At 52.2% G+C, this 57,671-nt stretch carries 48 protein-coding genes and 2 pseudogenes (2 of these 50 running past the window's edge); 26 read left to right on the top strand and 24 right to left on the bottom strand.

Annotated features, from left to right (window positions below; translation table 11 throughout):
* Window positions 1-397 carry the 5' end (the start) of a sugar metabolism global transcriptional regulator Mlc gene (locus tag QNH99_RS11125; protein WP_096010566.1) on the bottom strand. 821 nt of this gene lie to the left of the window's left edge, so the window shows 397 of its 1,218 coding nt (coding positions 1-397); its start codon is at window positions 395-397; the stop codon falls past the left edge of the window.
* 136 nt (window positions 398-533) lie between these two features.
* Window positions 534-1,418, bottom strand: a complete 885-nt coding sequence (locus QNH99_RS11120; RefSeq protein ID WP_096010565.1) for a LysR family transcriptional regulator — start codon at window positions 1,416-1,418, stop codon at window positions 534-536.
* A gap of 94 nt (window positions 1,419-1,512) precedes the next feature.
* Here QNH99_RS11120 and QNH99_RS11115 point away from each other — a divergent pair, with 94 nt between their 5' ends.
* From QNH99_RS11115 to QNH99_RS11090, 6 genes are all read left to right on the top strand, one after another.
* Complete coding sequence (locus QNH99_RS11115; protein WP_410516658.1) at window positions 1,513-2,760, top strand: MFS transporter; 1,248 nt, start codon at window positions 1,513-1,515, stop codon at window positions 2,758-2,760.
* A 165-nt stretch (window positions 2,761-2,925) separates the two neighbouring features.
* Window positions 2,926-3,183 (top strand): hypothetical protein, encoded by a 258-nt coding sequence (locus QNH99_RS11110; protein WP_096010563.1) that lies wholly within the window; start codon window positions 2,926-2,928, stop codon window positions 3,181-3,183.
* 203 nt (window positions 3,184-3,386) lie between these two features.
* The gene (gene cybB, locus QNH99_RS11105; protein WP_410516657.1) at window positions 3,387-3,932 is read left to right on the top strand and encodes a cytochrome b561; all 546 of its coding nucleotides are present in this window, start codon (window positions 3,387-3,389) and stop codon (window positions 3,930-3,932) included.
* 165 nt (window positions 3,933-4,097) lie between these two features.
* A complete protein-coding gene (locus QNH99_RS11100) occupies window positions 4,098-5,282 on the top strand; it encodes a sugar transporter (RefSeq protein WP_410516656.1) in 1,185 nt (394 codons plus the stop codon).
* Window positions 5,283-5,879: 597 nt separating this feature from the next.
* Entirely contained in the window at window positions 5,880-6,203 is a 324-nt protein-coding gene (locus QNH99_RS11095) for a hypothetical protein (RefSeq protein ID WP_063879702.1), read from the top strand.
* 56 nt (window positions 6,204-6,259) lie between these two features.
* Window positions 6,260-6,358: a YoaK family small membrane protein gene (locus QNH99_RS11090; protein ID WP_015700245.1), complete on the top strand. Its 99-nt coding sequence runs from the start codon at window positions 6,260-6,262 to the stop codon at window positions 6,356-6,358.
* 2 nt (window positions 6,359-6,360) lie between these two features.
* On the opposite strand, the gene QNH99_RS11085 is transcribed toward QNH99_RS11090, so the two are convergent.
* Both QNH99_RS11085 and QNH99_RS11080 read right to left on the bottom strand, forming a co-directional pair.
* The gene (locus tag QNH99_RS11085; protein ID WP_063879703.1) at window positions 6,361-6,627 is read right to left on the bottom strand and encodes a DksA/TraR family C4-type zinc finger protein; all 267 of its coding nucleotides are present in this window, start codon (window positions 6,625-6,627) and stop codon (window positions 6,361-6,363) included.
* 102 nt (window positions 6,628-6,729) lie between these two features.
* Complete coding sequence (locus QNH99_RS11080; protein WP_063879704.1) at window positions 6,730-8,325, bottom strand: ABC transporter substrate-binding protein; 1,596 nt, start codon at window positions 8,323-8,325, stop codon at window positions 6,730-6,732.
* Window positions 8,326-8,452: 127 nt separating this feature from the next.
* Between QNH99_RS11080 and pepT the strand changes: the two genes are divergently transcribed.
* The gene (gene pepT, locus QNH99_RS11075; RefSeq protein ID WP_410516655.1) at window positions 8,453-9,679 is read left to right on the top strand and encodes a peptidase T; all 1,227 of its coding nucleotides are present in this window, start codon (window positions 8,453-8,455) and stop codon (window positions 9,677-9,679) included.
* A 61-nt stretch (window positions 9,680-9,740) separates the two neighbouring features.
* Here pepT and QNH99_RS11070 read toward each other — a convergent pair whose 3' ends face one another.
* On the bottom strand, window positions 9,741-11,411 hold the full coding sequence (locus QNH99_RS11070) for a methyl-accepting chemotaxis protein (protein ID WP_109716389.1): 1,671 nt from the start codon (window positions 11,409-11,411) through the stop codon (window positions 9,741-9,743).
* A gap of 188 nt (window positions 11,412-11,599) precedes the next feature.
* Window positions 11,600-13,120, bottom strand: a complete 1,521-nt coding sequence (locus QNH99_RS11065; RefSeq protein ID WP_410516654.1) for a carboxylesterase/lipase family protein — start codon at window positions 13,118-13,120, stop codon at window positions 11,600-11,602.
* Between the two features lie 172 nt (window positions 13,121-13,292).
* Between QNH99_RS11065 and QNH99_RS11060 the strand changes: the two genes are divergently transcribed.
* Window positions 13,293-13,727 (top strand): DoxX family protein, encoded by a 435-nt coding sequence (locus QNH99_RS11060; RefSeq protein ID WP_096010560.1) that lies wholly within the window; start codon window positions 13,293-13,295, stop codon window positions 13,725-13,727.
* A gap of 35 nt (window positions 13,728-13,762) precedes the next feature.
* Here QNH99_RS11060 and QNH99_RS11055 read toward each other — a convergent pair whose 3' ends face one another.
* Window positions 13,763-15,103, bottom strand: coding sequence for a VOC family protein (locus tag QNH99_RS11055; RefSeq protein WP_410516653.1), 1,341 nt, complete (start codon window positions 15,101-15,103; stop codon window positions 13,763-13,765).
* A 67-nt stretch (window positions 15,104-15,170) separates the two neighbouring features.
* Window positions 15,171-16,511, bottom strand: a complete 1,341-nt coding sequence (locus tag QNH99_RS11050) for an MFS transporter (protein WP_109716393.1) — start codon at window positions 16,509-16,511, stop codon at window positions 15,171-15,173.
* Between the two features lie 318 nt (window positions 16,512-16,829).
* Here QNH99_RS11050 and QNH99_RS11045 point away from each other — a divergent pair, with 318 nt between their 5' ends.
* Complete coding sequence (locus tag QNH99_RS11045; RefSeq protein ID WP_063879711.1) at window positions 16,830-17,750, top strand: LysR substrate-binding domain-containing protein; 921 nt, start codon at window positions 16,830-16,832, stop codon at window positions 17,748-17,750.
* Here the strand turns inward: QNH99_RS11045 and smrA are convergent.
* Complete coding sequence (smrA, locus tag QNH99_RS11040) at window positions 17,747-18,313, bottom strand: DNA endonuclease SmrA (protein WP_063879712.1); 567 nt, start codon at window positions 18,311-18,313, stop codon at window positions 17,747-17,749. The genes QNH99_RS11045 and smrA overlap by 4 nt on opposite strands.
* Before the next feature lie 318 nt (window positions 18,314-18,631).
* On the opposite strand from smrA, the gene QNH99_RS11035 reads away from it, so the two are divergent.
* Both QNH99_RS11035 and uspE read left to right on the top strand, forming a co-directional pair.
* Entirely contained in the window at window positions 18,632-19,372 is a 741-nt protein-coding gene (locus QNH99_RS11035; protein ID WP_013025869.1) for an FNR family transcription factor, read from the top strand.
* A gap of 119 nt (window positions 19,373-19,491) precedes the next feature.
* Window positions 19,492-20,445 carry a universal stress protein UspE gene (gene uspE, locus QNH99_RS11030; RefSeq protein WP_063879713.1) on the top strand — a complete coding sequence of 318 codons (954 nt, stop codon included), beginning with the start codon at window positions 19,492-19,494 and terminating at the stop codon, window positions 20,443-20,445.
* A gap of 46 nt (window positions 20,446-20,491) precedes the next feature.
* On the opposite strand, the gene pntB is transcribed toward uspE, so the two are convergent.
* The gene (pntB, locus tag QNH99_RS11025; RefSeq protein WP_410516652.1) at window positions 20,492-21,880 is read right to left on the bottom strand and encodes a Re/Si-specific NAD(P)(+) transhydrogenase subunit beta; all 1,389 of its coding nucleotides are present in this window, start codon (window positions 21,878-21,880) and stop codon (window positions 20,492-20,494) included.
* 3 nt (window positions 21,881-21,883) lie between these two features.
* Window positions 21,884-23,416 (bottom strand): Re/Si-specific NAD(P)(+) transhydrogenase subunit alpha, encoded by a 1,533-nt coding sequence (pntA, locus tag QNH99_RS11020; RefSeq protein WP_410516651.1) that lies wholly within the window; start codon window positions 23,414-23,416, stop codon window positions 21,884-21,886.
* A 534-nt stretch (window positions 23,417-23,950) separates the two neighbouring features.
* Between pntA and ydgH the strand changes: the two genes are divergently transcribed.
* Both ydgH and QNH99_RS11010 read left to right on the top strand, forming a co-directional pair.
* Entirely contained in the window at window positions 23,951-24,904 is a 954-nt protein-coding gene (gene ydgH, locus QNH99_RS11015; RefSeq protein ID WP_256852624.1) for a DUF1471 family protein YdgH, read from the top strand.
* A gap of 210 nt (window positions 24,905-25,114) precedes the next feature.
* Window positions 25,115-26,503: a basic amino acid/polyamine antiporter gene (locus QNH99_RS11010; protein ID WP_410516650.1), complete on the top strand. Its 1,389-nt coding sequence runs from the start codon at window positions 25,115-25,117 to the stop codon at window positions 26,501-26,503.
* On the opposite strand, the gene QNH99_RS11005 is transcribed toward QNH99_RS11010, so the two are convergent.
* A complete protein-coding gene (locus QNH99_RS11005) occupies window positions 26,500-26,910 on the bottom strand; it encodes a hypothetical protein (RefSeq protein WP_063879718.1) in 411 nt (136 codons plus the stop codon). The genes QNH99_RS11010 and QNH99_RS11005 overlap by 4 nt on opposite strands.
* A gap of 174 nt (window positions 26,911-27,084) precedes the next feature.
* On the opposite strand from QNH99_RS11005, the gene rstA reads away from it, so the two are divergent.
* The 5 genes from rstA (at window position 27,085) to QNH99_RS10980 (ending at window position 32,369) form a co-directional block, all read left to right on the top strand.
* Window positions 27,085-27,810, top strand: a complete 726-nt coding sequence (rstA, locus tag QNH99_RS11000; RefSeq protein WP_410516649.1) for a two-component system response regulator RstA — start codon at window positions 27,085-27,087, stop codon at window positions 27,808-27,810.
* Window positions 27,807-29,108 (top strand): two-component system sensor histidine kinase RstB, encoded by a 1,302-nt coding sequence (rstB, locus tag QNH99_RS10995; protein ID WP_063879720.1) that lies wholly within the window; start codon window positions 27,807-27,809, stop codon window positions 29,106-29,108. Before rstA ends, rstB begins: the two co-directional genes overlap by 4 nt.
* An 18-nt stretch (window positions 29,109-29,126) precedes the next feature.
* Window positions 29,127-30,614: a carboxypeptidase M32 gene (locus tag QNH99_RS10990; RefSeq protein WP_063879721.1), complete on the top strand. Its 1,488-nt coding sequence runs from the start codon at window positions 29,127-29,129 to the stop codon at window positions 30,612-30,614.
* A 168-nt stretch (window positions 30,615-30,782) separates the two neighbouring features.
* On the top strand, window positions 30,783-31,280 hold the full coding sequence (gene asr, locus QNH99_RS10985) for an acid resistance repetitive basic protein Asr (RefSeq protein WP_013025879.1): 498 nt from the start codon (window positions 30,783-30,785) through the stop codon (window positions 31,278-31,280).
* 279 nt (window positions 31,281-31,559) lie between these two features.
* A complete protein-coding gene (locus QNH99_RS10980; RefSeq protein WP_096010555.1) occupies window positions 31,560-32,369 on the top strand; it encodes a trypsin-like serine peptidase in 810 nt (269 codons plus the stop codon).
* 93 nt (window positions 32,370-32,462) lie between these two features.
* Here the strand turns inward: QNH99_RS10980 and hrpA are convergent, their stop codons facing one another.
* The gene (gene hrpA, locus QNH99_RS10975) at window positions 32,463-36,362 is read right to left on the bottom strand and encodes an ATP-dependent RNA helicase HrpA (RefSeq protein WP_410516648.1); all 3,900 of its coding nucleotides are present in this window, start codon (window positions 36,360-36,362) and stop codon (window positions 32,463-32,465) included.
* 247 nt (window positions 36,363-36,609) lie between these two features.
* Between hrpA and azoR the strand changes: the two genes are divergently transcribed.
* Window positions 36,610-37,209, top strand: a complete 600-nt coding sequence (azoR, locus tag QNH99_RS10970; RefSeq protein ID WP_410516647.1) for an FMN-dependent NADH-azoreductase — start codon at window positions 36,610-36,612, stop codon at window positions 37,207-37,209.
* A 71-nt stretch (window positions 37,210-37,280) separates the two neighbouring features.
* On the opposite strand, the gene QNH99_RS10965 is transcribed toward azoR, so the two are convergent.
* From QNH99_RS10965 to QNH99_RS10955, 3 genes are read right to left on the bottom strand one after another with little or no spacing between them, the layout of a single operon-like run.
* A complete protein-coding gene (locus QNH99_RS10965) occupies window positions 37,281-37,601 on the bottom strand; it encodes a YdbL family protein (RefSeq protein ID WP_096010553.1) in 321 nt (106 codons plus the stop codon).
* 11 nt (window positions 37,602-37,612) lie between these two features.
* A complete protein-coding gene (locus QNH99_RS10960; RefSeq protein ID WP_063879726.1) occupies window positions 37,613-37,801 on the bottom strand; it encodes a YnbE family lipoprotein in 189 nt (62 codons plus the stop codon).
* The gene (locus tag QNH99_RS10955) at window positions 37,798-40,419 is read right to left on the bottom strand and encodes a YdbH family protein (RefSeq protein WP_410516646.1); all 2,622 of its coding nucleotides are present in this window, start codon (window positions 40,417-40,419) and stop codon (window positions 37,798-37,800) included. The genes QNH99_RS10960 and QNH99_RS10955 overlap by 4 nt, the downstream gene beginning before the upstream one ends.
* Window positions 40,420-40,573: 154 nt before the next feature.
* On the opposite strand from QNH99_RS10955, the gene QNH99_RS10950 reads away from it, so the two are divergent.
* Window positions 40,574-41,566 carry a 2-hydroxyacid dehydrogenase gene (locus QNH99_RS10950; RefSeq protein WP_063879728.1) on the top strand — a complete coding sequence of 331 codons (993 nt, stop codon included), beginning with the start codon at window positions 40,574-40,576 and terminating at the stop codon, window positions 41,564-41,566.
* Window positions 41,567-41,599: 33 nt separating this feature from the next.
* Here QNH99_RS10950 and QNH99_RS10945 read toward each other — a convergent pair whose 3' ends face one another.
* Window positions 41,600-41,875: a DUF333 domain-containing protein gene (locus QNH99_RS10945; RefSeq protein WP_063879729.1), complete on the bottom strand. Its 276-nt coding sequence runs from the start codon at window positions 41,873-41,875 to the stop codon at window positions 41,600-41,602.
* Window positions 41,876-42,057: 182 nt separating this feature from the next.
* On the opposite strand from QNH99_RS10945, the gene QNH99_RS10940 reads away from it, so the two are divergent.
* Window positions 42,058-42,714 (top strand): MgtC/SapB family protein, encoded by a 657-nt coding sequence (locus QNH99_RS10940; protein ID WP_063879730.1) that lies wholly within the window; start codon window positions 42,058-42,060, stop codon window positions 42,712-42,714.
* A 637-nt stretch (window positions 42,715-43,351) separates the two neighbouring features.
* On the opposite strand, the gene QNH99_RS10935 is transcribed toward QNH99_RS10940, so the two are convergent.
* Together QNH99_RS10935 and QNH99_RS10930 are read right to left on the bottom strand one after the other, a co-directional pair.
* Window positions 43,352-44,182, bottom strand: a complete 831-nt coding sequence (locus QNH99_RS10935) for a glycosyltransferase (RefSeq protein WP_410516645.1) — start codon at window positions 44,180-44,182, stop codon at window positions 43,352-43,354.
* 732 nt (window positions 44,183-44,914) lie between these two features.
* Window positions 44,915-45,516, bottom strand: a pseudogene (locus QNH99_RS10930) (DNA polymerase V subunit UmuC); the annotation flags it as partial.
* 149 nt (window positions 45,517-45,665) lie between these two features.
* Between QNH99_RS10930 and QNH99_RS10925 the strand changes: the two are divergent.
* The 3 genes and pseudogenes from QNH99_RS10925 (at window position 45,666) to ttcA (ending at window position 50,073) form a co-directional block, all read left to right on the top strand.
* Window positions 45,666-47,459 (top strand): ATP-dependent nuclease, encoded by a 1,794-nt coding sequence (locus tag QNH99_RS10925; RefSeq protein ID WP_410516644.1) that lies wholly within the window; start codon window positions 45,666-45,668, stop codon window positions 47,457-47,459.
* Between the two features lie 1,379 nt (window positions 47,460-48,838).
* A pseudogene (locus QNH99_RS10920) lies at window positions 48,839-49,090 on the top strand (site-specific integrase); the annotation flags it as partial.
* Window positions 49,091-49,137: 47 nt separating this feature from the next.
* Window positions 49,138-50,073 (top strand): tRNA 2-thiocytidine(32) synthetase TtcA, encoded by a 936-nt coding sequence (gene ttcA / locus QNH99_RS10915; RefSeq protein ID WP_109716401.1) that lies wholly within the window; start codon window positions 49,138-49,140, stop codon window positions 50,071-50,073.
* A 477-nt stretch (window positions 50,074-50,550) separates the two neighbouring features.
* Here the strand turns inward: ttcA and zntB are convergent, their stop codons facing one another.
* Together zntB and QNH99_RS10905 are read right to left on the bottom strand one after the other, a co-directional pair.
* Complete coding sequence (gene zntB / locus QNH99_RS10910) at window positions 50,551-51,534, bottom strand: zinc transporter ZntB (RefSeq protein ID WP_063879733.1); 984 nt, start codon at window positions 51,532-51,534, stop codon at window positions 50,551-50,553.
* A 116-nt stretch (window positions 51,535-51,650) separates the two neighbouring features.
* A complete protein-coding gene (locus tag QNH99_RS10905; RefSeq protein ID WP_063879734.1) occupies window positions 51,651-53,270 on the bottom strand; it encodes a peptide ABC transporter substrate-binding protein in 1,620 nt (539 codons plus the stop codon).
* A gap of 154 nt (window positions 53,271-53,424) precedes the next feature.
* On the opposite strand from QNH99_RS10905, the gene mpaA reads away from it, so the two are divergent.
* Window positions 53,425-54,132, top strand: a complete 708-nt coding sequence (gene mpaA, locus QNH99_RS10900) for a murein tripeptide amidase MpaA (RefSeq protein ID WP_063879735.1) — start codon at window positions 53,425-53,427, stop codon at window positions 54,130-54,132.
* On the opposite strand, the gene ycjG is transcribed toward mpaA, so the two are convergent.
* Window positions 54,107-55,090, bottom strand: coding sequence for an L-Ala-D/L-Glu epimerase (gene ycjG, locus QNH99_RS10895; protein WP_145393173.1), 984 nt, complete (start codon window positions 55,088-55,090; stop codon window positions 54,107-54,109). The genes mpaA and ycjG overlap by 26 nt on opposite strands.
* A 150-nt stretch (window positions 55,091-55,240) precedes the next feature.
* Here ycjG and tpx point away from each other — a divergent pair, with 150 nt between their 5' ends.
* Window positions 55,241-55,744 carry a thiol peroxidase gene (gene tpx / locus QNH99_RS10890; protein WP_063879737.1) on the top strand — a complete coding sequence of 168 codons (504 nt, stop codon included), beginning with the start codon at window positions 55,241-55,243 and terminating at the stop codon, window positions 55,742-55,744.
* A 41-nt stretch (window positions 55,745-55,785) separates the two neighbouring features.
* Here tpx and tyrR read toward each other — a convergent pair whose 3' ends face one another.
* Both tyrR and QNH99_RS10880 read right to left on the bottom strand, forming a co-directional pair.
* Window positions 55,786-57,351 carry a transcriptional regulator TyrR gene (gene tyrR / locus QNH99_RS10885; RefSeq protein WP_063879738.1) on the bottom strand — a complete coding sequence of 522 codons (1,566 nt, stop codon included), beginning with the start codon at window positions 57,349-57,351 and terminating at the stop codon, window positions 55,786-55,788.
* A 280-nt stretch (window positions 57,352-57,631) separates the two neighbouring features.
* Window positions 57,632-57,671, bottom strand: partial view of a TIGR01620 family protein gene (locus tag QNH99_RS10880; RefSeq protein ID WP_410516643.1) — the final stretch only. It continues 1,022 nt past the right edge of the window; the window shows 40 of its 1,062 coding nt (coding positions 1,023-1,062); its start codon lies beyond the right edge, outside the window — the gene reads right to left on this strand; its stop codon occupies window positions 57,632-57,634.

The raw sequence follows: 57,671 nt of genomic DNA, 5'->3' as shown, positions 1-57,671 counted from the left end.
CGACATGGTCGGTCAGAGTCGTCAGCAACGGCTGTGTTGGGTCATCGGGCAAAGGCAGATGATCCTCAACCCGCGCCCTGCTGCTCAGATCGCGTAAGGTGAGCGTCAATATGCCACGATGCAAACGGATAGCCAGATAGTGCCAGGCATCCGTATCAAGGATAAGGCCAATCGCCGGACGTCCACGGGCACCCGGCTCCTGAAACTCGGTTTCCTGAACCAGGTGGGCATCAAGCATTTCCCGCACGATTTTTGTGATGCTGGCAGGGGCCAGTTGGGCCCGTTTTGACAGTTCAATACGCGAAATGGGCCCATGCTGATCGATTAACCGGTAAACGACCCCCGCATTAATTTGTTTGATTTGGTCAATATGGCCAGGTTGACTGTCCGAACTCACACCCTGCTCCGGTTATTTTCGCGCTTCTAAATAAATATCCGCTATGGTGCGGCAGATTGGCTTGTTACGGCAAAGATTTGCTTAGATATGTGATTTATCACACATAATTTTTCTGACATTGTGGGATCGCTGCCCTTTAGCGACGCAGCAAAGCCATCATATGCGTCATCTGCGCGCTCATCTCTCTTTCACCCGACCACACCAGCCACATCTCCGAGAGCGCATCCGGTTCCTTAAGCGGCAGCCATACCACATTCGCGAGGCGCGCGTGGCTAAATGACAGCGGCAGGATGGAAACGCCCAGCCCGGTTGCCACCAGTCCTAATATGGTCATCGCCTCGCCGACTTCCTGAGTGATATAGGGCCGGATTTGATAACGCTGCAGGAGATCAAGAATTTCGCTATAAAGCGCTGTCCCCACCTGGGGATCAAAAAACACAAAAGGTTCGTTTGCGAGTGCCTGTAGCGAAATCTGCCCTGCTGCGGCCAGCGGATGCGCTTTATGCACCACGGCACACAGCGGCTCACGCAGCAAAAGCTGATGATGCAGATCCGCCGGAAGCGGCGTGTTACGCATCACCCCAAGGTCCAGCTTCCCTTCATGCAGCGGAGCCAATTGCTGGCGGGTATTAATTTCCTGCATCTGAACATGCACCTCAGGCCAGCGCTGACGAAACCGATAAAGCGCATCCGACATCACGCCGATAAAAGCAGCAGAAGAGGTAAAACCAATGCGCAGCTCCCCCTCTTCACCGCGATGCAAACGCGCAGCGCGTTGCGTTGCCTGATCAACCTGCAGCAGGATGGCCCGCGCGTCCTGTAAAAACTGCTGTCCGGCGGGCGTGAGCTGCACGCTGCGATTGGTGCGGTTAAAGAGCTGCGCGCCTGTTTCCGCCTCAAGCTGCATAATTTGCTGACTCAGCGGCGGTTGCGAGATGTGTAAGCGTTGGGCTGCGCGGCCAAAATGAAGTTCTTCCGCAACGGCGATGAAATAACGTAGATGACGCAGCTCTATATTCATATGTTAAACATCTTATTTGAGATTATTAATATATTAGACAACCTAATCTGCCTTTTCTAGAGTAACGCTATGTTTTTACTCATAAGGACCCATTGTGAATCGCTCCTCACCTGCGCTGCCGCTGGACAGAAACGTGCCGGAACAGTCTGACGTTCCTGCGTCTGACGGCATCGTGCGCGGCACACGCCCGTTTATGCGCGTTACGCTCGCCTTGTTCTCTGCCGGGCTGGCGACCTTTGCCTTGCTCTATTGCGTACAGCCTATTCTGCCGGTGCTCTCCACACAGTTTGGCGTTTCACCCGCCGCGAGCAGCATTTCTTTGTCCATTTCAACCGCGATGATGGCCCTGGGGTTGCTGGTTACTGGCCCGCTGTCGGACGCGATAGGACGTAAGTCCGTGATGGTGACGGCATTAATGCTGGCGTCAATCTGCACCCTGCTGTCGGCCACCATGACCAGCTGGCACGGCATTTTGCTGATGCGGGCGTTAATCGGCCTGTCGCTGAGCGGTGTGGCCGCCGTGGGGATGACCTACCTGAGTGAAGAGATTCATCCCAGTGTGATCGCCTTTTCAATGGGGCTGTATATTAGCGGAAACTCGATTGGCGGTATGAGCGGCCGTTTAATCAGTGGCGTGTTAACCGACTTTTTTTCATGGCGCGTGGCCATCGCGGCAATTGGCTGCTTTGCCCTGGCCGCCGCCCTGATGTTCTGGAAAATCTTACCGGAATCCCGTCATTTCCGTCCGGCCTCGCTGCGCCCACGCCATCTGGCGATCAATTTTCGGCTGCACTGGCGGGATGCGGGATTACCGCTGTTGTTCGCAGAGGGCTTGTTATTGATGGGTGCCTTTGTGACGCTGTTCAACTACATTGGCTATCGCCTGCTGGGCGCGCCCTGGCATTTAAGTCAGGCCGTGGTGGGATTGTTGTCGGTTGTCTATCTGACGGGTTCATGGAGTTCGCCGAAGGCCGGGGCATTAACCAACAAGTTTGGTCGCGGTCCGGTGATGTTGGGTTCTACCCTGATTATGCTGACAGGCTTACTCCTGACTGCCTTTAACGCCCTTGTGCTGGTGTTTGTCGGTATGATGCTGTTTACCGCCGGTTTTTTCGCCGCCCACGCTGTTGCCAGCGGCTGGATTGGTCCTCGCGCCCGCCGGGCAAAAGGTCAGGCCTCTTCGCTGTATTTGTTCAGCTATTACGTGGGCTCCAGCGTGGCTGGCACGGCAGGCGGCTTTTTCTGGCATCAGTTTGGCTGGGACGGTATTACGCTGTTCATCTCCGCTTTACTGCTGGTGGCACTGTGGGTTGCCTGGCAGTTGCACAGGCGCAAACTCTAGCAAATCTTAATAAATATTCCGGGTGGTTTGCTGCCCGGAATGCGTCCTGTACAAGAATTGTCCGTATTATCAGCGTGATTGCTGATTTCACGCGTTTCCCCGCTATACTCGTTTTGATCCCAAAGATTAATGTAATCTTTGAATTCACAGCAAAGGGGAGACCTAATGGCGCGTTACTATTACGTCAACAAACAATCAGGCTACAACAATAATCATGTTGTGCATGCAAATGGCTGTAAATACCTTCCGGACCTGGAAGGTCGGCTGTTTCTTGGCACGTTTTATTCGGCGACCGCCGCCATTCAGCAGGCGCGCAAATATTATCCCGGCTCTTTAGGCTGTGAGGAATGTTGCCCGGTGACCGCGGCTAAACCTCAGCCTGCCCAGGACAGTGTGGCGCTTAAGCACGGCGTCGATTTCTGATTACGCGCGCCCGTTTGACGTAACGATGGCGGTTCCTGGCCGCCATCCTCAACCACTCCTGTGTTGCCCTTTATATCGCCCCTCTCTGCTGCCTGACGCGGCCAATCATCCTTTCGTTATCCCAGCCAGAAGTGGTCAATTCGTTAAGCTTTTTCGCTTTTTTCCGTTATCTTAGAGCCCTTACTTTCTGACAGGGATTTACCATGCGTGATAAATTTGCCGCATCTCAAATTGCGCTTCACTGGCTTACCGTTTTGCTGCTTGTCATCGCCTATGCCACCATGGAACTGCGCGGCTATGTCGAACGCGGCTCCTGGCAGCGCTTTGCCATGATGGTGACGCACTTCAGCGCCGGGGCGACCATTCTGGTGGTGATGTTGTCGCGGTTGCTGCTGAAAATCCGTCATCGCAGTCCTGCAATTATTCCCCCGGTGCCGCGCTGGCAAACCGGCCTGGCCCACCTGACGCACACACTGATTTATGCGCTTTTCATTACCCTTCCGGTGCTGGGTCTGGCGTCGCGTTATCTGAAAGGACGTGAGTGGTGGTTATTTGGCATTCCGATGCCAATGGCCGGCGAGCCTGACTTTGATCTGGCGGACACACTGACCGACTGGCACGAGACGCTCGCTCCCTTAGGCTACTGGCTGATTGGCTTGCATGTGGCAGCGGCGCTGTTTCATCACTATGCCCTGAAAGATAATACGTTGGGGCGCATGATGCCCGGACAACGTAATCGCCAGCCATAAACACCACCTGCAGGCGTCAGGCTAAAAAATTTCATCTTAATCGGCGCCTGGTGGTTCCACCCGGCGCTTAATTCCTCCACAATAACCGCTAAATTGTGACGCAGGTCACTCTCATGGGGTGAGCATTTTCATCCATTTTTGACGCACAGACTGATTTAACTTCTCATGCCATCAACAACTGTTTCCCGTAAAACGGCCTGGCTACGCGTGGTGCTGCTGGCCATCGCCGCTTTTGTTTTTAATACTACCGAGTTCGTGCCGGTGGGATTGCTTTCAGATATTGCTGCAGGCTTTTCGATGAAAACATCGGAAGTGGGGATTATGCTGACGATCTATGCCTGGGTGGTGGCCTTGTTGTCACTGCCTTTGATGCTGTTGACGCGAAATTTTGAGCGCCGGTTACTGTTAACGGTGCTGTTTAGCGTCTTTATTGCCAGCCATGTGCTCTCGACGTTTGCATGGAGCTTTAGCTCCCTGATCGTGTCACGTATTGGCATTGCGCTATCCCACGCCGTGTTCTGGTCCATTACGGCTTCGCTGGCCATTCGCGTTGCGCCTGCAGGTAAAAAGACCCAGGCGCTGAGCATGCTGGCGACCGGGACTGCGCTGGCGATGGTGCTGGGCGTGCCTATCGGCCGTATTGTGGGCCAGGCATTGGGCTGGCGTACCACGTTCGGCGTGATCGGACTGTCTGGATTGGTGCTGATGATTATGCTGGTCCGCATATTACCCCGGCTGCCCAGCGAGCACACGGGATCGCTCAGCAGCGTTCCCCTGCTGTTCCGCCGTCCGGCGCTGGTGGGAATGTATCTGCTGGTGACGTTGGTGGTGACCGCGCACTACACCGCTTACAGCTACATTGAGCCCTTTATGCAGCTTGTCGCCAACGCCAGCGAGGGGTTCACGACGTTACTGCTGCTGCTGTTTGGTTCGGCGGGCATTGTCGGCAGCCTGTTGTTCAGCTCGCTGGGTAAAAAATTCCCCTCTGCACTGCTGATTGCCGCTATTGCCCTGGTGACCCTGTGCATGGGGCTGTTAATCTTCGCGGCTGTTCGCCCTGGGGCTATCATTACCCTGTGCGTGATTTGGGGAATGGCCATGATGATGATCGGCCTGGGGATGCAAATCCGCGTGCTGTCTCTGGCCCCTGATGCCACGGATGTGGCGATGTCATTAATGTCCGGTATTTATAATATCGGTATCGGCGCGGGTGCGCTGTTAGGCAGTCAGGTTAGCGCTTATATGAGTCTGTCTGATGTGGGTAATGTGGGGGCGATGATTGGTCTGGCCGCACTATTATGGTGTGTCTGTATTTTCAAACGTTATCCACAGTTACGTTCTAATGGCTGATAATAACAGGCTTCAGATTTTATCTGGAGCCTGATGTTATTTACTGCTCCCCGTCACGCTCGTCTCAAATAAGATCACAGACCGTGCGACGTAAAACTCCGGTGCCCTTCCAGGCCCTGCTAAATAGCCGCTTATCAGGGTGAATCACTCTGACATTCTGAGAAATAGCGCTGCGTTCCGCCTCACCGAAAACGGTCAGATTGCTGAACAGTCATGCACCGTCCAGCCTGACGTACCGGACATCGGTCTGGCTGAAGTAAGTCCCCGGCCCTGTTTACCCGCCAGTCAACGATAAAATGCCCCCTGAAAATACCTGCAATCCTTAAGCTTATATTCTTAGCCTTTTTTATGGTCGTTACGCCCAGCGGTGCAGGATCAACAGGTTTAAACGTGTTGTATTAAATGCTTAATTAAAATGCATCGCTCATTGTTCAAAAAACGTATCGCGCATTGATTTAGGCCAATAGAATTTAACCTGCGGGTTATAAAGCCCGTCGGTTACTACGCAGAACTTAATATCACCTCAATAATCTCAACACTTCCATTACATCTGTTTACCCCGTATAACAGAGAAAATAATTAACGTCAGGTGTCATGATGACGAGAAAATGGTTAACGCTCTATTTATCGCGTAACGTCAGCCAGGTGATGCTGGAAGACTTTCGGGCAATTTTACCCGCGGATGGGTTGAAAATTTTTGTTAATGACTTAGACGACACACACCATGCCACAGTAGAATGTGTTCAGGCAGAGGATTCATGCGCACTCATCGCCTCTGCCGTTGTCGTGTGGCGTCAACTGGGCCATATCCACACGATGATGTACACCAAAGGCGAGCTGCAGCGTTCGGTTAATGAAGCGACCCAGTTTGAGCTGTTTACGTTGCTGAAGAACCATCGTGCCGTGCTACGGCTGGCGTAGCCCCGGAATAACATGGTCCCTGAATATTCATCCCTAACAACCCTGACAGGATAAACATGAGAATTGGTCTGTTGTTCCCCATCGCTATCATCGTGGCCGGTATCGGTTTTCTCGCCTGGTTTATTGGCAGTGGCCTGGCCATGCCGGGCTCCTGAGCTTAACGTAGCTGACTGTCTTTACTGCCGCGACGGTTATACAGACTGCTGTCTTTTTGTTGCTTATCGATTTTTTCCTGACAGGCGACACAGTAGCGCACGCCTTTCAGTGCCTGACGACGGGCAGCCGGAATCGGCTCACCGCAAAGTTCACACTCTGTGGCGCTTTCTCCCTGGCCAAGCGACTGACGTACGCGTTCAATACCGTCGTTGACCGTACTGTCGATCTGTTCCTGTACCGCCCCTTCTGAAGCCCAACCGTTTGCCATTGCTATTTCCTTACTTCGTATCAAACACCTCTTAAATGTACAACATATCTGATATTTTGCAGGCAAAACGGCGCACATCCCTGTGAGCCTGCACAGCATGGGTTACTGTTTAATATCGACCTGATAAAAGATGTGTTTGCCAAAAGGATCGACTTCATAGCCGCTGACCGTATTGCGGACTGGCTCGTAAATGGTCGAGTGCGCAATCATGACGGCAGGCATTTGATCATGCATCATCTGCTGTGCCTGCAGGTACATGCTGGTCCTTTTACTTTGATCCGGTTCGGCCCGCGCCTGGGTGATCAGCGTTTCAAACGGCTGATAGCACCATTTTGAAGAGTTTGAACCGCCTTTCGCCGAGGTACAGCTGTAGAGCGGCCCGAAGAAGTTATCAGGATCGCCCGTCGCAGTGGTCCAGCCCATCAGCGCGGCCTGATGTTCGCCGCTGCGCACGCGTTTAAGGTATTCACCCCATTCATAACTGACGATATTGGCTTTAATGCCGACTTTAGCCCAGTCAGCCTGAATCATCTCCGCCATCCTGCGCGCGTTGGGATTGTAAGGGCGCTGAACCGGCATTGCCCACAGCGCGATTTCCGTACCCGGCTTTACGCCAGCCTCTGCCAGCAGTGCTTTTGCCTTTTCTGGATCGTAGTCATAATCCTTAAGATCCTTGTCCGCGCTCCATACACCCGGCGGAAGGATGTTTTTGGCAACCGTACCTGTGCCTTTAAAAATCGCCTCAATGATGGCCGGCTTGTTTATCGCCATAGCCAGCGCCTGGCGGACTTTTACATTATCTGTCGGCGCTTTGGTGGTATTAAACGCCAGGAACCCCGTGTTCAATCCTGCCGCCTGCTTCAGGGTGATGTCCTTGTTCTGCCGCATTTTTTCGAGATCGGCCGGATTCGGGAACGGCATCACCTGACACTCATTTTTTTCCAGCTTGGCATAACGGACCGCCGCATCAGGTGTGATGCTGAAAATCAGCCGATCAAGTTTGGCTTTTCCCTGCCAGTAGTCAGGAAACGCCTTGTACAGAATGCGTGAGTCTTTTTGATACTGAACCAACTGGAAAGGCCCGGTACCGATCGGGTCCATATCGACCTTCTCAGGCGTGCCCGCCTTCAGCATTTTGTCAGCGTACTCAGCAGAGTGGATGGAGGCAAAATACCAGGCCAGATCGGCAAGAAAAGGGGCTTCAGGATGAGCCAGCGTAAAGCGCACGGTATGGTCATCTACGCGATCGATGTGGGTGATGAGCGTCGCCAACTCCAGGCTGTCAAAGTTGGAATAGTTGCCACCCGATACCGCATGATAGGGATTTTTACTGTCCATCTGGCGCATAAAAGAGAAGATCACATCATCCGCGTTAAACGCGCGGCTGGGCGTAAACAGCTTATTACTCTGGAATTTGACGTTATGACGCAGATGGAAGGTATAAACCTTACCGTCGGGACTGATGTCCCACCGCTCTGCCAGGCTCGGAATCAGTTCCGTTGTGCCAGGCTTAAAATCTACCAGGCGGTTGAATACCGGCACTGCGCTGGCATCCACGCTGGTTCCCGAGGTGTAAAGTTGCGGATTAAAGTTCTCCGGGGAGCCTTCTGAGCAGTACACCAACGTTTTCGCATTGACGCCGCTCGCCAGAGCAATACCCGCAGTAAGCAGTGCCAGGGTCGTTAGCCTGTTTCTCATTATTGTCCTCGCTTTCTGTTGACTTCCGTTAGTCAGAATATCTAAATGAATTATTTAGATGTTTGATAGATAGCATGAATCTCCACCATAGCGAACCCCGCAGTACGTCAACTAATAAGGATTAGTGATGACCGACAAACTTCAGACGCAACTGATCACGCGTTTTTTTCGTTACCTGGCGGTAAGCAGTCAAAGTGATGCCAGGTCCAGCACATTGCCGAGTACCCCGAGCCAGCACGCGATGGCGAAGCTGCTGGCGGACGAATTGCGCGAGCTGGGCCTTGAGCAGGTTGTGATTGATGAACATGCCACTGTGACCGCGGTAAAACCGGGCAACTGCCCTGGCGCGCCTCGCATTGGGTTTATTACGCACATCGATACGGTTGACGTCGGGCTGTCCCCTGACATCCATCCACAGATCCTGACCTGGCAAGGAGAGGATCTCTGCCTGAACCCGCAACAGGACATCTGGCTGCGTCGGGATGCGCATCCGGAGATCGCGCCCTACACCGGTCAGCCGATTATTTTCAGCGACGCCACCAGCGTATTAGGGGCGGATAATAAAGCGGCGGTGAGCGTCGTCATGACGCTGATGGAGAATTTACAGGGCAAACACGGCGATGTGGTGGTGGCATTCGTCCCCGACGAGGAGATCGGCCTGCGCGGGTCTAAAGCGCTGGATCTTGAAGCCCGCTTTAACGTGGATTTTGCCTGGACGATTGACTGCTGTGAACTGGGCGAAGTGGTGTATGAGAACTTCAACGCGGCCGCAGCGGAAATCCGCTTTACCGGCGTACCGGCGCATCCGATGTCGGGGAAAGGCGTGCTGGTTAACCCCTTGCTGATGGCCCACGATTTTATCAGCCACTTTGACAGGCAGGCGACGCCGGAACATACAGAGGGCCGTGAAGGCTATATCTGGTTTAACGAAATGCAGGCCAACGCCAGTGTTGCAACGCTTAACGCATCGATTCGCGATTTCGATCTGACAAGTTTCGCGGCACGAAAACAGCAGCTTCAACAGGTTGTCGAGCTTATCGCCGCACGCTATCCCACGGGCAAGGTAGAGATGACCGTTCGCGATATTTACAGCAACATTAGCAACGCTATTGGTGACGATCGTCGGGCCGTTGATCTGATTTTTGCTGCCCTGCGCGAACTGGATATTGCGCCCAAAGTGATCCCTATGCGTGGCGGTACCGATGGTGCAGCGCTTTCTGCCAAAGGATTATTAACACCGAACTTCTTTACGGGCGCGCATAACTTTCATTCACGCTTCGAGTTTCTGCCCGTCACCTCGTTTGTGAAGTCCTATCAGGTGGCAGAGAAGCTGTGCTATCTGGCAGCGGAATAGTTCATCAGGAAGGCCGTTGTAAAACACCGCCTTCGCGATGAAGGCGGTGCACAGGTTTCGCTTAGAACGTTACCCAGTCGCCGTTATCCGCGGTGGCGGTTTTCGGCTGAAGAGGTGCCGATGGGCTGGCCGGTGTTGATGGCGGTTTTCGGCTGGTCACGAGTGCCGCTGGCGCATCACTGGACAAACGGAACTGCGCCACCGAAGCCTGCAAGGCTTCCGTTTGCAGGGCCAGCGCACTGGCAGCGGCAGACACTTCTTCGACCAGCGCGGCGTTTTGCTGCGTCACGCTGTCCATTTCGGTCACCGCCGTGCCGACCTGCGAAATGCCTTTGCTTTGTTCTTCTGAAGCCTCGGCGATTTGCTTCATGATCGCATCAACATCCTGAACCGACTTCAGGATACCGCTCATGGTGCCGCCGGTGGTGCTGACCAACTGGGCGCCCTTTTCCACGCGCTCAACCGAATCGGCAATCAGGCTGGCGATCTCTTTCGCTGCACCGGCGCTGCGCTGCGCCAGGTTTCTGACTTCACTGGCTACTACCGCAAAGCCACGGCCCTGTTCGCCAGCGCGGGCCGCTTCCACTGCGGCGTTGAGCGCCAGAATATTGGTCTGGAAAGCAATGCTGTTGATGACGTTGGTGATCTCTGCAATTTTCTTCGAACTGTCAGAGATGCCGTTCATGGTGGTCACCACTTCACCCACCAGGCTGCCGCCCTGTTTCGCCGTTACCGTTGCCGCTTCGGTCAGCGTGCTGGCCTGACGTGCATTTTCCGCATTGAATTTCACGGTCGCCGTCAGTTGTTCCATACTGGCAGCGGTTTGCTCCAGCGCGGCGGCCTGCTCTTCGGTGCGGGATGACAGATCGTTATTACCAATGGAAATCTCGGCGGCACCGCGTGAAATATTTTCCGTACCGCTGCGAATAGCACTGACGGCTTCGCGCAGACTGTCCTGCATGGCGCTCAACAGCGGCACCAGTTTACCGACGCAGTTACGGCCCATATCCTCGACGGGTTTGCTCAGGTCGCCTTTGGCAATCACTGAAAAATGCTCGCGAATTTTTTCCAGCGGCTTGACCAGCATTTTGACCAGATAACGGTCGGTAAACAGCAGAATCAGCAAGCCAATCACCACCGTGACTGAAATCATTGTTTTCGTCATCGCGGTCAGACGATCGACTTCGACGCGCGTTTGCCCCAGTTTTACGCTGGCCACTTTATTGAAGTTTTCAGTACTGGCACCGAAGGCACGGCTCAGCGCGGGCGTGACGTCATTCGCCTGTTGGCGATAGACATCCAGCGAATCCTGACGGGCACGCTGAAGCTGGACAGTAACGCCCTGGTCGAGCAATTTTTGCCATTTATCAATCACGTCATTGGCAACGGCAGGGTCCATCGGGCCAGGAGAAAGCTGTTTAAACAGGGTTAACTGCTGAGACATGCTGTCTAATGCCTGTTGTACGGGCGCAAAAGCCTCATCGTTTTGCGCCACACCGGCCGTTTTTTTCTCCATTACGCGCGACAAACGCGTGATCATACGAAAATACTGATCGTTACCTTTACTCAACGCGGTCATCTGCTCAACGATATGGCGGTCGACATCATTGCCGTCACTTAATGACGTAAGTGAATGAATGCTGAACAGACCGATACCGCTCCACAGCAGGCAAAACAGCCCGAGTATCGTCAGCATTACCGCGCGAATAGTGAAATTTTTAAGCATACCCATACTGAAATCCCTTAAACGTTAACCCGTAAAACCGGGCGTATGGGATATATCGGCAGAAAAGCCGAAAATGTAACGGTATTGTTATACTTTTTTATGCGGTCACGGCTGCGTGGCAAGAAATCATAGCCTGCAGTGAAAATCAGGCCCGGCGGTGGCCGCAAGTGCATCCGGTACTGACGAATCTGCCCCTACAGCCGCACCATTCGCGACATCATCAGGCGAAACAGAGACAGGCGGCGACGCATAAAGCCCCGCAGCAGCCTAAATGACGCTTTACCCTCGCCACCAAGTGACATTGTCACGTCATTGTCAGCGCGCCAGATGGGCCATGAGCGTTCTCCGTCAAGCTGCGTCGTCTTACTGTTCACGTCGCGGGCGAAGCGGAACCAGTAGTCGCTAACCTGCTGCGCAAAGGCGCGGTCTGCAGCCGTGAAGCAGCGGTCTTCACTGATTACGGGCATGTTCTCAAGGGTATTCATCACGTAGGGAATTTCATTACCGTGCCAGGTGCCGTGCGGATAGAGATCCCGGGCATTTTCAGAGACGTAATCAAACCAGTAACGCCAGCCAGGCATAGCGACTTTTTGCTGTGCCCGCATCACCAGCCAGGGAAGAAGCGTAAAGGTCATATCGCGTGCTGCGGCACGCCCGAGCAGCGCATCCTGCTCAACACGGTAAATCCACTTCAGCACACGATAGCTCAACCGGTTTTGGCGGCGAATCCGATCTACCACGGTGGCGGCATCGACGCCAAAATACTCCAGCACGCTGGCCTCGTCGCTGTTGCTTCCTGCCATCAGCGGCAGAGGATGCTGGCGTCCGGCCATAAAGGTCTCCAGCACAGGGGCAGGCAGAACCGTATCGCCCGCGATAGCAACCGGGCCGAGTCCATAGCGGCTGTCCAGGGCCCAAAAGGCATCGGCAGGCAGCGCGCGGAGCTGTTCCATGCTGGCATCAGCGGGTAAACCCAAACCGGTGGCGACCTTCACCCCTTTCTTAAGCGCTGCAGCGCGGGGAACGTCAGGCAGGCTGTAGGCACTTTGCACTATCCCTTTGTGGAAAAGACCGGTCGCCAGCGGTGAGCAGCAAAGTGATAACACGCTACGTGCGCCCGAGGATTCACCGAATAGCGTAACGTTACTGGCATCGCCGCCAAAGGCGTGAATGTGCTGCTGTACCCATTTTAATGCCGCGATCTGATCCAGCAGGGCAAAATTATGAAGTGTGCCGCTCGCCGCCTGCTCATTTTCCATGGCCGGATGCGCAAAAAAGCCCAGATGGCCCAGTCGGTAGTTAATCGTGACGATCACCGCCCCGCGTGAGGCCAGCGGTTTGCCATTATAGGGGGCCAGACCACCCGAACCGATCGTGAAACCGCCACCGTGCAGCCACACCATCACCGGCAAGGGTTTTTCTGGTCGCAGCTCTGGCGTCCAGACATTCAGGTAAAGACAGTCCTCGCTGAAATCACCGGGATCGCCCCCGCCCATGGCAAGACAATAGTCGCGGTTCTGCCAGCTCGCGGCAGAAAAGTGCAGCGCGCGTCGTACACCCTGCCAGGGGAGTACCGGCTGGGGCGCACGCCAGCGTTGTTCCCCCACTGGCGGTGCAGCGTAGGGAATGCCTTTAAACACGAAGATGCCCTCATCAATGCCGCCCTGCAGCTCTCCGTCAGCGAGGGTGATCTTCAGGCCCTTTTCATTTTTCATGCGTTGTTCCTTGTCTGCGTCCGCTGTCATTATTTCAGGCAATTTGCCGTTGTCCAGAAAGGGGAACGGTAAATACGCCTAAAACGCACCGGTTACGCACGCCATCGTTGACCGCTACCCGCGAACGTGTGTTTAGTACAGCGTATCGTTTAACCCGTTAGAGGAACGGAAAATGTTCAGTGGCATCAATCAACTTTTTGTTCGAATGACCGATCATCCTGATTTTGGCAAGCTGTTGTTACGTTTGACGTTGGGTGGATTACTGCTGTTTCACGGTGAGTTCAAGCTGGTACACGGCGTGGGCTGGATTGCTCACCTGCTGCGACAGCACGGCCTGCCGGGCTTTCTTGCCTGGGGCGCATGGCTGGGTGAAATAGTTGCTCCGCTCATGCTGATTGTGGGATTCATGACGCGGCCTGCGGCGTTTATCATTGCGGTAAATATGGTGGTGGCGACGCTGCTGGTAAAAACCGGGGCGGTCTGGCACCGCACGGACGTGGGAGCCTGGGCGCTGGAAACCGAAGCGCTATTCCTGCTGGGAGCCTTTATCATTATGTTGCTGGGCCCGGGGAAATATACGCTGATACGCGATTCCCGGTTGCAGTAGCTGAGTAAATCGGGGCGATAGCCGCCCCGATATTGTTATGCCTGTATGCCACACCGCTGTAGTGAGGCTTGTTGTCGTGCGGCGTACAGCGCCATTTCGTCCAGTACGGCACAACCCAGTGCGGTTTCAAAGCTGCTGCGGCTTGCCTGACCCGCAGAACGCGCCTGCGTTTTATCCCCAAGGTTAGACTGAAAAATACCTGCCGCACTCACCGGCAGAAAATCCTCATAAATAATGGGATCGGCCAGCACCCGACCCTGGTCGATCAGGCTATCCAGTGATTCACCGTGCCGAGGCGGTTCCGCCTGCCCCTTGTCACTGAGGCGATAATGAAACCAGGCGAGTCCCGCCAGGCGCAGTTGCGTTTCGTTATCCGGGAAAGCCTGAAATACGGCGGTCAACTGCTGCTGATGCTGTTGATTGTCAGCCCCGCTACCGGCCTCATTCAGCAGCCGATCGTAAAGCGCGCGCCCTTGCGGCGTTAAGGCGGCACCGCGCTGTTCAATCTCACCAAAACGCGCAGTGTGGGTGCCCTGATAGCCATCTTTGAAAACCACAGGTTCTTCCAGCGCTTTAAAACTGGTCTGACGCAGTAAAATGGGGACGCTGCGCCGTGGTGGGCCTTCAATAACCGCTTTGGGATCGATACCGCGTGCCGGCATTAACGCCTGGACGCGGTCAATGTCCAGCGTGCGTGGCGTAAGATGGTTGATATGACAGGCAGGGAAACACACCACGTCGGCAATCAACCGGTGTTGCTGATTGAGCGCCTGATAGGTTTTACTCTCAACGAGGCTGTGTGAGTGCCAGCGAAAGGTTTCTAACGCCTCGTCGATAAACTGCTGCGCCTGCGCCTCGGTCAGTCCGCCCTGCTGCTGATGCTGTTTAATCAACGCGCGGCAGCCTGCGGTGAAAATATCCCGCGAAGCCAGGATAGTTGTGGCTTCGTCGCGCAGCGCCTGATCCTCGATGAGTTCCAGTCGCAGTAATGAGGTGAAGATACGGAAGGGATTGCGCCGCAGTGCCTCGTCATCAATGGGACGAAAAGCGGTTGAGTGAACCGGCACGCCCGCCTGAGAAAGGTCGTAATAGCCTACCGGGAACATGCCCATCACAGCGAACATCTGGCGCAACATGGCCAGCTCTTCAGCACTGCCGACGCGAATCGCGCCGTGACGTTCCAGGTTTAAACGGCTCATCTCATCAGCCTGGGTTAAGCGTTGTTGCAATGCACTATCTGCCGCCAGCGTATCCTGATTAACCTCTATGACTAACTGCATCAGCGTGCCGTAGAGCGGCACCTCTTGCTGATACATGTCCGACATTGCCCTTGAAAAGCCGGTACGGATGGCATCCGCACTTAAAAAGTTATCCATAATAACCACCTGACAGCGTGAGCGTTGCAGCTACTGTAATCCAACGCGTTGTCGCCAGCGGAAAATATCATGAATTTGTGATCGGCTTAAAACCATAACGGTTTTTAATCACCAGCATTATCGTCGTGAGCACGGCCGGAATCGCCAGCAGTAAAAAGATCAGGTTGAAAGACCAGCCCAGCGTCAGCATTTCGGCCCCCACAAACGCGCTCAGGATGGCACCGAGTCGTCCAACACCGTGCATCCAGCTGGAGCCGGTCGCGCGGGCATGAGTGGGATAATAGCTGGCTGATAAGGCATTCATGCCGGTGTTGGCTCCGTTAAAACAGAAGCCGCTAAAAAAGGCAATGCTGCTCATTATGGTGACCTGTGCCGGTGAGAACCCTAACGCCACAATGGCAATGCCACCGCAAAAGTAGATGACGGCCAACGCCAGGTTGGCATTGAACCGGTCCATCAACCATCCGGCAAATAAGGAACCCAGCGTGCCGCCCGCTTGATACATCGCAGTAATAATCGCGGCCTGGGTAACGGTCATCCCCTGCTTACTCACCAAGGAAGGCAGCCAGCTGCCTATCAGATAGACCAGAAACAGTCCCATAAAATAGCCGCCCCACAGCATCAGGCTGCCGGTGCGATAACGGGGGGAAATCACCGTCGCGATGGCATTCTTTTCAGGCAGCGCAGCGTCCGCTTCAGAGGCGTGAAACTGGCTATGCGAGTGGGTGCTGCCAGGGATAATACGTTCCAGAATGGTTCGGATGCGTTCTGCTGGCGCACCCCGGCTAATGAGGAAACGCACGGATTCAGGAAGCTGCTTTACTAATACCGGCAGCACCAACAGCGGCAGAATGCCGCCTAATAACAGGACGGAATGCCAGTTGTAGCGCGGCAACAGCCAGGACGCGGCAAATCCGCCACTGGCTGCACCAAAGGTGAAGCCGCAGAACACCACGGTGATAATAAACGAGCGTCGGCGTTCAGGGGCATATTCGGCAACCAGCGTGCTGACGTTCGGCATGGCTGCGCCCAGCCCCAGCCCGGTCAAAAAGCGGAACAGTACCATCTGTTCAATGGAATGGGAAAACGCGGTGGCCAGCGTCCACAGGCCGAAAAAAAGCACGCTGAAAATAATCATTAAGCGACGGCCAAAACGGTCAGCCAGCGGCCCGGCAACCATTGCGCCCAGCGCCAGGCCGATGAGTGCCGCGCTGATCACCACGCCCAACTGCGAATTGGTCACGTTCCAGGCCGTTTTCAGCGAGGGGGCGATGAAGCCCATAATGGCGATATCCATGCCATCGAGGGCGACCACGATAAAACAGAGGACAATCAATCGAATCTGGCCACCGCTCAGGCTACCCTGATTGATTAACCGGCGAACATCTACCGCCTCAACGCTGCTCACGGGCAACCTCTCCTTAACGAAATAAACCATCAGTTTTGGTAGAAAAAACGGCGCTTATGATAGCCGATCGTTAATGATAAAACGCAGAATTTTGCATGCAAATAATAATCATTCAACAAGCGGATAATTAAGTCGATGATTTTACAGCGACTGCGCGCAGGCCATGACGAAAGGAATCGTAGCGCAGGTATTTATTATCAATAACTTACAGGGATTACCGTCAAAAAGTACACTTTGTTAATAAATATTTGCAGCAAAGTTAACAAAATCCGGTTTAAATAGTTGCCAGTCACCTGGCAATGTCATTAAGTTTGGGAAATGGAAAAAAATATCCTTTTCAATCAGCGCATTCGCTTGCGTCATTTACATGCCTTTGTTGCCGTTGCGCAGCAGGGAACGCTGGGGCGTGCAGCCGAGACATTGAGTCTCAGCCAGCCTGCACTCTCTAAAACCCTTAACGAATTAGAGGAACTGACAGGCGTCAGGCTGTTTGAACGTGGCCGACTGGGCGCACAGCTCACCACCATGGGGGAGCAGTTTCTGACCCATGCGGTAAAAGTGCTGGATGCACTGAACCATGCCGGCCAGAGCTTTAACGAACAGATTAATGAGCGTCCGGTGATTATCCGCCTTGGCGCGCTGACCACGGCCGCCATGGGCATGCTGCCACAGATTCTCGATCGCTTTCATCAGCTGCGCCCCAATACCACCATTCAGGTGGCCACGTTACATAACAATGTGTTACTGGCCGGGCTGAGAGCCGGTGAATTTGACATTGGTATTGGTCGCATGGCCGACAAAGAGATGATGACCGGCTTAACGTATGAGCTTCTGTTTCTGGAGTCGTTAAAGCTGGTCGTCAGGCCCGAACATCCTCTGTTAAGTGACAATGTCACGTTGTCGCGCGCGATGCAGTGGCCGGTGGTCATCTCTCCCGAAGGAACTGCACCGCGCCGTCTTGCGCAGCAGATGCTGGATGAACAAGGCTGTTGTTTGCCGCCGCACTGCGTTGAGACATCCTCAACCTCACTGGCACGCCAGCTGGCGCTGCGCTATGACTACATCTGGTTTGTGCCTTCAGGTGCCATTAAGGAAGATCTCAGCCACAATGCCCTGTTCTCGCTGCCGATTACCTCTCCCGGGCCTGGCGAACCGGTCGGTATTATCACCCGCACTGGCGATACTTTAAGCCTGAGCGCTGAAGTGCTTATGAGCACCATTCGTAAGTTTCACAGCTAGCGACTGCGTTTTGCATGTCGCTCCCAGTTTTCCTGGCGCGCTTTTTCGGTCTTACGCAATCCGACGTAAAGCGCGCCCGCCCCGCCATGCTGCTTTTGCGCCACACAAAACGTCTGTACCTCATCCAGTTCGCGCAGCCAGCGATCAAGATAACTGCGCACGATATTGGCGTGGGATTCGCTGTCGCGCCCTTTACCATGAATGATTAGCAGGTTGCGAAACCCGGCTTGTCGCACGTCCCGAATAAACGTAAACAGGTTCTGCCGGCAGGCTTCCACGGGTTGACGCAGTAAATTAAGGCTGGCGTCCAGCGCATACTGGCCTTTGCGTAATTTATCTAGCACACCCTGCTGAATACCTTCAGCTTTGTATTCCAGCGGCTGATCCAGCGGGATAATGTCCAGATAGCCGCGGGTTAAAAAATTTTCATCTTCCTGTTCTGGCGGCGGCTGGCGGGTTTTCTTGCTGGCGGAGAGATTATTCCACAGCGTATTATCCGCATCCTTCAGTGGCGTAACGTCATTCATCGCGTCACGGAACAGATTGTCATCGTCAAGGTTCATGGCTCGCCCCTGTTAAATGATATGACGCAAAATTGTATATAACCCGAATAGTAGCAAAATCGGGAAAGTCTGCGCTAATCCCGTTTTTAACGTTTTCGCCAGGCATGACAGTGAAGATGGATTCTGTTTTAGATCAAAAAAGCGTAAACATTTATTTACGAAGGTTACACTTTGACATCAAAAAAGCCCGTCAGAACAGCCTTTAGCCGCCGTTAACAAACCACACTTTCTGTAGGCCTAAAAACTGCTCGGATGAGTTCCTTTACGACCAAAAAATGGTAAAATTGACCACAGTCAATTATCGTCGAGCAAACCATTATGTTCCCTGAAAAACGTATACAGTCAGGCGGTTGTGCGATTCACTGCCAGGATTGCAGCATCAGCCAGTTATGCATCCCTTTCACACTTAACGAACATGAGCTGGACCAGCTTGATAACATTATTGAGCGAAAGAAACCCATTCAAAAAGGCCATACGCTGTTCAAAGCGGGTGACGACCTACGATCGCTTTATGCTATTCGTTCCGGCACCATTAAAAGCTATACCATTACCGAACAGGGCGATGAGCAAATTACCGGCTTCCACCTCGCCGGCGATCTGGTCGGCTTTGATGCCATTATGAATGCCAGCCATCCCAGCTTTGCCCAGGCGCTGGAAACGGCGATGGTCTGTGAAATCCCCTTTGATACGCTGGATGATTTGTCGGGCAAAATGCCTGCTCTGCGTCAGCAGATGATGCGTTTGATGAGTGGCGAAATCAAAGGCGATCAGGACATGATCCTGTTGCTGTCGAAGAAAAACGCAGAGGAGCGCCTGGCGGCCTTTATCTGGAATTTATCCCGCCGTTACGGCCAGCGTGGTTTCTCCCAGCGTGAGTTCCGTCTGACCATGACGCGTGGCGATATCGGCAACTATCTGGGTTTAACCGTTGAAACCATTAGCCGTTTACTGGGCCGCTTTCAGAAATCCGGCATGCTGGCCGTGAAAGGCAAATATATCACCATTGAGAACCACGCCATGCTGGAAGGTCTGGCGGGTCAAAGTCACCAGGCCGCCTGACAGATAAGCCGGGTTAATAAATCTTATTTTATTGATCCGGCTACATCTTTTTCACTTTCTTAGTGCACTTAACATAGGCTATCTTTAATCCAGTCGCTTTGGTTTAAGGAGAGTAGCCTATGTCCCAGTATCAAAATATTCTGGTCGCCATCGATCCGCAACAGGATGACCAGCCCGCGCTGCGACGTGCGGTATATCTCAACCAGCTTATCGGCGGCAAAATCAAAGCTTTTCTGCCTATCTACGACTTCTCATATGAAATGACCACCCTGCTCTCACCGGATGAGCGTACCTCCATGCGTCAGGGCGTGATCAGCCAGCGCTCAGAGTGGATACGTGAACAGGCCAAAGCCTATCTGGATGCTGGCGTGGATATCGATATCAAAGTGATCTGGCACAATCGCCCTTATGAGGCCATTATCCAGGAAGTGTTGGCGCACCAGCATGATTTAGTGCTTAAGATGGCACATCAACACGATCGGCTGGAGGCGGTAATTTTTACCCCCACGGACTGGCATTTGTTACGCAAGTGCCCTTGCCCGGTGTGGATGGTTAAAGATCAGCCCTGGCCCGAAGGCGGCAAAGCACTGGTGGCGGTTAACCTTGCCAGTGAAGAACCTCACCATGATGCACTGAATCAGAAATTAATCCGCGAAACCGTCAAACTGGCAGAAAGCGTTAACCATACCGAAGTTCACCTGGTCGGTGCCTATCCCATTACGCCTATCAATATCGCCATTGAGCTGCCCGACTTTGATCCCAGCGTGTACAACGACGCCATCCGCGGTCAGCACCTGGTGGCGATGAAAGCCTTGCGGCAGAAATTCTCCATCAGTGAAGAATTTACGCATGTTGAAAAAGGCTTACCGGAAGAAGTGATCCCCGAATTATCGTTACATCTGGACGCGGGAATTGTTGTCCTGGGCACTATCGGCCGTACCGGGTTGTCAGCGGCTTTCCTGGGTAACACGGCTGAACAGGTCATCGATCATCTGCGCTGTGACCTGCTGGCGATAAAACCGGATGATTTTGTTTCACCGATTACGCTGGATGACGAAGACGAGAACGACTGATCCTTCTTACTGCAAAAAGGGCGACCCGGTGAGTCGCCCTTTTTTATTACAGCGCTTTCAGGATATTTTCCACGCTGGCTTTGGCATCACCAAACAGCATATGGGTGTTTTCTTTAAAGAACAGGGGATTCTGGACGCCGGCGTAACCGGTATTCATCGAGCGCTTAAACACAATCACATTCTGCGCCTTCCAGACTTCAAGCACCGGCATACCGGCAATCGGGCTACCGGGATCGTCCTGAGCGGCGGGATTGACTGTGTCGTTGGCCCCGATGACCAGTACCGTATCCGTGTCGCTGAAATCATCATTGATTTCGTCCATCTCCAGTACCACGTCATAAGGCACTTTTGCCTCTGCCAGCAGCACATTCATATGACCGGGTAAACGCCCGGCGACCGGATGAATACCAAATCGTACTTTTATGCCACGGGCACGCAGCTTTTCCGTGATCTCCGCCACCGGATATTGCGCCTGCGCCACCGCCATGCCGTAGCCGGGCGTGATAATGACGCTACTGGACGCTTTAAGCATTTCAGCCGTGTCTTCCGCGCTGATTTCACGGTGCTCTCCAGCCTCTTCACTGTCCGCTACCGCGCTGCTGTCGCTGCCGAAGCCGCCTGCAATCACGCTAATAAACGACCGGTTCATGGCCTTACACATAATGAAAGAGAGAATCGCCCCCGACGACCCCACCAGCGCGCCTGTCACGATCAATAGATCGTTGCTGAGCATAAAACCAGCCGCCGCCGCCGCCCACCCGGAATAGGAGTTCAGCATGGACACCACCACCGGCATATCTGCCCCGCCGATGGAAGCGACCAGATGCCAGCCAAACGCCAGTGCGATCACCATCATGACAAACAGGGCAAATCCCTGCGCGCCGGGACTGTCAGTGTTAACGAACCAGACCAACAGCAGGAACGACACCACCAACGCCAGCAGATTCAGCTTATGGCGGTGTGGCAGCATCAGCGGCCGCGACGACAGTTTGCCACACAGCTTACCGAAAGCGACCAGGGAACCGGTAAAGGTGACCGCGCCAATAAAAATGCCGATAAACACTTCACTGAGGTGGATGTTTTCCATCACCGCAGGCAGACCGGGCGCATGATCGATATAACTGTTAATCCCCACCAGCACCGCGGCCAGGCCGACAAAACTGTGCAGTATTGCGACCAGTTCGGGCATTTCAGTCATTTCAACCCGTTTTGCCAGCCGGATGCCGATGGCGCCGCCGATGATCATTGCCAGCAAAATCCAGACGACATTGCTGCTGTCCGGGCCGAAGATGGAGGCGAACAAGGCAATTGCCATGCCGCTGATGCCAAAGATATTTCCTTGTCTTGAGCTTTCATGTTTTGAAAGACCCGCAAGGCTCATAATAAAAAGTATTGCGGCAACAATGTATGCTGCAGTCACTAATCCGCCAGACATCGGTTACCCCTTACGAAACATTTTCAGCATACGCTGCGTGACGGTGAAGCCACCGAAGATATTGATACTGGCGATCAATACGGCAATAAAAGAAAGGAAACTGACCCAGCCGCCATGACCCATTTGCAGTACGGCCCCCACCACGATAATGCCGGAAATGGCATTGGTGACTGACATCAACGGTGTATGCAACGCATGGCTCACGTTCCACACCACGTAGTAACCCACCACGCAGGCGAGCGCGAACACCGTAAAATGCGAGAGAAATTCACTGGGTGCCACATTGGCCAGGCAGCCAAACAGCACGATAAACACGGCCAGCAGCAGATACTTACGCCGTGGTGATGCGGCCGTAGCCTCGCTCTTTTTCTGCACAGGTGCAGCGGTGGTGGTGGCTTTCGGAGCGGCTGACACCTGAATTGGTGGTGCAGGCCAGGTGACATCGCCTTCACGCACGACCGTTACGCCACGAATAACTACGTCATCGAAATCAATATCGATCTCACCGTTTTTCTCTTTACACAGCAGTTTCATCAAATTGACGAGGTTGGTGCCGTAAAGCTGTGAGGACTGGGTCGGCAAACGGCTGGGTAAATCGGTGTAGCCAATAATTTTCACGCCGTTCTCTGTGACCGTCACCCGATCGGCAACGGTGAGTGCGCAGTTGCCGCCGGTTTGCGCCGCGAGGTCAACAATAACGCTGCCCGGCTTCATGCTGGCAACCATCTCTTCGGTAATCAGCGTTGGCGCCGGCTTACCTGGAATCAGCGCCGTAGTGACGATGATATCCACCTCTTGAGCCTGCTGAGCAAACAACGCCATTTCAGCTTTAATAAAGGCATCGGACATTACTTTGGCGTAGCCATCGCCGCTGCCTGCCTCCTCTGCAAAATCCAGTTCGAGAAATTCCGCTCCCATACTCTGGACCTGCTCTTTGACTTCAGGGCGCGTATCAAAGGCGCGCACGATGGCACCAAGGCTGCCTGCCGCACCAATCGCCGCCAGGCCGGCAACGCCTGCACCAATCACCATGACTTTAGCCGGTGGGACTTTCCCCGCCGCCGTGATTTGCCCGGTAAAGAAGCGGCCAAACTCATGAGCGGCCTCGACGATGGCGCGATAACCGGCAATATTTGCCATGGAACTGAGCGCGTCGAGCGACTGGGCGCGAGAAATACGCGGCACCGCATCCATGGCCATGACGGTGACATGACGCGCAGCCAGCTTTTCAAGCAGCTCAGGATGTTGGGCGGGCCAGATAAAGCTTACCAGGGTACTGCCCTCGCAGGTGAGCGCGATCTCTTCGTCATCCGGTGCATTGACCTTTAGCACGATATCGGCCTGCCAGACCTGCTGGCTGTCACTCACCGCAGCGCCAGCGGCCCTGTAGCTGTCATCATCAAAGCTGGCGCGCTTACCTGCATCATGTTCAATGGTCACGCTGAAACCCAGCTTGATGAGCTGTTCAACGGTCTTGGGCGTGGCTGCCACGCGCGACTCGTTAGCCAATCGCTCTTTGGGTATTCCAATTAACATAGTTTTCCCTTTCATCGATTAAAGGAGGATGATCCTTGTGGTACACAATGCCGTGACGACACCCGCTTTCAGGCGTTGTGAATGAAATGCAATAACCTAATCGTATCTAAACCTACTGAAATTGTTACGGACGATCTACTACACAGACCCACATCTGTCACATTTGCCGTAATATCCAGTTGAAGCACGGCAATTCCGCCTGTCCGCACTGCACGAAGACTCTCGCAGCAGATAATCTGCTAAATATCACCTGTTCCGCCCTGATATTCCTTTTGGAAAAAGCCAAAATTAACAATGTATTAACCACTTTATCGATACATTTACTGGTCAATTCATCTTATTGTCGTAAGCGTAAGGCAAAATAGCGTCGCGTGACGCTGTGATTAAATAATCTGGTTCACAACAAGAGAGATATCGCAAAAAATGGCTGCGACAGCGTGTTTATAACATGTAATAATCAGCGGCTAATCTGTTATACATCAAGAGTCCAGCACGTTTTCGTACTCATTTTGCGTAAGGCGAAGGATCATTTTTATGAAGCTGAAGAACACTATTCTGGCATCTACCCTGTTATCTCTGCTGGCAGCAAATGCGTTTGCGGCTAAAGAGCTGACGCCAGAACAAGCGGCCGCGTTGAAGCCATTCGAACGTATTAATATCACCGGTCGTTTTAATGCAATTGGCGATGCGGCTGATGCTGTATCAAAGCGTGCTGATGAAATGAATGCAGATTCCTATTACATTCAAGGCATTAACGACAGCAACGGTAACAGCGGTAACTGGCGTGTGACCGCCGATCTGTACAAGGCTAATGCCCCTAAAGCCAGCCAGGAAACCGACTATCGGATGTTCAATGGCCTGAAAGAACTGCCGAAGGCGGAAGCTTATCGTCTGGAGCCTTTCGATACCGTTACCGTCAGCGGCTTTTTCCCAAGCCAGCCTGAGGTAAATGAAGCCATTTCCAAAGCCGCGAAAGAAAAAGGCGCAGCCTCCTTCTTTATTGTGCGTCAGGTTGATGCCAATACTGGCGGCAATCAGTTTGTGACGGCCTACATCTATAAGGCCGATGCCAAGCAACGTGTGGTACAGAGCCCGGACACCATCCCGGCCGACTCTCAGGCAGGTAAAGCGGCTCTGGCCGCAGGCGGAGCCGAAGCGAAGAAAGTTGAAATTCCGGGCGTGGCTTCATCCGAAACCCCAAGCAACGCCGTGGGCCGTTTCTTTGAGACCCAAAGCTCAACCGGTAAGCGTTATACGGTAACGTTGCCGGACGGCAAGGAAATTCAGGAAGTGAATGCGGTGACCGCGGCGCAGATGCAGCCGTTTGATACCGTGACCTTCAGTGGACATTTCGGTTCGCCGACTGAAGTCTCACAGGAAACCGCCAAGCGCGCAGGCGCGAAAGGGGCTAAATTCTACCATGTGACGCGTCAGTGGCAGAACCAGAGCGGTGGTAACCTGACCGTAACGGCTGACCTGTTTAAGTAACACGCGCCAGGGCGGCGATCGCCGCCCTGCTGTCTGTTTGCATAATTCCTGCTCGATTTTGCATAACCACGCATTGCCATCCCGCACCGCACTCCGTAAAATCCTCCGCCTGTTTTTCAGAGTATTAAACGCGTTATACGTAACACAATCACGATATAACGTTGTGTTTATGCTGGTTATCCAGCCACTTATACTAGCAGGAAGAACGTTTTGGAGAAAAAATTAGGCCTCAGTGCCCTGACAGCGCTGGTACTCAGCTCAATGCTGGGGGCCGGTGTTTTCAGCCTGCCGCAAAACATGGCGGCAGTTGCAGGTCCGGCGGCCCTGTTAATCGGCTGGCTGATCACCGGCGCGGGCATTATTTTCCTGTCGCTGGCCATGCTGTTACTGACGCGACTGAAACCCGAACTGGACGGTGGCATTTTTACCTATGCCCGCGCCGGATTTGGCGAACTCACTGGTTTTTGTTCCGCCTGGGGTTATTGGCTGTGCGCGGTTATCGCTAACGTTTCGTATTTAGTCATTGTTTTTTCTGCGCTGAGTTTCTTCACCGACACGCCTGACAGAATCCTCTTTGGCAATGGTAATACCTGGCAGGCCATGCTGGGCGCATCGGTATTGCTGTGGCTGGTGCACTGGCTGGTGCTGCGCGGCGTGCAAACCGCAGCCAGCATTAATCTGCTGGCGACCCTGGGCAAACTGGTCCCGTTGCTGCTGTTTATTGTGCTGGCCGTGATCGCCTTTAATTATGACCGCTTCCGGTTTGATTTTTCCGGGCTGAGTCTGGGCGTACCGCTGTGGGAACAGGTTAAACAGACAATGCTGATTACCCTGTGGGTGTTTATCGGCGTTGAAGGTGCGGTGGTTGTGTCATCACGCGCCCGTCATAAAAAAGATGTCGGACGCGCCACGCTGCTGGCCGTGCTGGCTGCCCTGCTGGTCTATTTACTGGTTACCCTGCTGTCACTGGGTGTGGTTCCGCGTGCTGAGCTGGCGGAAATGCGCAATCCCTCCATGGCAGGCTTAATGACGCGGCTGACGGGGAGCTGGGGCAACGCCATTATCGTGGTGGGCCTGATTATTTCTGTTTGTGGTGCCTATCTGAGCTGGACCATTATGGCGGCTGAAGTGCCCCTGATCGCCGCACAGCAAGGTGCGTTTCCACGCAGCATTGCCCGCCAGAACGCACGTAACGCGCCTGCCGCCTCATTGTGGCTGACCAACGGCAGCATTCAGGTTTGCCTGATCCTTATCGCCCTGACCGGTGCGGATTACAACACCCTGTTAACCATTGCGTCTGAAATGATTCTGGTGCCCTATCTGCTGGTCGGCCTGTATTTGATTAAGGTCGTTAAAGGACAGCAAAAGCCCTGGGCACTGGCCGTGGGTGTCGGTGCCAGCCTGTATGGTATCTGGCTGTTGTATGCATCAGGCCCACTGCATCTGTTTATGTCAGTGGTGCTGTATGCTCCAGGTATTTTACTGTTTATTTTTGCGCGACGTGGCGGACATGAGGTGGCGTTGAAGCCGGTAGAACGGGTTGCCATGATGCTAATCGTAGTGGCAACCCTTCCTGCGATGTGGGAATTGCTGGCTTAGTGAGACTGCCCCAGAACCACACACAGCAGGTCATCCTGCTGTGTCAGCGCAACAGGCTTGCGGTATTCTTCATGAATCGCCTCCAGCTGTTTATCCGACAACGGATACGGCAGTTGGATATCGAAGCGGCAAATCTGTTGCTGCTCAGCGAGCGTAATCAGACGGGCGATGTTAATTTCATCGCTGACCTGGGTTGAAATGATTTGTAATGCTAATTCTTTAAGCTGATCTTCACTCGCCTGCAAGCTGTGCGCAGATTTGCGTGTCACCATGCCAAATATAGGCAGTACACCGTAGATCGCATCCACAAAGCTCCATCGTTTTTTACAGGATGCCGACAGGAAATCACTGTAATTAAAGCAGATGCGATCGCGGTATACCGCTGATGCCAGCTCTTTATCAAACACTTTGGCTCCTCAAGGTGATCACAATGAATCCGGAACTCACGTTAAACGCAGGGTTAATGATTGCATATTTTGCGGAATATATCCCAGTTACTCAAGGATATTTCGTGTGATTGCATAGAGCTCTGCGTCAGGAAAAGTTATGCTTTACTCCTCCTTTTTACGTTAGAAAGAATCATGCACAAAATCGTTTACGTAGAAGATGAACCCGAAGTCGGTTCGTTGATTGCCGCTTATCTTGGACGGCATGATATTGAAGTGATTGTGGAGACGCGCGGCGATCGGGCGGAAGCGACCATTGCCGAACAGCAACCCGACCTGGTCATGCTGGATATCATGCTGCCCGGTAAGGATGGCATGTCCATCTGTCGTGATTTACGCGCAGAATGGCAGGGGCCGATTGTGCTGCTGACCTCTCTCGACAGCGACATGAACCATATTCTGGCGCTGGAGATGGGCGCGCAGGATTATATCCTCAAAACGGCTCCCCCAGCGGTGTTGCTGGCTCGGCTGCGGCTGCATCTGCGGCAGTCCCAACAGGGGCAGAGTGAAGAAACCCCTGCGCCGGCGAAAAACAACCGCATGTTGCGCTTTGGTTCACTGACGATTGATGCGCTCAATCGCCAGGTCGTGCTGTTTGATGAAAACATTGCCCTCTCTACGGCGGATTTCGATTTGCTTTGGGTACTGGCAAGTCATGCCGGGCAAATTCTGAATCGTGACGCCCTGCTGAAAACCCTGCGCGGCGTCAGCTATGACGGGATGGATCGCAGTATTGACGTGGCGATTTCGCGCCTGCGTAAAAAGCTACACGACAGCGCCACTGAACCCTTTCGTATTAAAACCATCCGTAACAAAGGCTATCTGTTTGCGCCGCAGGCCTGGGACACGCGTTCGGTATGAAAAAACTTTTTATTCAGTTCTACCTGCTGCTGTTTGTCTGTTTCCTGGTGATGTCGCTGATGGTCGGGCTGGTATACAAATTTACCGCCGAGCGCGCCGGTCGCCAGTCGATGAACGACTTAATGGCCAGTTCGCTCTATCTGATCCGCAGTGAGCTGCGTGAAATCCCCCCGCGCGACTGGAACAAGACCATTAAAAGTCTGGATCTCGGCTTGTCGTTTGAGCTGCATATCGAGCCAATGAGTAAATTTGAACTGGATGAAAACGAACTTCGTCGGCTGCGCGCAGGCGAAATCGTCGCGCTGGATGATAAGTACACCTTCCTGCAGCACATTCCGCGCAGTCACTACGTTCTGACCGTGGGGCCAATCCCTTATCTCTTCTACCTGCATCAGATGCGACTGCTGGATATGGCGCTGGTGGTGTTTATCGGCATGTCGCTGGGGCTGCCGGTCTTTATCTGGCTGCGCCCGCACTGGAAAGAGATGCTACGACTGGAACACGCCGCCCAGCGTTTCGGCCAGGGGCAGTTGGATGTCCGAACCCACTTTGACAGCACCTCCAGCCTGTTCAGGGTTGGGGTGGCGTTTAACCAAATGGCAGAGAACATCAATACACTGGTCGCCAGTAAAAAGCAGCTGATTGACGGTATCGCCCACGAATTACGTACCCCGCTGGTGCGCCTGCGTTATCGCCTGGAGATGAGCGATAACCTGACGGAAGCGGAGTCGGCGGCATTAAACCGCGACGTCAGTCAGTTAGAGAGCCTGATTGAAGAGCTGCTGACCTATGCTCGCCTTGACCGGCCGCGCGTCGATCTTAATTTGCAATCGCTTGATCTGGCGAACTGGTTACGTGAACGCATGGAAGACTTCCGGGCAATCAACCCGGAGACGCAAATTGACCTGGATTTGCCCCAGCGTGAAAACTACGGCATCTCGGACACCCGGCTGATGGAGCGCGTGCTGGATAATCTGGTGAACAACGCCCTGCGCTATGCCAGTCAGCGGTTACGGGTCAGCCTGTGGTTTGATGGTGCCCAGGGAAATCTGCAGGTTGAGGATGACGGCCCAGGCATTCCTCTTGACGAACGTGAACGCGTATTCGAACCTTTTGTACGGCTAGACCCGAGCCGTGATCGCGCAACCGGCGGCTGTGGACTTGGCCTTGCCATCGTTCACTCTATCGCCCACGCGCTCAGCGGCAGGGTTTCCATTGAAACCAGCCCGCTTGGCGGGGCCAGCGTCCGTCTCTGCTGGCCACTGGATCTTCCCTTTCGGGAACTCCCACGACATTAACGCATTCAGGAGCTTTGTGTGACTTCAGCTTATCAACAACTTTGTGCCACTTTTCAGCGCCTGTCGCGCTTCAGTCACGTCAGCGCCATCGCCGGATGGGATATGCAAACCATGATGCCCGCCGGTGGCAGCGCCGCACGTGGCGAAGCGCTGGCAGAGATGAGTGTTTTGCAACACCAGATTCTGACGGACAAACGTCTGGGCGAGTGGCTGGAACAGGCCGAGCAGCAACCGCTGAATGATGTAGAGCGCGCCAACCTGTTTGAGATGCGTCGCGCCTGGACGCAGGCCACCTTGCTGCCCGCTGAACTGGTCGAGGCGAAATCCATCGCCGGTTCCCGTTGCGAACATGCCTGGCGCAGCCAGCGTCCGGCGAATGACTGGCAGGGTTTTGCCCCGAATTTAAAAGAGGTGGTGCGCTTAAGCCGTGAAGAAGCGCAGCTACGCGCGCAGGCCAATGGCTGTTCCCGTTATGATGCCCTGCTTGACGTTTTTGAGCCGGGGATGACCAGCGCCCGGCTGGATGAAACCTTTGGGCAGTTAAAAACCTGGTTGCCCCAGCTGTTACAACAGGTCGTGGAAAAACAGGCGCAGCAGCCGGTGGTAAAACCTCAGGGACCGTTCGCTATTGATGCGCAGCGCGAGCTGGGGCTTAGCATTATGGCAGAGCTGGGATTCGATTTTAACCATGGTCGGCTCGATATCAGCGCACATCCGTTCTGCGGCGGTGTACCGGAAGATGTGCGCATTACTACGCGTTACAATCAGGATGAGTTCCTGAGCGCGATGATGGGTGTGATTCATGAAACAGGTCATGCCCGTTACGAGCAAAACCTGCCAAAACAGTGGCGTGGCCAGCCGGTCGCGCTGGCGCGATCCACGGCGATCCACGAGTCGCAGAGCCTGTTTATGGAAATGCAGCTGGGCCGCAGCAGCCAGTTCCTGCAGCGCATCCTGCCGCAGGTTATCAGCAAAATGGGTGACCAGCCGGCACTGCAGGCCGATAACTTCGTGCGCCTGACTCAACAGGTTAAACCCGGTTTAATACGCGTTGATGCTGACGAACTCAGCTACCCCGCGCACGTTATTCTGCGTTATGAAATCGAACGTGCCTTGATCGAAGGCGATATTGAGGTTGAGGATATTCCCGCCCTGTGGGATGAGAAGATGCAACAGTCCCTTGGCATTGATACGCGCGGAAACTATCGCAATGGCTGTATGCAGGATATTCACTGGACTGATGGTGCATTTGGCTATTTCCCGACCTACACGTTAGGCGCGATGTACGCCGCACAGCTGTTTCAGGCCTTGCAAAAAGCCATTCCGCAGTCGGCCGAGCTGATTCAACATGGCGAGTTACAGCCCATCTTTAACTGGCTGCAACAGAATATCTGGCAACACGGTAGCCGGTTCTCTACCGAACAGTTGATGCTTAACGCCACGGGCGAAGCGCTTAATCCGCACTATTTCCGCAAACATCTTGAGCAGCGTTACCTGAACAGTTAAGGTAGCAGGCGACCTGAGGGTCGCCTTTCTCTGTCCCCTTCCGCATGTTGTACAATCGGTTACACGGCGATACCAATGACCCACGGACGCGCTGCTTATTTTCTCATATAGTCATTTCACCGGCCCCGCAGTGGGCTACACATGAAAAAATAGTCCGAGGGTTTTGCAATGAAAAAATTATTTGCACTGGTAATCGCCGCTGCTATGGGTCTGTCTTCAGTTGCTTTCGCTGCCGAGACAACTGCTGCTCCAGCAGCTGCTGCAACCACTACTACTACCGCTGCACCTGCTAAAACTGAACACAAAGCTGCTGCTCACAAGAAGCATCACAAAGCTGCACAGAAAGCACAGGCTGCTAAGAAGAAAGCCGTTAAGAAAGACACCGCGCAGAAAGCTCAGGCTGCTAAAAAGAAAGTAGCTAAGAAAGATACCGCTCAGAAAGCGCAGGCTGCTAAAAAACACCATAAAGCTAAACCAGCTCAGAAAGCCCAGGCTGCTAAAAAGCACCACAAAGCTAAACCAGCCCAGAAAGCTCAGGCTGCTAAAAAACACCACAAAGCTAAAGCAGCCCAGAAAGCTCAGGCCGCTAAAAAACACCACAAAGCTAAACCAGCTCAGAAAGCCCAGGCTGCTAAAAAACACCACAAAAAAGCCGCTAAAAAATAAGGCTACCCCTTCGGGTTCCGAGTAAGCGTTAATCATTAAAAACACCCGGTTCTGCCGGGTGTTTCTTTACTGGAGTGGCTAATATGGTCCGTCGCTATCGCTTCGAAATTATTCTGATTGTGATGATCTTATGTGGCGTTATCGCGGCCAGTTTTTTTATTTAGTCGCTGTAGCGTACTGATTAACTGAAAAAACTCCCTTTTTTACCGCTCACTGACTATAGTTATGTCACTTCAGCTATAACAAAAACGTTTTCTTTTTCTCGCTATTGAGAGTTCTATGCGCCTGGCTACCCTGTTAATCGTTGGACTTTTCAGTTTCACCGCTTGTGTTCATGCCGATGATGATGACGACTCGCCGACGCCTGCCGAAATAAAAATGCTGTTTTTCGGTAAAGATCACCGTCAGGCGATTACCGACGTCAGTTCCGCGCCCTGGGATGCGATAGGCCAACTGGAAACCGAAAGCGGTAACCTGTGCACCGCCACGCTGATCTCTCCCCATCTGGCCCTGACGGCAGGTCACTGTTTACTGACGCCACCGGGCAAGTTTGATAAGCCGGTTGCGCTGCGTTTTATGTCCACCAAAAAAGGGTGGCGCTACGAAATTCATGATATTGATGCCCGCGTTGAACCCTCTTTGGTTAACAAACTGAAGGCCGATGGCGAGGGATGGATCGTGCCCAGCAGCGCGGCACCGTTCGACTACGGTCTGGTTATTCTGCGTAATCCGCCTTCAGCCATCACCCCTATCCCCCTGTTTGACGGTTCACGCAGTGATTTAACGGAAGCGCTGAAAGACGCTGGACGTAAAGTCACGCAGGCTGGCTATCCGGCCGATCATCTGGACACCTTGTACTCGCATAGCGACTGCCTGATAACAGGTTGGGCGCAACGCGCCGTATTATCGCACCAGTGTGATACCTTGCCTGGCGACAGCGGTTCGCCTTTACTGTTGAAAGGCGATAAAGGCTGGCAGCTCATTGCCGTACAGAGTTCGGCACCGGCAGCAAAAGACCGCTATCTTGCCGACAACCGGGCCATTGCCGTGACCTCGTTTAAAGACCGGCTTGAAGCGCTGGCCCAGTAGCTTGCCTGAGGGTTTACACGCTCTGAACGCATAAAAAAGCCCGCATCCATCAAGGTGCGGGCTTTTTTTGCTCATCACATCAGGCATCAATGGCTACCCTGCAATTTGCTCCATCGCCTGTAAGATACGTTTATCCGAGATCGGATAAGGCGTGCCAAGCTGCTGAGCAAACTGGCTGATACGTAACTCTTCTATCATCCAACGGATATGCTGCACGTCTTCATCATCCTGACGCTGTGGCGGCAGTTTGTTACGCCAGGCCTGCCATGCTTGCTCAATGGCCTGCACTTTGAGCATACGGGCACGATCGCTGTGAGGATCGACCGGCACCTTCTCCAGCCGACGCTCAATGCCCAGTAAATAACGTAACGTATCTGCCAGATGCTGCCAGCCGTTCTGGGTGACAAACCCCCGATAAACCAGGCCATTCATCTGCGCTTTAATATCCGCCAATGCCAGTGCCAGCGTCATATCAACGCGTCCTTTAAGACGCTTATTGATGTTAAACACCGCTGTCAGAATCTGCTCAACCTGCTTCGCAATCGCGACCACGGTGTCATTCAGCTCGGCGCGCACTTTCTCACGCAGCGCTTCAAACTGCGTTTGTTCCCATGCCGGACCACCGGCCTCTGCGATTAACTTATCCACGCCGCAGGCGATGCAGTCATCGATTAACTCCATCACCTTGCCGTAAGGGTTAAAATACAGCCCCAATTTGGCTTTATTGGGTAATTTTTCGTGCAGATACTTCACTGGTGACGGGATATTCAGTAACAGTAAACGACGCTGACCGCGCCACATCATCTTCTGCTGCTCATGCTCACTGTCAAACAAACGGATGCCGACGCTGTCCTTCTCGTCCACAAGGGCTGGCCAGGCTTTAACCTGATAGTTGCCGCGTTTTTGCTCGTAACTCCGAGGTAAATCGCCGAAGCTCCAGAGATGTAAACCGCTCTGCTCCAGGCCATCGTCCGCCACCTGGGACAGCGTTTCCTGTACCTTGCCTTTTAACAGCACTTTCAGCGCGGCCAGATCTTTACCTTCCTGCAGTTTGCGGTTGTGTTCATCGACAATACGAAACGTCATTTTCAGATGATCGGGCACCTGTTCCCATTGCCAGTTGTCCCGTTCCAGCGTCACGCCGGTCATCCGGCGGAATTCCCGCGACAGCGCATCGAGCAATGGCATCTCCATTGCAGTAACCCGGTCTAAGAAGGCTTCAGCATAGTTAGGTGCAGGCACCAGGTTGCGCCGCAGCGGCTTAGGTAAGGATTTGATCAGTGCGATGATAAGCTCACGCCGCACGCCGGGGATCTGCCATTCAAAACCGGCTTCATCCACCTGGTTAAGCAGCGGTAACGGAATATGAACCGTGACGCCATCAGCATCCGCGCCCGGCTCAAACTGGTAACTCAGTTTAAGTTTGAGGTTTCCCTGATGCCAGACGTTGGGATAATCAAGCTGACTAACCTTATCTGCGCCCTCTTTAATCAGCATCTGCTTGTCAAAATTCAGCAGCTCAGGATTGGTTTTGCTGGCCTGTTTCCACCAGCTATCAAAATGGCGGGCTGAAACAACGTCTTTGCCAATGCGCTGGTCGTAGAACGCAAACAGAGTTTCGTCATCCACCAGGATATCGCGGCGACGGGATTTATGTTCCAGATCCTCGACTTCACTGCGCAGTTTCTGATTGGCACGGAAGAATGCGTGGCGCGTTTGCCAGTCGCCTTCAACCAACGCGTGGCGAATAAACAGCTCGCGGCTGAGCGTTGGATCGATGGTGCCGTAGTTCACCTTGCGCGCGGCCACAATCGGCAAACCGTACAGGGTAACCTTTTCGCTGGCCATAACGGCGCCCTGCGATTTCTCCCAGTGAGGTTCACTGTAGCTGCGTTTAATCAGGTGCTGAGCCAGCGGCTCAATCCACTCGGGATCGATACGCGCCGCGATGCGGCCCCAGAGGCGGCTGGTTTCAACCAGTTCTGCCACCATTGTCCACTTAGGCGGCTTTTTAAACAGACCGGACCCTGGGAAGATGGCAAAGCGAGCATTGCGCGCGCCCGTAAACTCCTGTTTGTCGGCATCTTTCTGACCGATGTGTGACAGCAATCCGGTCAGCAAGGCACAGTGAATCTCTCTGTACTCCGCTGGCTCGCTGTTAACGGGAATGCCCAGTTCACGCACGACCTGGCGAAGCTGGGTATAAATATCCTGCCATTCCCGTACCCGCAGATAGTTCAAAAAGTCTGTTTTGCACTGGCGACGGAATACGTTACCGGACAGCGCTTTTTGCTGCTCGCCGAGGTAGTTCCACAGATTCACAAACCCGACAAAATCCGACTCTTTATCCGCAAAGCGACGGTGTTTTTCATCCGAGGCCTGCTTCTTGTCTGCGGGACGTTCGCGGGGGTCCTGAATGGATAAACCAGCGACGATGATCATCACTTCCCGGACGCAGCCATACTGCTGCGCGGCCAGCACCATGCGTGCCAGGCGCGGGTCCACGGGCAACTGCGCCAGCTGGCGGCCCGATCCGGTAAGCTTATACTGCCCGTCTTCACTGAGGGTTAATGCCCCCAGTTCCTCCAGCAGCCTTACGCCGTCCTGGATATGACGTTTATCCGGCGCTTCCACAAACGGGAAAGCGGCGATATCCCCCAGCCCCAGCGCCGTCATCTGCAAAATAACGGACGCCAGATTGGTGCGCAGAATTTCAGGATCGGTAAATGCCGGGCGGTTGAGAAAATCATCTTCGGCGTAAAGCCGGATACAGATCCCTTCGGATACGCGCCCGCACCGTCCTTTACGCTGATTAGCCGATGCCTGAGAAATCGGCTCTATCGGCAAGCGCTGGACTTTTGTCCGGTAGCTGTAGCGGCTAATACGCGCGGTGCCGGGATCGATAACGTATTTAATTCCCGGTACGGTGAGCGAGGTTTCGGCGACATTGGTCGCCAGCACAATACGCCGCCCGCTGTGCGACTGAAACACCCGGTTCTGCTCGCTGTTAGAAAGACGGGCATACAGCGGCAACACTTCGGTATGGGGCAGATCGCGCTTCATCAGCGCGTCGGCGGTATCACGGATTTCACGCTCCCCGCTCATAAAAATCAGGATGTCACCCCGGCTTTCACGCCCAAGCTCATCCACCGCATCGAAGATAGCCTGAAGCTGATCGCGGTCAACATCTTCAGCCTCTTCTACTACCGGGCGATAACGCACTTCTACCGGATAGGTGCGGCCCGACACCTCAATCACCGGCGCGTTATTAAAATGCCGCGAGAAGCGCTGTGGATCGATGGTCGCTGAGGTGATGATAACTTTGAGATCGGGACGACGGGGCAACAGTTCACGCAAATAGCCCAGCAGGAAGTCGATATTCAGGCTGCGTTCATGGGCTTCATCAATGATGATGGTGTCATATTGCATCAGCAACCGGTCCTGCTGGATCTCCGCCAGCAGGATGCCGTCTGTCATGAGTTTAATCTGGGTGGTTTCGCTGACCTGGTCGTTAAAACGCACCTTGTAACCCACACAGCCACCGAGCGACGTTTCCAGCTCGTCGGCGATGCGGTTGGCAACAGTACGTGCCGCCAGCCGACGCGGTTGGGTATGACCGATTAAACCGGTTATACCGCGCCCCAGTGTCAGGCAAATTTTCGGTAACTGGGTGGTTTTACCCGAGCCGGTTTCACCCGCCACAATGACCACCTGATGATCACGAATCGCGTCAGCGATGGCCTGCTGCTTCTGGCTGACCGGCAGGTTTTCCGGAAACGTAATACGCGGCGTCGCCGCAACACGATGTGTCACACGCTGTTCTGCAGCGATGATATCCTGCTCTAGCTCGGCAGCAAGACTTTGCTGTGCCTCAGGATTTTTGATTTTTTTAGCGCCGTGTAGCCGACGCTGTAAGCGTTGACGGTCGCGCAGCATTAACCCATCAAGCCGCGACCAGAGCGGCGTTAATGGCGATGAAACCGGAGAAGACATAGTGATGACGTACCCTACTCAGACGGGGTTGGCTCAGCGCACGGCGCTAAGATAACCGGCTGATTAACGATAATAATTGCGCCTAGCATAGCACATTCCCTTTCGCGTCGTGGCCGTCGGCAAAACCAGCTTGTTCAATTAATTCGAATATAGCTCTCGAAATATTGCGCTTTCACCCTCGGCCTGATGTTTGTAGAGTGTAAATCATTGAGCGGAAAGCCTTCCGCATAACAGACAGGAAACTACCATGAGCAAAATATTAGTTCTGAAATCAAGCATTCTTGCGGGTTATTCTCAGTCAAGCCAGCTGGCTGACTTCTACATTGAGCAGGCTCAGGCTAAAGGCGACCAGATCACCGTTCGCGATCTGGCAGCAAACCCGGTTCCGGTACTCGACGGTGAGTTAGTCGGTGCGTTACGCCCTTCTGATGCCCCACTGTCACCCCGCCAGCAGGATGCACTGGCGCTGTCTGATGAACTGATTGCAGAACTGCAGGCGCACGACGTCGTAGTGATTGCAGCCCCGATGTACAACTTCAACATTCCTACCCAGCTGAAAAACTATTTCGATCTGATCGCCCGTGCTGGCGTTACGTTCCGTTATACCGAAGCGGGCCCTGAAGGCCTGGTGAAAGGTAAGCGTGCTGTGATTCTGTCCAGCCGTGGCGGTATTCACAAAGACACCGCATCTGACCTGCTGACCCCTTACGTTAAGCTGTTCCTGGGCTTTATCGGTATCACCGATGTCGAGTTCGTGTTTGCTGAAGGCATCGCTTACGGCCCTGAAGTCGCCACCAAAGCAACCAGCGAAGCCAAAGACGCGATTAAGCAGATCGTCACGGCGTAATTATGCTGTTTTGATCCAGAACCGGGCACCCGCCCGGTTTTTTTATGCCTGAAATGTCTCGCCCGGCCAGGTTATTTCTTTAGCCATTGACCGTTAATGCCGCGCACGTATTCACCCGCAGCCGCACGCGTGACCAGCTTTTGTCCCGCAATTCGGGCCACGTCGTCTGTTTTCAGATTGTTCTGCTCGGCAAGACGTTGGTACTCGGCGTTTCGTCCGTCATTAATGCGTTTAACCAGCGCCAGCGTTTCACTGTCGTCTGATCGCGGCGCAATATAGCCCGACAGGGTTTCGCCCACCCGACCTGACTGACGCGCCTCATCAAGCGTTAAAGCCCAGGCGGGCTGGCTCATCGTCGTCGCCAGTAAAAGTGCAATACCGATGCGTTTCATGCTGGCTCTCCTCAGAACAGGCCGCTCTGATTTTTCAGTAAGGCTTCGACATCCTTGTCCACTTTAATGTGGATCTCATGCTCAATTTTCACATTCATATTAATGGTGATGGGCTCTTTCGGTGCGGTCACTTCAATGCGCGGCACGCAACCCGTTAGCGGTAGCCAGGCTACCATCAGCAGTACAGCCCTGAGGCTCATGGTGATTGATCCTTTTTCGACGGCAAGGTGGCGTTTTGCTCCACCCAGGATTGCAAATTATCGCCAAAACGCAGGCTGCGCCACAGCTGGAACAGGTTTTCCTGATGACGATAGTTTAAATTCACGGTCTGAGTGCGATTACTGAAACGGCTGGTGCCTTTCACTTGCGACTCCATGGTTAGCTCCCCGAGATTATCCAGATTAAGGGTGGCCCACGAACGCGAAATCTCCATATAGCGCAGCCAGTCCATTGCCGCACCAGCGGCGATGTTATTACGGGTAATGGCATCGGCCATGTCTTTATCCAGGCGGAAGGTTAGTGGCCCGCTGTTGGCTATCCAGCCGTTTTCAACGATCCAGCGAGGATTATTGATCCACAGCGGTAATTCGCCGTTCACGCTTCCTGACATGGCAAACTGTTTGGGATCAATAGCACTGACAAGCTTGCTCAGGCTGATGTTTCGCAGAGAAACGCGCGCCGGGCTGTGCTGCGGCAGCCGTAATGACGGCATCGTGATCTGGCCGTCCAGCAGATCCATGCTGACATCCTGTAACCATAGCGGATCGCTTTCACGCCAAGGATAAGCACCTTGTAAATCGACCCGAATATTCTGCATGGCAAACTGGTTTTTGACTTCAGCGATACGTAATGAAACCGGCCCGCGACGTCCAAAATGCCACTGCTGATGTTGTAGACGGAAAGGCAGGGAAAAATCGATACCGTTGACCTGGCTGTCGGGTGTCCAGACGCTGCCGTTTTTCACGGTCCAGTGTCCGCCAGCCTGAAAGCCCTGCTTAGCCGCGGCAGAAAATGCTACCTGGGCGCGCAACTCACCTGACTGAATCTTCATTTTCAGTTCAGGACTGAGCAGCGGCTGAAATACCGTCAGCGACTGGGTTGGCCACCAGGCCTGTCCACGTAAACGCTCGCCGTCCCAGCGACCGTTAACACGCACCGGTCCGACCTTGCCCGCTTTCAGCTGTCCGCCCCAGACGAAATGACCTGGATCGCGGCCTGTTGCCGCAAAGTCGAGGGTGGAATCTGCCAGCCAGCCGCCGTAGCTAAAGCGCGTTTCCCCTGCCTGCATCTGGAACTTACCGTTAAATGATGGATGGCGCTCATCACGCTGCCAGTTGACCGGTGCCGTCAGCGTTAAGCGGGGCTTTTCAACCCGAACGCCACCGTATTCAAGTTGGTTAAACCCTGTAGACAAGCGATCAAGATGAATCAGCGTATCGCGCCAGCCGCCGGTGCCGTTCACATCCCACTTCGCCTGCAAGGGGCGCATTTCGCCCTCGCCCCAATAGCGCCAGTTCCACACACCCGAATCGGGCCAAAAGTTATGCGCGCCACCATCAAGATGCAGAGTAAACCGGCCAAAGCTGGGATCGTGGGCACGCAGAATTGCCTGCAGGCGTCCGGAGATCCCTTGTGAGGATAAACGTATACCTGCCAGCGGCCAGCGCGCTTCATCGACTTCCAGCGTGGAGAGTAAACGCCCGCGCAGGCGTAAAAGCGCTTTGGGTTTTACCGTCAGTTGCGGGTTGAGTAACGAGCCGTTCAGCTCGCCAGGAATAGTGCCAAAAAGCTGCATCGCAGAGAATTTGCTTTCACCCGTCAGCTGTAAAGGTAGTTGGCTTTGCGTGAGGCTGAGATGGCCCGGCCCTATTCCCAGTACCACATTACCTTTGCCGCCGCGTCCCTGGGTTAACATATTAAGACGCCCACTGATCTCGGTGGCATCCAGGCCGGCCTGCCAGTTGTTCAGCGTCAGATTCACAAAGCCAGACAGCGGTTGCGCCGCAAGTGGCCAGTAATATTCCCCGCGTTCAATCGTTATGCGATCGCGGCTGGCCTGCCAGGGAAGATCGAGCAAGGGCTGGTCAGTTCCCGCCGTAGTAATATTGAGCACACCACGCTGATGCTGCCAGCTTAATGCGGCTTGCACCGGCTGTGGAAAAGCCGCCAGCGCCAGCATGCCGGTAATCTCGCCGTTAACGGGTAAGCCGTTGGCATATTCAGGCAGTTCGAAGTGACCATTAAGGCTCAGCGGTTCGGGTAATGCCGGATGCGTCAAGGTCAGTTGGCTAATATTCAACTGCTGGCCCTGTAAGGTGGCATCGAGCTGCAAGTTGGTGCCGCGGTAGTGCAACTGTTGGCGGGATGAATCCAGCGTCAGATCCAGCCCCCCGGCATAATCCTGCCAGGGAGAGAGCGTGAGTTTGCCAATATGGATGTCAGCGCCCGGTAACATTGCCTGCCACTGGGCCAGCGTTTTGGGCGCGTCCGTCGCGTTTTCCGTTTCAGGAAGCCGTTGAAGACATTCGCTCTGTAGCGTCACCTGCTCCGCATTAAGTTGCCAACGCGAGTGCTGCCAGCCAAGGGCCGCGTGGTTGACACTCGCCAGACGACAGTCCCCCACCTGGTAATGGATTTGGGGAAACACGACCTGTCCGTTGCGCCAGCGCGGCGCGCCTTCCAGTTCGACGCGTGTGCCGACAGGCAGCCAAATGCCAACCAGACGCGGCAGCCACTGTGTAATGGTCAGCAATAATCCCAGCAGCAACACTATCAGCGCCAGGACAGCGGCGAGACGTCGACGGAAAATCCGCGGCATGAAAACAAGAATCCTTTTTTTCTCAATATCCTGAGAATAATGATGGCACGTAACGCCGGGAAGGTGAAGGTTTCACCCCCTAAGGTAAACAGGTATCAGCAAAAAGTAACAGAAAACGTTATTCTTGTTGCATCCCCTTTTCAGGAGCACAACGATGAAAATCGCCGTATACAGCACTAAACACTATGACCAGAAGTATCTTGAACAGGTCAACCAACAGTATGGTTTCGAATTGGTCTTCTTTGATTTTTTACTCAGCGAAACCACAGCGAAGACGGCTGTAGACTGTGATGCGGTTTGTATCTTTGTGAATGATGACGGTAGCCGTCCGGTACTGGAAGAGCTGGCCGCGCTTGGCGTCAAATACATTGCACTGCGCTGTGCGGGATTTAATAACGTCGACCTTGATGCCGCTGCGGCGCTGGGACTGCAGGTCGTGCGTGTACCGGCTTATTCCCCGGAAGCCGTCGCCGAACATGCGGTGGGACTGATGATGACGTTAAACCGCCGGATTCATCGCGCTTACCAACGCACCCGCGATGCCAATTTTTCCCTGGATGGCCTGACCGGTTTTAATATGCATAACAAAACCGCCGGAATCATCGGCACCGGCAAAATTGGCATTGCCACTCTGCGCATATTAAAAGGGTTCGGCATGCGTTTGCTGGCTTTCGATCCCTATCCGAGCGAGCAGGCTTTAGCGCTCGGCGCAGAGTATGTCGATCTGAAAACCCTGTTTGCACAGTCGCACGTGATAACGCTGCACTGTCCACTCACGCCGGAAAATCACCATTTACTGAATGCGCAGGCTTTTTCACAGATGCGCGATGGCGTGATGATCATCAATACCAGCCGGGGAGGATTAATTGATTCTCAGGCCGCAATTGACGCGCTGAAACAGCAAAAAATTGGTGCGCTCGGCATGGACGTTTATGAAAATGAGCGGGACCTGTTCTTTGAAGATAAATCGAATGATGTGATTCAGGATGATGTTTTCCGCCGTCTGTCAGCCTGTCACAATGTGCTGTTTACCGGCCATCAGGCTTTTCTGACAGCCGAAGCCCTGACCGCGATTTCAGAAACCACACTGGAAAATATCAGTCAGCTCAACCGGGGAGAATCCTGTCAAAATCAAGTTACCGCCTGACGCGGTGGGCCGGCACCATCCGGCCTGCTTCATTTAGCGTGCGCAGTTGCCACCGATCAACGCCTGCTCGCTGCAGCGACGGCCGTTAACTAACTGGCACATCCCGATGCGCGAACCGTCCAGTTGACTTGAAAACGCCAGGGTACCTCCTGCATTGGCACAGTTTGCCTCTGCCATAGACGACATCACCACGTGTGGCTGAACATGGGCGGCAGTAGCTTGCTGTGGTGGCTCGTTGTCGTCGCTGTTACTGCTACAGGCAGACAGTAGCAACGCGGCACCAGCCAGCAGAAAAGTAGCGGCTTTCATCAATCAGACTCCGGGAAGGTGAGTTAAAGGCTAAGCAAGAATATGTCAGGCCTGACGCGGGGTCGATAGAAGAAACAGCTTTTTACAAAAAATATGACGGCTAATTGCAAGCAGAATTATCCTGTTATCACACTGTCACGTAACTGCACTTATCTAAGCATGATGATTACCGGAGAAAAACAATGTTAATGGATATGCTGATTCGTATCGCTTTGGCTGGGATTCTGGGCGGTCTGATTGGCCTGGAACGCCAGATGCGCGCCAAAGAAGCCGGATTGCGGACCCACATCCTGGTCGGTATCGGCAGCGCCATGTTTATGCTGGTGTCCAAATATGGCTTTGCGGATATGTTGATAAAAGATCACGTCGCCCTCGATCCCAGCCGCGTCGCGGCACAGGTGGTGAGTGGTATGGGCTTTCTTGGCGCAGGCACCATCCTGATTCAAAAACAGGTGGTAAAAGGCCTGACCACGGCGGCCGGACTGTGGGTTACCGCCGCTATCGGACTGGTAATCGGGAGCGGCATGTATGAGATTGGGATTTACGGTACGGTACTGGCCCTGGTGGTGCTGGAGGTGTTCCGCCGCCTGAGCCATTTATTGATTGGCAAACATCACACGCTGATTGTTTATCTTAAGGCCAAGAGCGTGCCACTGGTCCTGCTGGTAATGCAACGCGAAGGCATTCGCTACGGTAATATTTCGGTGATTAACCGGGATGAAGAAAGCGGCCAGTGTGAATTAAGCGTGCAGGTGACCTTGTCCCGCAAATCCAGCGATGCGCATCTGTATGACAAAATTATGGAAGTTAAAGGCGTGCAGTCGCTGGAAATGATGTAATCGGTGTAGGCTGGCATCAGATCATTACCCTTGACACCTGTGCAAACAACGTTGAGTGACCCAGCCACATTGACGGGATAACTTTGCTCAGGTGTCGCATAGATTGATAGACTCTGAAAGTACTCATGAGGTTCAATATGTGCGCTCTCTGCTGGGCGGACGCAAAACCACTATTCATCGTCGAAGTCTGCCACTGTCTGTATATGGAAGCATAGTTGTATTAGGGAAATATGATTTTGAAAAATGCCAGATTCATTAAAAACACTGCGCTGTTTATCGTGTGCTTCTTATTAGCCTTCTGGCTTTCAGCATACAAAATGCCTCTGAACGCGTTAACCCAGACAATAGTCGGCTGGTCATATTCGCACCTTCATGGCCTTATAACAGATACTTATGAAAGCGGATCAGATCCGATTACTTTTGCAACGTTGGTCGCGGTCCTTCTCGTTTATTCATTCATACTCTATGCCGCTTGTAGAAAGCTCATCGCTGTCTTCAAAAGATGATAAAAACTCCAATGACGTAAGCCAAAACGGGGGAGTATGACCAGAGTTTAATCGCACTCCCCCGGAGTGCAACTTAGGCAGATGCTGTTGAGTCATTGCCCGCTTGCCGGGCTTTACTTAGTTATAAAATGTTATCTCGCTAGCGCTTTAAATAAGAAACGAAGCCACCACAATTTTTGCCAGACAACATCTCTTTTAAAAGCTGGAGCAGGAATTGATGTCGATTTTACAATGTGCCATGTGAAGTTAAGAAAACATCTACTGTGGCCGTGCTCATAGCCATATGTACAAACCTCGTAATGTTTCTTGCTGTCTACAGGTGTGTTAGTGCTTAAATCCCTGATAAGTGAATGATATGAATCATTCCTGTCGAGGTTCCGCTCAAGACAAAAATAAGCCTTCGGAAGGTAACGCTGACGTGAACCATGATATTTATGAAATTTTACAAACCTGTAATCCTCAGCGCCATAGTGTCCTGAAAACTCTTCATCATAACCCCAAAAACGCATAAATCTTGCGCGAGAAATAAAGAACAAATTACTGTGGCCTTTGTAAAAACCTCGCTGATTTCTTCGATAAATCTTGTAAAAATTTCGATCTGGATTTTTATGATTGATGAGATAACGGAACGTTTTTTCCGGTAACTCATGATCGAGATCAGTTATTAATACTTTGTCTGATTTGGCATAAGTGACCCCTAAATTTCTTGCGCCACCCTGATTCCACTTAATATCACTGTCTATACACAGCCAGGTCAGATTCAGTCTAAACTCAGGTACTTCATACTTTAAAGGAGAGCAGTCGTCTACTATTACAAACTCTGTGACCTGCAATACTTCTTCAGGCATCTTTTCGTATTTCCTGAGAAGGCTTATTACAGAATCAATATTATCTTGATTGCAATAAAAATGTGTTATGTAAGTAAGTTTTATATGCTGCTTATCTGTTATTCTATTTGCCATATTTGTTTTCAGTTCGTTGCAACAAGGAAGCTAATCAACTTCATATGTATATTACAGCGAAGAAAGATAAAGCAAAAAAAACTAAACTCAATAATTAATCACAGCACCCTGAAAAGAATTAATTACTTGACAGAAATTAAGATTGGCTCCAACAAAAATACTGGATACTGTTAACGCTCACATAACCTTGGTTAAAAATCTTCGCTTATATTAACTTTTGATTTGTGGTTTTTTACTTTAATGAAAGCTGACGGTGTATTGCCCCGCTGTCGCGTTCAAGATCTGACGAAAGGTAATCATCGTTTTGTAGTCACGGAGCATTTTCCTGTATCCCTTTCTTTCTCTACTGATACCCAGCATCAGCCATCATCTGTATTAATCAATACACATCAATTGTGAGAATTGTAACCTCTATGATGTATAAGTGATTTTTTTTGGTTAAAGCATCTGTGATTGATCGTTTTTACCGATCGTTTTTGCATAATTGATCTGCACATACGATTACACACACAAACTGTACGCCTATAAGATTGAATGGTTGCTGACACGAGGGAATGTATGATGACTTATATAATTATAATTCTGGCCATTCTTATAGCTGTAGGGATTGTATTTTGGTTAAAGGATCGACCAGGCGATAGTCCGCAATATCAGGAAGGCGGCTACGACTAAATCAAATGACTATCAGCCCGTAATACCGGGATTTTTATTATCCGCAACCGGCAAAGCTGATTCAGTAACTGACCGTGAACCCATAATCTGCTGTTTGGTTGGTGCGAATTCCTCAAGCTCTAAACAGGGTTTGCCGCGTAACTCCCTGACTGTGGGTTCCAGCAGTACGACGTTAAAATGCTTCCTGATGGCGTACGTGCTATGTTCCGCAAGGTCTTTTGTCGTTGTTATTCCCATAACATTAAGTTTTTACTTATGCGCCGGCCGACGTCCCAGACGTCTTCAACAGGCACCAGTGCCAGCAGTTTTCTTTGCCTGTCTATGTTCGATAAGTCCAGCACACAGACCATCTTAGTCCACTTTTTAGCAGCTTGGTTAGCCAGCTTTGCAAGTGTTTTGGTTTGAGCAATACCAACACCTACGATCAGATGAGTTTCCTTATTGATCCTTGCACGTATCCTGAGCCCCAGATCATCAAGAGAGGTTAGACGCTGCATACCATCCAGCAGCATGAAAACCTCGTCAATTGAATATAAGCCATGTCCTCCAGCGTCGTCATGACGCGATTACTCATATCGGCGTCAAGCCCGCACGTTATAACGTCTGAATTCGTTCTTAAGCTTGAAATATAGAGCACCCATTGGGGTTTTTAGCGCCCTTGCTTATGCATTATGGGGAATTTGAACTCTAAGATTGACCTCACAGTTTAAACTCAGTCTCTAATTTTTAGGTTGCATCATCACATTAAATTTGTTAATTATTTATAGTTTCAGAAACATTTACACACACTTAATTGTTTTGGGCAGATTTTATGAGATTACACACGTTAAAAATTAATGGTTTTAAGAGAATCAATGATGCAGAAGTTAGATTTGGTGATGCTACATTTCTCATTGGTTCAAATAATGCTGGTAAAAGCACCGTATTGAAAGCAATTGAATGGCTTCTTTCTAATAAAAAGACAATGGATCTTGATTGTTTTTGCTCTGAAATTGATCAGGAAACCGGTGAAAATAAAGTATGTTGTAAAACAGTTATCCTTGAAGCTGAATTTCGTAATGTTCCTGATTCAGCCAAAGCTTGGAGAGGTTTCAAAGGAAGAATTTTTGAATATGATCCAGAAGACAGTGATGAGACTGGAAAGAGCATTACTTACAGAAAGAGTTATTCTTTGGGAGACGATGCAATTGTAGAACTCAAATCTTTAAAGAGAAGTATAAAAAAAGAATTTGAAAAACTAAAGAAACCCCAACAATTTATAGATGCAGGAATAAACGAAGAGTTAATAAAAGAATTTTTTTTAGATTTGGACAAAAATTTAAGCGCATCAGAAAAAGGTAAACTAGAGTTAATTGATGATATATGGGATCTAAATGATGAGGAAGTTTGGGATAAAAACCCAGGAGGAATAGGTGGTGTTGTTCTCTCTAAGTTACCAAGTTTTTTATTAATTCCTGCAGACTCAGGTGCATCAGAAATTGAAGGTAAGTCAGGAGTTTTACAAAAAACTCTCAATGAGTTGTTTAAAGATGTACGTGGAATATCTGAAAATTACAAACAAGCACAAGCTTGTTTGAACGAACTAGCTAATGAGTTAAACCCTTCAGATGAACAATCTGAATTTGGTAAAATGATGTCAGCACTCAATGCTGTATTATGCGGCGTTTTCCCTGAGTCTAAAATTTATGCATCAGCCGACTTATCCAATCCCGATACAGCATTATCACCGACATTTTCCATAGAGATGTCAAGTAATATAAAGACTTCTGTATCAAATCAAGGTACGGGGATGGTTAGGGCAGCTGTTTTTGGATTACTGAGGTTCAGACAACAGTGGCTGAGAGAAAGAGGCGGAGATGAAAGGAGTCTCATCATCGGTTTCGAAGAACCTGAAATCTATCTCCATCCGAGCGCAGCAAATCAAATGAGAGACTTAATTTATGAACTATCCGGAAACTCATCTCAAATAGTTTCAACCACACACTCTCCATATCTTATTGATTTATCTAGAAAGCCGAGGCAAGTACTCAACAGATTTCATTATGATAAATCACATACTACGATTAACCCATTTTCTGTTACTGAAGAATATAAAAAACTACAAGGCGAAGATAAAGATCATGTGAAAATGGTAATTAGGTTAGACGATCATATATCAAGAGTGTTTTTTACGCGTAAAGTAATAGTTGTCGAAGGGGATACCGAAGAGCTAATTTTTCGCGAAGCAGTAAGAAGAATGCCTGTTGAAGTAAGAAACCGAATCATGACAAGTTCAGAGATTATTAAAGCCAGAGGTAAAGCTGCAATAATAGGGTTATTAAAATACCTCTCTGCTCTGGGAGTCGATTTTATAGTTATACATGACCGAGACTCTGGAGTTAAGGGGGCTGAGATTTTTAACCCCCATATTCTTCGTGCTGCTGGTTCTCCTGACAAAGTGATTGCTGTTGAGGAGTGTATTGAGGACCTCCTCGGCTATCCAGCTCCAGAATCTGAAAAGCCATTTAATGCATATCGCCATACTTTAACATGGGGGGATGACTATGAAGGTATACCTGAAAAAATGAAAGCCGTATTGAATAAAGTTTACAGTACATGGATGTAATGTCAGTGTGATTTCAATCCCTCATAACTTTATGTTTTGAGGGAATATAAAGTTGAAAAAACACTCTATTTATTACTCAGAGTTACCACCGCCTTACTGCGGAGGTCTGGCCTGAAAACAGCCTCGCAACTCGCACAAAACGAACTAACGTCAACCAGGGCGGACATCAGAAGCCGCCATTAGGGTTAAAAACCTGGAACACCCTTTCTTTCCTCACCCGCTAACGTTGAAATATCGCGAAAGGTTGTAGTGTGCGTTTCAATCCATTTGTTTGCAGCGTATAGCGTATAGCGTATAGCGTATAGCGTATAGCGTATAGCGTATAAGACCAGTTTAGGCGATCAAATTCCCGAACAAAATTTAGCGTGCTGAGTGTGGAGCGCCCTTTGCAGTCGCGCTTAATAGCCTGGCGAAAAGCAATTATGATTTCGTAGTCACGGTGCATTTTTTTGCGCTCCAATTTTATCTGTATATAAATACTGCAATATCAATTCATGATTTTGATCAAGCTTTACGGTTGAGAGATTTGTGGAGCCTATGAATTCCAATAATTTTTAGCGTGAATACTCTTCTATGAGCAATTTTAATGTTTACTTAAAAACTCAATAACCATAAATTATACAGGGTTAAATTTTTCTCATTACTATGGCTTTCATTTAGTAACGGCGGGTCGATAGCACGAACATTAAGGACAACGAAAAGGATAAGGAAATGTATTACAGGGACGAAATAATAGATTACTTGCAAGCCAATAACATATTGGCATCTAAATTAGATCGTGCGTTAACAGGTGTCATAGAATTTCCTGCGTGAGCCCATATTTATTCGTGCCGACGCGTTCCGGGCTCAATGGGCATCAGATGCAGATATTGCTAAAATCATTGAAAGAATGATTAGGTAGCCATGATGTCATTTATTAAGAAAGCTTTTTTGTGGCTGTTTCAACAGCTATTTTCGCTTTATGCGCCACCAATTTGCGTTTTAATATTTGCAGTTGCTTTTTTTCAGGTATTCCCTGATGGGCCTCTATGGCCTGTTGGTATATTTGCTATATTCATCATGTTTATATTTGTAAAATATTTAAAATGGTAATGTTATGCATGAGCGCTTTAGTTGGTAAGTCTGTCGGCGGCAGTTGTGGTTGTGTTAGGTGTTTACTGAGTTTTCAAAAAGCAGCATAAAGTGGTCGATTTCTTTTGCACTTCATTATCCGTTCCCACGTGCCCCATTCCCTTTATCTAAGTCTGTTCCAGGGCTGAGGAGAATCCAGCCATGGCGAACGGGCACGATGTAGTCTGTCTGAACTGCCTCAGCTGTTTCAGTGCTGTAGGTCATTTCCCTGTCATCGTTAACCGATTCCTGTTTCAGGCCATCTCACTTATGGCGTAACACGCATCGCTCATCTTTGGAACGCAGCAGTAAAACGTGCTGGCATTCGTCGCCGGAATCCGTACCATACGCGGCATACTTTTGCCTGCAGGCTGTTTACTGCCGCTAGCGCAAATCCATCATTTATTACGAGTCAGCTGGGGCATGAAAGCGCGCTAAGGGTTTATGAAGTCGATACTTCGTGGATACATGAACTGGACGCCGATCAGGTGCAGATGCTCAACAGTCAGCTTGCCCTTTAAAAACGTTGCCCCCTGCATGCCCCTTTTGGTTTTAGAGATTGAATAAAATGCAACAAGATCAGGAAATTAATAAGAAAGAGCAATACAACCTCAACAAACTTCAGAAGCGTTTGCGTCGTAACGTCGGCGAGGCTATTGCTGATTTTAATATGATTGAGGAAGGCGATCGCATCATGGTGTGCCTGTCGGGCGGCAAAGACAGCTACACCATGCTGGAAATCCTGCGTAACCTGCAAAAAAGTGCGCCGGTGAAATTCAGCCTGGTGGCGGTTAATCTGGATCAAAAACAGCCAGGATTTCCAGGTCATATCCTGCCCGAGTATCTTGAAGCGCAAGGTGTTGAGTACAAGATCGTTGAAGAAGACACCTACTCTATCGTTAAAGATAAAATTCCCGAGGGTAAAACGACCTGCTCTCTATGCTCACGTCTGCGCCGTGGAATTTTGTATCGCACCGCCACGGAGCTGGGTTGTACCAAAATTGCTCTAGGTCACCATCGTGATGACATTCTGCAAACGCTGTTTTTGAACATGTTTTACGGTGGCAAGATGAAAGGTATGCCGCCGAAACTGATGAGCGACGACGGTAAGCACATCGTGATCCGTCCTCTGGCTTACTGCCGTGAGAAAGATATCATTCGTTTCTCAGAAGCCCGTCAGTTCCCGATTATCCCGTGCAACCTTTGCGGTTCACAGCCTAATCTGCAACGCCAGGTTATCGCCGATATGCTGCGCGACTGGGACAAGCGCTATCCTGGACGTATTGAAACGATGTTCAGCGCCATGCAAAACGTCGTGCCTTCTCACCTTGCCGATATCAACCTGTTTGATTTCAAAGGCATTCAACACGGTGACGCGGTAGTCGACGGTGGCGATCTGGCATTTGATCGTGAAACGCTACCGGTCAACCCGGTTGGCTGGCGTGCCGATGAGGAAGAAACCCCGGCTGTCAGCGAACGTCTTAACGTGCTGGAAATTAAGTAACGTTTATCTATTCGTTAAAGGCAAAGGGCACGCATCATGTCGCGTGCCCTTTTTTTATACGTTGCGGTGAGGGGGCGGGTCCATTACCGGCGGAAACTCAGGATCCGGTGGCGGATCGGGTTGCGGCTGCGGAATGGGGGGCGGATCGGTCGGAATTGGCTCGCTGCTGTGTATCGCCATAATGCCGTTCTCCTCTGTAGCGAATGGATTTTAAGCTTAGGAAAGAATTGACATCTCAGCCAGCGGACAAAAAAAAGCCGGCGAGTTAGCCGGCGTATTTCGAATTAAAAATGCTATGCAATAATTCTAAAAAAGGAAGTAAGACAATATGGAGCGCAACGCCCATCGCTTGACGTTGCATTCACCTGCGGGAGAGATTTTGCGCGCTTTGCGCATCGCAGATATTGATGTCGATCAGCTTTAGCCCTGTTAATGTGATTTTCCTGCGCAACGCCCCCTGCACCTCTTCCCACGGCCTTATAGCCAGCGTCGCTTACGCAGATAGCCTGCTACACCCAACGCCAGCAGCACGAGTAAAAGACAAAAGACACTAAAGCCATAGCGCCACGCTCCGCCGGGAATGCCGCCCAGGTTGACACCAAACAGGCCGGTCAAAAAGGTAGCAGGCAGAAAGATCATCGCCATCAGCGACATAGTATAGGTTCGGCGGTTCATGGATTCTGCCATTACCGAGGCGACTTCATCTGCCAGTACGGCGGTTCTGGCTACGCCAGCATCAAGATCGTCCAGGCCGCGTCCCAGCCTGTCGGCAATTTCCTGCATTCGACGGCGTTCGCTATCGTCCATCCAGGGCAGTTTTTCACTTGCCAGACGGGAGAAGACATCGCGCTGCGGTGCCATATAACGTCGCATCACAATCAGCTGCTTGCGTAACAGGCCCAGCTCACCGCGCGGTGGAATACGCTGGTCCAGTAAGGCATCTTCCAGCTCAATGATTTTGTCATGTAAATCTTCGATAAATTCGCTGGTGTGACCGGTTAAGGCATCGCAAACCTCCACCAGCCAGCTGCCACAGTTAACCGGCCCGTTGCCGTTTTGCAGATCGGTCAGTACTTCGTCCACGGCAAACACTTTGCGGCGGCGGGTAGATACAATCAGCTGATCGTTGATAAAAACCCGCATCGCCACCAGCTGGTCGGGACGTGCGTCACTGTTGTGGTTCACGCTGCGCAGAACGATCATAAAACCATCGCCCAGGCGGTTAACCCGCGGGCGCATGCTTTCACCGGCAAGCGCATCGCGCACGGCATCCGGAATCTGGGGCGTTGACTGCAACCATTCTGCGCTACGCGGATGCGTATAGTTGAGGTGTAACCAGCACGGATGCTCGTCGTGCAGCAACTGCGTTTCGTCAATCGGCACCATGCCGCCCTTGCCATCCAACTGGCAGGAAATGATGGCATCGGTCACCTTCAGCGCTTTTCCTTGAATCACATCCACAACGTCACCCCACTATCAAAATCAATACGATACAGTCTAGCGTGACGGGATTGAGTTGCAATCTTCAGCCTGTATACAAAGATGTCAAAAGGCGGCCGCATGTCGGCCGCTATCTCTTAATGCTTCTCTATCCACAGCTCGCGGCTGTAGGCAACGTCTTCGGGATTGGTAATCGGATAACCCTTCACCCACGGCTTAATCAGACGACCATTGGTGTACTGATAAAGTGGCGCGATGGGTGCCTGATCAGCGATGATTTGTTCTGCCCGGTTGTAGTCAGCGTTACGTGCCTGCTCACTGGTTTCCATGCTCGCTTTTGCAAGTACCGCATCATATTCGGCATTGCTGAAACGCGGAATATTGCTGCTGTTGCCTGAGGTCAGCAGATTCAGGAAGGTCGAGGGTTCATTGTAATCCCCTACCCAGGAGGCGCGAATAACGTCAAAGTTGCCACTGTTACGGCTGTCTATGTAGGTTTTCCACTCCTGGTTTTGCAGCTTCACGTCCACGCCGAGATTCTTCTTCCACATTGAGGCCACCGCAATCGCTATTTTCTGGTGGCTTTCAGAGGTGTTATACAGCAACGTCAGCTTGAGCGGCTTCCCGGGGCCGTAGCCGGCGGCAGCCAGCAACGCTCTGGCCTGGGCATCCATTTCTTTTTGGTTGTGCTGTTGCTGCAGCGTGGGCAGCGGTTTAAAGCCTGCCGTCACGTCCGGCGTGAAATGCCATGCCGGTTTTTCCCCCGTGCCTAAGACTTTTTCGGCGATGACGGCGCGATCGATACTCCACGACAGCGCTTTGCGGACACGAACATCGGCGGTTGGCCCTTTCTGGGTATTAAAGGCGTAATAGTACGTTCCCAGCTGATCGGGCGTAAAGACCTGGCCCGGCAGCGTCTTTTTCAACAGCGCATACATGTTCTTAGGGAAAGATTCCGTGATATCCACATCATCGGCACGATAGCGTTTGGTGGCGCTGGACTCTTCATTGATGGGCACAAAGGTCACTTTGGTTAAGACGGAGTGGGCGTTGTCCCAGTAATGCGGATTACGCTCCAGGACAATTTTTTCATTCACAACCCGTTGGCTGAGTTGGTAAGCGCCGTTGCCCACCAGTTTGCCCGGCAACGTCCACTGCGCACCCTCTTTTTCAACCACAGCTTGCGGCACAGGATAAAAAGCAACGCTGGAGAGCATGGCAGGAAACCAGGGAACCGGACGCGTCAGCGTAATCCTGAGGCGATTTTTATCCAGCGCAGTCACACCCAGCTTATCCGGTGGCATGTCGCCTTTGGTGATTGCTGCCGCATTGCTCAGGCCGCTCAGCGCAATAAAGGACGCCTGAGAAGAAGAGGTTTTAGGATCGACGACGCGCTGCCAACTGTAGACAAAGTCCTGCGCCGTCACCGGTTCGCCATCAGACCAGCGGGCATTATTTCGCAGGGTAACGATCCAGACTTTGTTGTCACTGCTGCTCCAGCTCTGTGCCACGCCGGGCACAATTTTGCCGTGCGCATCCTGGCTGGTCAGCCCTTCATACAGATCGCGCATTACCTGTATTTCAGGCAGACCTACGGCTTTAGCGGGATCGAGCGAGGCGGGCTCATCTTTAATATGGCGGACAATTTCTTGTTTAGCGGCAAGTTGGGCACCGGCGGGAACATCGGCTGCGAAGATCGGCATGGACGCGCTAAGCAGGCTCAGGGCCGTTAGCGTCAACGAAAAGCGGATTACCATTATCACCCCTTTATAATAAAGAAGCGCTGAATCAGCATATTACTGACTCAGCCTGTTAACGGTCACTTTAGCGCAAATCGCTGATTGATAAATAGCTATTTTCCCTGACCCGCTTTTCCGCTACTTTGACATAAACCCTCAGGAGAAAGTGACTATGTCATCCCTTCACCCGCGACCGCTACGCGGCAAACTGGCTATTTCCTGGCAGCAGTATGGCCGATCGGTTCTGGGCGCCCCGCTGCTCTGGTTTCCGGCCGTGCAGGCAGACAGCGACAGTGGCCTGATTCTGGCCGGTACGCACGGCGATGAAAACGCGGCAATAGCGGCCCTTTCCGCTGCACTGCGGACGTTGCCGGAGGCTCAGCGTCGCCATCATGTGGTGCTGGCGATGAATCCTGACGGCTGTCAGCTGGGTTTGCGAGCCAATGCGAAAGGTGTCGATCTGAACCGCAATTTTCCAGCCGCCAACTGGCAGTCAGGCGATACGGTTTATCGCTGGAATAGCGCAGCAGACGAACGGGACGTAACGCTGTCGACGGGCACACATCCGGCATCCGAGCCAGAAACCCAGGCGCTGTGTGCGCTGATTCATCAGCTTAAACCGGCCTGGGTGGTTTCCTGGCACGAACCGCTGGCCTGCATTGATGATCCCGATCAGACGGAAATCGGCGCCTGGCTGGCGGCACAGACCGGTTTACCTCGCGTCAGCAGCGTGGGCTACGCCACGCCGGGTTCCTTTGGCAGTTGGTGTCACGACCTGAGTTTGCCGTGCGTGACCGCCGAGATGCCTGTCATTTCCGTGGATGAAGCCACTGAAACCTATCTGGAGACGATGCTCACTCTGCTGCGCTGGCAGCCGTAATCAACGCACCGTCCTGCACCTTAAGGGCCGGTTCGGCATCGACAGCCAGCCAGGTTGCACCGTCTAAATCGGCAAAACGCACCAGCGGCACCAGCGGCAGTGCGGCGCGAATCGCCCTTGATGTGCAGATCATACAGCCCGCCATGAGCGTAAAGCCCTGCTGTCGCGCAGCATGCGCCAGGGCTAGTGCTTCGGTCAGTCCGCCCGCTTTATCGAGTTTAATATTCACCATCTCATAGCGCCCACGCAGTGCAGGCAGGCTTTCACGCGTGTGACAGCTCTCGTCGGCACAAATGGGGAGAGGATGAATAAAGTTGGCCAGCGCCTCGTCTTCCCCTGCCGGTAAGGGCTGTTCGAGCATAGCAACCTCAAGATCGGCTAATAGCTGGCAACGCGCGGCCAGGCCCTCAGCGTGCCATGATTCATTAGCATCGATGAGTAATGTCGCCTCTGGTACGGCGGCACGAATCGCCATCAGCCGCTCGGTAATAAAGTTATTATCCATTTTGATTTTGAGCAGGGTGGCGCCATGTTGCCATAAAGCCTGCGCGCTGCTGGCCATCGCCTCCGGTGTATCAATGCTCACCGTGTGGGCAGTGATCACAGAACGGGTCGGTTCGACGCCAACTAACTGCTCCAGACTCCGATGCTGCTGGCGTGCAGCAAGATCCCAGAGCGCACTGTCGATGGCATTTCTTGCCGCGCCTGCCGGCAACAGGTTCTGTAAGGCATCTCGTGACAACCCCTGCTGCAGTTGTGGCATAACGGTAGCAATTTGCTCCAGCACCAGTGCTTCGCTTTCGCCGTAGCGCGTGTAAGGTGTGGCCTCACCAATGCCTTTCACGCCATCTTCTTCAATTTCCACGACGACGACTTTAGCTTCGGTGCGAGTGCCACGAGCAATGACAAACGGCGTGTGCAGCGGCCATGCTTCGGGATAACATTTTACCGTTCTCATTACCTCTCCTTATTGTTGGTGATTCATCACTGTCATTTAACTTTAGGCAACAAATGCTCTCGTAAACCCTTAAAATTTATGTCATAAACAATGGCTATACCTGTACTGACGCGTTATTTTTGTCAGATCACATCATTAGAAGGAATGCTTATGTCTCAGACTGTTCACTTTCAGGGCAACCCGGTCGCGGTTGCAGGTCAGTTCCCGCAGCCGGGCGACAGCGTTAAATCGTTTACTCTGGTGGCTAAAAACCTGGCTAACGTCTCACTCTCTGAGTATGCAGGAAAACGCAAGATTCTGAATATTTTTCCCAGCGTCGATACCGGCGTGTGCGCCTCTTCGGTACGTAAGTTTAACCAGCTGGCGGGTGAACTGAGTAATACCGTGGTGTTATGTATTTCCGCTGATCTGCCCTTTGCCCAGTCGCGTTTTTGTGGCGCGGACAACCTGAACAATGTGGTTACGCTCTCCACGCTGCGCGGGGGTGAATTCAAACGTGATTTTGGTGTGGAAATTGCCGATGGCGCCCTGCAAGGCCTGACCGCACGTGCAGTGATCGTTCTGGATGAGCATGACAAAGTGCTTTACAGTCAGTTGGTGAATGAAATCACCACTGAACCCGATTATGACTCCGCACTCGCTGCGCTGAAATAATGACCACAGCGGATAAGCCAGACTTATCCGCTGCGTTTGTTTTATTCGCTGTCGCCGCGTTTTTGCCCTAAACCGTACTCTCGCAATTTATTGGCAATGGCCGTATGGGAAACGCCCAGGCGTTTTGCCAGTTTGCGCGTGCTGGGATAAGAAAGGTATAAACGCGTCAGAATTGACCGCTCAAAGCGGCTGGTGATCTGGTCCAGCGTCCCTTCCATCGCCTCTTCCCCGAGTGACACATCCAGTGCCTGTTCAGGTAAAACGATATCCTGAGGCCGTAATTCGTGGCCTTCCAGTTGCGTTAAGGCACGATACAGCGCGTTTTTGAGCTGACGCACGTTTCCGGGCCAGTTATAGCGCATCAGAAAAGCATTCAACTGTGAGGACAACCGTGGACGTGGGATGCCCTGTTCATCGGCGAAGCGCGCCACAAACATGTCCGTTAGCGGCATAATGTCCTGAACCCGCTCGCGCAGGGGCGGCAGGTTTAGCGTCAGCACGTTGAGCCGGTAAAAAAGGTCTTCCCTGAATTCGCCACGTTGCACCAGCTCAAACAGATTCTTCTGGGTCGCGCAAATCACGCGGACATTGACGTGAACTTCGTGCTCTTCACCCACCCGCCGGAACGTGCCGTCGTTAAGAAAGCGCAGCAGTTTGGTCTGCATGGTCGGCGACATCTCACCAATCTCATCCAGCAGTACCGACCCGCCGTTAGCCTGCTCGAAAAAGCCTTTTTTTCCCTCAAGCGCATTAGGATAGGCGCCCGCCGCGTGACCAAAAAGCTCACTTTCCGCCACATCATCCGGCAGAGATGCGCAGTTGAGTGCCAGAAAAGGCATTTTCCCGCGAGCGCTGCGTAAGTGGCAGGCCCGCGCCAGCATATCTTTGCCCGTACCGGTGTCACCGATGATCAGGAGCGGCGCATCATGCATCGCCAGCTTGCGCGCCTGTTCCACGACCTGACGCATTTTGGGCGTGACCGCAACGATATGATCGAACTCGGTTTCGTCGGTGACGACCAGACTCTGCAACTGGCGGCCCATGCGAGCGGTGGACTTCAGCATCACCATCGCACCGACAAGCTGTTCTGCCTGGTCATTTTCTTCTGACAAGTAGATCGGATGCGCTTCCATCAGGAAATCGCGCCCTTCTATCACCACATGTTGTGCCTGAGCCTGAACGCGGTCGCTTTCCAGCCAGCGCATAAAGTTGAAGCCGTTGATCAGATGATCGGCCGTCACGTTGCGGATCTTGTTTTCATCAAGATTAAACAGGTTTTGTGCCGCCGGGTTCGCCAGCTCAACCTTACTTCTCAGGTCCACCGAAAACACCGGCTCCGGCATGGCCACCAGTAAGGCGCTCAGAACCCGGTGCTCACGTTCGGAAGGCATATAGGGCACAGTGCGGACATCAGTCACGCCCGGCGTACGGCGGATTTCCGCCATAAGATTACTGAACTGTTCGAATTCCAGCGTAGAGAAATTAAGATAGATGCGGCCTGAGGCGGCGACTTCAATGCCGCGAAGATCGATGCTGCGCGCCACCAGCAGGTCGAGCAATTCGCGCGCCAGCCCGATACGGTCCTGACAAAACACTTCTAAACGCATTGCGTAGGCCTTAATCCGTTTGATATTTGGCGATAATACGCTAAATAACCCGCCCGCAGAAAGAGGGCTGTCAGGAAAAGTTGACAGCGGTGACGCACGCGCGTTTTTTTTTAAACGCGTAAACGGCGTCAGCCAGGATGACGGCCTTACGCGTGCTGAGTGGGTCAGAAATGAACACGCACCGGCAGGCATGGCACAATACGGCTGATGCGCCTTCTTTCACGTACTGCAGAATGACATGACCGCGCCCTTGGCTACAGTGCTCGTCATCCTGTTTCATTTACTGGCGTTTCTCGCCGCCCTTTTGTAGCGCATCTTTT

Source organism: Pantoea allii, assembly GCF_046529425.1.
GTDB lineage: Bacteria > Pseudomonadota > Gammaproteobacteria > Enterobacterales > Enterobacteriaceae > Pantoea > Pantoea allii.
Note: the sequence above shows the minus strand (reverse complement) of the source record. Positions and strands in the feature narration are given on the sequence as shown.

What these genes read in the sequence shown, in the direction of transcription:
- QNH99_RS11120 (WP_096010565.1), bottom strand. Translation starts at nt 1,418, where the DNA reads ATGAATATAGAGCTGCGTCATCTACGTTATTTCATCGCCGTTGCGGAA.
- QNH99_RS11110 (WP_096010563.1), top strand. Translation starts at nt 2,926, where the DNA reads ATGGCGCGTTACTATTACGTCAACAAACAATCAGGCTACAACAATAAT.
- cybB (WP_410516657.1), top strand. Translation starts at nt 3,387, where the DNA reads ATGCGTGATAAATTTGCCGCATCTCAAATTGCGCTTCACTGGCTTACC.
- QNH99_RS11100 (WP_410516656.1), top strand. Translation starts at nt 4,098, where the DNA reads ATGCCATCAACAACTGTTTCCCGTAAAACGGCCTGGCTACGCGTGGTG.
- QNH99_RS11095 (WP_063879702.1), top strand. Translation starts at nt 5,880, where the DNA reads ATGACGAGAAAATGGTTAACGCTCTATTTATCGCGTAACGTCAGCCAG.
- QNH99_RS11090 (WP_015700245.1), top strand. Translation starts at nt 6,260, where the DNA reads ATGAGAATTGGTCTGTTGTTCCCCATCGCTATCATCGTGGCCGGTATC.
- QNH99_RS11085 (WP_063879703.1), bottom strand. Translation starts at nt 6,627, where the DNA reads ATGGCAAACGGTTGGGCTTCAGAAGGGGCGGTACAGGAACAGATCGAC.
- QNH99_RS11080 (WP_063879704.1), bottom strand. Translation starts at nt 8,325, where the DNA reads ATGAGAAACAGGCTAACGACCCTGGCACTGCTTACTGCGGGTATTGCT.
- pepT (WP_410516655.1), top strand. Translation starts at nt 8,453, where the DNA reads ATGACCGACAAACTTCAGACGCAACTGATCACGCGTTTTTTTCGTTAC.
- QNH99_RS11070 (WP_109716389.1), bottom strand. Translation starts at nt 11,411, where the DNA reads ATGGGTATGCTTAAAAATTTCACTATTCGCGCGGTAATGCTGACGATA.
- QNH99_RS11065 (WP_410516654.1), bottom strand. Translation starts at nt 13,120, where the DNA reads ATGAAAAATGAAAAGGGCCTGAAGATCACCCTCGCTGACGGAGAGCTG.
- QNH99_RS11060 (WP_096010560.1), top strand. Translation starts at nt 13,293, where the DNA reads ATGTTCAGTGGCATCAATCAACTTTTTGTTCGAATGACCGATCATCCT.
- QNH99_RS11055 (WP_410516653.1), bottom strand. Translation starts at nt 15,103, where the DNA reads ATGGATAACTTTTTAAGTGCGGATGCCATCCGTACCGGCTTTTCAAGG.
- QNH99_RS11045 (WP_063879711.1), top strand. Translation starts at nt 16,830, where the DNA reads ATGGAAAAAAATATCCTTTTCAATCAGCGCATTCGCTTGCGTCATTTA.
- smrA (WP_063879712.1), bottom strand. Translation starts at nt 18,313, where the DNA reads ATGAACCTTGACGATGACAATCTGTTCCGTGACGCGATGAATGACGTT.
- QNH99_RS11035 (WP_013025869.1), top strand. Translation starts at nt 18,632, where the DNA reads ATGTTCCCTGAAAAACGTATACAGTCAGGCGGTTGTGCGATTCACTGC.
- uspE (WP_063879713.1), top strand. Translation starts at nt 19,492, where the DNA reads ATGTCCCAGTATCAAAATATTCTGGTCGCCATCGATCCGCAACAGGAT.
- pntB (WP_410516652.1), bottom strand. Translation starts at nt 21,880, where the DNA reads ATGTCTGGCGGATTAGTGACTGCAGCATACATTGTTGCCGCAATACTT.
- pntA (WP_410516651.1), bottom strand. Translation starts at nt 23,416, where the DNA reads ATGTTAATTGGAATACCCAAAGAGCGATTGGCTAACGAGTCGCGCGTG.
- ydgH (WP_256852624.1), top strand. Translation starts at nt 23,951, where the DNA reads ATGAAGCTGAAGAACACTATTCTGGCATCTACCCTGTTATCTCTGCTG.
- rstA (WP_410516649.1), top strand. Translation starts at nt 27,085, where the DNA reads ATGCACAAAATCGTTTACGTAGAAGATGAACCCGAAGTCGGTTCGTTG.
- rstB (WP_063879720.1), top strand. Translation starts at nt 27,807, where the DNA reads ATGAAAAAACTTTTTATTCAGTTCTACCTGCTGCTGTTTGTCTGTTTC.
- asr (WP_013025879.1), top strand. Translation starts at nt 30,783, where the DNA reads ATGAAAAAATTATTTGCACTGGTAATCGCCGCTGCTATGGGTCTGTCT.
- QNH99_RS10980 (WP_096010555.1), top strand. Translation starts at nt 31,560, where the DNA reads ATGCGCCTGGCTACCCTGTTAATCGTTGGACTTTTCAGTTTCACCGCT.
- hrpA (WP_410516648.1), bottom strand. Translation starts at nt 36,362, where the DNA reads ATGTCTTCTCCGGTTTCATCGCCATTAACGCCGCTCTGGTCGCGGCTT.
- azoR (WP_410516647.1), top strand. Translation starts at nt 36,610, where the DNA reads ATGAGCAAAATATTAGTTCTGAAATCAAGCATTCTTGCGGGTTATTCT.
- QNH99_RS10965 (WP_096010553.1), bottom strand. Translation starts at nt 37,601, where the DNA reads ATGAAACGCATCGGTATTGCACTTTTACTGGCGACGACGATGAGCCAG.
- QNH99_RS10960 (WP_063879726.1), bottom strand. Translation starts at nt 37,801, where the DNA reads ATGAGCCTCAGGGCTGTACTGCTGATGGTAGCCTGGCTACCGCTAACG.
- QNH99_RS10955 (WP_410516646.1), bottom strand. Translation starts at nt 40,419, where the DNA reads ATGCCGCGGATTTTCCGTCGACGTCTCGCCGCTGTCCTGGCGCTGATA.
- QNH99_RS10950 (WP_063879728.1), top strand. Translation starts at nt 40,574, where the DNA reads ATGAAAATCGCCGTATACAGCACTAAACACTATGACCAGAAGTATCTT.
- QNH99_RS10945 (WP_063879729.1), bottom strand. Translation starts at nt 41,875, where the DNA reads ATGAAAGCCGCTACTTTTCTGCTGGCTGGTGCCGCGTTGCTACTGTCT.
- QNH99_RS10940 (WP_063879730.1), top strand. Translation starts at nt 42,058, where the DNA reads ATGTTAATGGATATGCTGATTCGTATCGCTTTGGCTGGGATTCTGGGC.
- QNH99_RS10935 (WP_410516645.1), bottom strand. Translation starts at nt 44,182, where the DNA reads ATGGCAAATAGAATAACAGATAAGCAGCATATAAAACTTACTTACATA.
- QNH99_RS10925 (WP_410516644.1), top strand. Translation starts at nt 45,666, where the DNA reads ATGAGATTACACACGTTAAAAATTAATGGTTTTAAGAGAATCAATGAT.
- ttcA (WP_109716401.1), top strand. Translation starts at nt 49,138, where the DNA reads ATGCAACAAGATCAGGAAATTAATAAGAAAGAGCAATACAACCTCAAC.
- QNH99_RS10905 (WP_063879734.1), bottom strand. Translation starts at nt 53,270, where the DNA reads ATGGTAATCCGCTTTTCGTTGACGCTAACGGCCCTGAGCCTGCTTAGC.
- mpaA (WP_063879735.1), top strand. Translation starts at nt 53,425, where the DNA reads ATGTCATCCCTTCACCCGCGACCGCTACGCGGCAAACTGGCTATTTCC.
- ycjG (WP_145393173.1), bottom strand. Translation starts at nt 55,090, where the DNA reads ATGAGAACGGTAAAATGTTATCCCGAAGCATGGCCGCTGCACACGCCG.
- tpx (WP_063879737.1), top strand. Translation starts at nt 55,241, where the DNA reads ATGTCTCAGACTGTTCACTTTCAGGGCAACCCGGTCGCGGTTGCAGGT.
- tyrR (WP_063879738.1), bottom strand. Translation starts at nt 57,351, where the DNA reads ATGCGTTTAGAAGTGTTTTGTCAGGACCGTATCGGGCTGGCGCGCGAA.